The 56702-nt window shown below is 67.1% G+C and carries 55 protein-coding genes, 1 tRNA gene and 2 riboswitches (1 of these 58 running past the window's edge); of the genes, 33 read left to right on the forward strand and 23 right to left on the reverse strand.

Annotated elements, in window-relative coordinates; all coding sequences use genetic code 11:
• Positions 1-145: 145 nt before the first annotated feature.
• From AC1DES_RS11855 to AC1DES_RS11865, 3 genes are all read right to left on the reverse strand, one after another.
• Positions 146-1306 carry a N(5)-(carboxyethyl)ornithine synthase gene (locus tag AC1DES_RS11855; RefSeq protein ID WP_476895898.1) on the reverse strand — a complete coding sequence of 387 codons (1161 nt, stop codon included), beginning with the start codon at positions 1304-1306 and terminating at the stop codon, positions 146-148.
• Complete coding sequence (locus AC1DES_RS11860) at positions 1303-1452, reverse strand: hypothetical protein (protein ID WP_476895899.1); 150 nt, start codon at positions 1450-1452, stop codon at positions 1303-1305. Before AC1DES_RS11860 ends, AC1DES_RS11855 begins: the two co-directional genes overlap by 4 nt.
• A gap of 148 nt (positions 1453-1600) precedes the next feature.
• A tRNA-Gly gene (locus AC1DES_RS11865) sits at positions 1601-1674 on the reverse strand.
• A gap of 473 nt (positions 1675-2147) precedes the next feature.
• On the opposite strand from AC1DES_RS11865, the gene AC1DES_RS11870 reads away from it, so the two are divergent.
• The 4 genes from AC1DES_RS11870 to dcd all read left to right on the forward strand — a co-directional run bounded on the left by AC1DES_RS11870 (position 2148) and on the right by dcd (position 5380).
• Positions 2148-3725 carry a sugar transferase gene (locus AC1DES_RS11870; protein WP_476895900.1) on the forward strand — a complete coding sequence of 526 codons (1578 nt, stop codon included), beginning with the start codon at positions 2148-2150 and terminating at the stop codon, positions 3723-3725.
• Positions 3680-3937: an adenylyltransferase/cytidyltransferase family protein gene (locus AC1DES_RS11875; RefSeq protein ID WP_476895901.1), complete on the forward strand. Its 258-nt coding sequence runs from the start codon at positions 3680-3682 to the stop codon at positions 3935-3937. The genes AC1DES_RS11870 and AC1DES_RS11875 overlap by 46 nt, the downstream gene beginning before the upstream one ends.
• A 318-nt stretch (positions 3938-4255) precedes the next feature.
• The gene (locus tag AC1DES_RS11880) at positions 4256-4702 is read left to right on the forward strand and encodes an SRPBCC family protein (protein WP_476895902.1); all 447 of its coding nucleotides are present in this window, start codon (positions 4256-4258) and stop codon (positions 4700-4702) included.
• 102 nt (positions 4703-4804) lie between these two features.
• Entirely contained in the window at positions 4805-5380 is a 576-nt protein-coding gene (gene dcd / locus AC1DES_RS11885) for a dCTP deaminase (RefSeq protein ID WP_476895903.1), read from the forward strand.
• Between the two features lie 47 nt (positions 5381-5427).
• On the opposite strand, the gene AC1DES_RS11890 is transcribed toward dcd, so the two are convergent.
• The 3 genes from AC1DES_RS11890 to AC1DES_RS11900 are packed head-to-tail and all read right to left on the reverse strand — an operon-like array spanning position 5428 to position 8555.
• Positions 5428-6624, reverse strand: a complete 1197-nt coding sequence (locus AC1DES_RS11890) for a cation:proton antiporter (protein ID WP_476895904.1) — start codon at positions 6622-6624, stop codon at positions 5428-5430.
• Between the two features lie 5 nt (positions 6625-6629).
• Positions 6630-7112, reverse strand: a complete 483-nt coding sequence (locus AC1DES_RS11895) for a cation:proton antiporter regulatory subunit (protein ID WP_476895905.1) — start codon at positions 7110-7112, stop codon at positions 6630-6632.
• A 39-nt stretch (positions 7113-7151) separates the two neighbouring features.
• The gene (locus AC1DES_RS11900) at positions 7152-8555 is read right to left on the reverse strand and encodes an MFS transporter (protein WP_476895906.1); all 1404 of its coding nucleotides are present in this window, start codon (positions 8553-8555) and stop codon (positions 7152-7154) included.
• A gap of 180 nt (positions 8556-8735) precedes the next feature.
• Here AC1DES_RS11900 and AC1DES_RS11905 point away from each other — a divergent pair, with 180 nt between their 5' ends.
• Genes AC1DES_RS11905 through mnhG form a run of 6 tightly spaced genes read left to right on the forward strand, consistent with a single transcriptional unit; the run spans position 8736 to position 15200 of the window.
• On the forward strand, positions 8736-11789 hold the full coding sequence (locus AC1DES_RS11905; protein ID WP_476895907.1) for a Na+/H+ antiporter subunit A: 3054 nt from the start codon (positions 8736-8738) through the stop codon (positions 11787-11789).
• Positions 11786-12361 (forward strand): Na(+)/H(+) antiporter subunit C, encoded by a 576-nt coding sequence (locus tag AC1DES_RS11910; protein ID WP_476895908.1) that lies wholly within the window; start codon positions 11786-11788, stop codon positions 12359-12361. Before AC1DES_RS11905 ends, AC1DES_RS11910 begins: the two co-directional genes overlap by 4 nt.
• On the forward strand, positions 12358-13980 hold the full coding sequence (locus tag AC1DES_RS11915) for a Na+/H+ antiporter subunit D (RefSeq protein ID WP_476895909.1): 1623 nt from the start codon (positions 12358-12360) through the stop codon (positions 13978-13980). The genes AC1DES_RS11910 and AC1DES_RS11915 overlap by 4 nt, the downstream gene beginning before the upstream one ends.
• The gene (locus AC1DES_RS11920; RefSeq protein ID WP_476895910.1) at positions 13977-14522 is read left to right on the forward strand and encodes a Na+/H+ antiporter subunit E; all 546 of its coding nucleotides are present in this window, start codon (positions 13977-13979) and stop codon (positions 14520-14522) included. Before AC1DES_RS11915 ends, AC1DES_RS11920 begins: the two co-directional genes overlap by 4 nt.
• A complete protein-coding gene (locus AC1DES_RS11925) occupies positions 14522-14797 on the forward strand; it encodes a monovalent cation/H+ antiporter complex subunit F (protein WP_476896022.1) in 276 nt (91 codons plus the stop codon). Before AC1DES_RS11920 ends, AC1DES_RS11925 begins: the two co-directional genes overlap by 1 nt.
• Positions 14787-15200 carry a monovalent cation/H(+) antiporter subunit G gene (mnhG, locus tag AC1DES_RS11930; RefSeq protein WP_476895911.1) on the forward strand — a complete coding sequence of 138 codons (414 nt, stop codon included), beginning with the start codon at positions 14787-14789 and terminating at the stop codon, positions 15198-15200. The genes AC1DES_RS11925 and mnhG overlap by 11 nt, the downstream gene beginning before the upstream one ends.
• Here the strand turns inward: mnhG and AC1DES_RS11935 are convergent.
• Both AC1DES_RS11935 and AC1DES_RS11940 read right to left on the reverse strand, forming a co-directional pair.
• On the reverse strand, positions 15197-15460 hold the full coding sequence (locus AC1DES_RS11935) for a DUF4235 domain-containing protein (RefSeq protein WP_476895912.1): 264 nt from the start codon (positions 15458-15460) through the stop codon (positions 15197-15199). The two genes, mnhG and AC1DES_RS11935, sit on opposite strands and share 4 nt — an antisense overlap.
• A 41-nt stretch (positions 15461-15501) precedes the next feature.
• Positions 15502-16050: a heme-degrading domain-containing protein gene (locus AC1DES_RS11940; RefSeq protein ID WP_476895913.1), complete on the reverse strand. Its 549-nt coding sequence runs from the start codon at positions 16048-16050 to the stop codon at positions 15502-15504.
• A 218-nt stretch (positions 16051-16268) separates the two neighbouring features.
• A riboswitch (TPP riboswitch) is annotated at positions 16269-16412 on the forward strand.
• Positions 16413-16479: 67 nt separating this feature from the next.
• Here AC1DES_RS11940 and AC1DES_RS11945 point away from each other — a divergent pair.
• The 5 genes from AC1DES_RS11945 (at position 16480) to AC1DES_RS11965 (ending at position 22503) form a co-directional block, all read left to right on the forward strand.
• On the forward strand, positions 16480-17112 hold the full coding sequence (locus AC1DES_RS11945) for an ECF transporter S component (RefSeq protein ID WP_476895914.1): 633 nt from the start codon (positions 16480-16482) through the stop codon (positions 17110-17112).
• Between the two features lie 16 nt (positions 17113-17128).
• Positions 17129-18757 (forward strand): ABC transporter ATP-binding protein, encoded by a 1629-nt coding sequence (locus AC1DES_RS11950; protein ID WP_476895915.1) that lies wholly within the window; start codon positions 17129-17131, stop codon positions 18755-18757.
• On the forward strand, positions 18754-19557 hold the full coding sequence (locus AC1DES_RS11955) for an energy-coupling factor transporter transmembrane component T family protein (protein WP_476895916.1): 804 nt from the start codon (positions 18754-18756) through the stop codon (positions 19555-19557). The genes AC1DES_RS11950 and AC1DES_RS11955 overlap by 4 nt, the downstream gene beginning before the upstream one ends.
• Positions 19558-19728: 171 nt before the next feature.
• Positions 19729-21252, forward strand: a complete 1524-nt coding sequence (locus tag AC1DES_RS11960; RefSeq protein WP_476895917.1) for a UDP-N-acetylglucosamine 1-carboxyvinyltransferase — start codon at positions 19729-19731, stop codon at positions 21250-21252.
• 120 nt (positions 21253-21372) lie between these two features.
• On the forward strand, positions 21373-22503 hold the full coding sequence (locus AC1DES_RS11965; protein WP_476895918.1) for a glutamate--cysteine ligase 2: 1131 nt from the start codon (positions 21373-21375) through the stop codon (positions 22501-22503).
• On the opposite strand, the gene AC1DES_RS11970 is transcribed toward AC1DES_RS11965, so the two are convergent.
• Genes AC1DES_RS11970 through AC1DES_RS11980 form a run of 3 tightly spaced genes read right to left on the reverse strand, consistent with a single transcriptional unit; the run spans position 22490 to position 24432 of the window.
• On the reverse strand, positions 22490-23698 hold the full coding sequence (locus AC1DES_RS11970) for an O-succinylhomoserine sulfhydrylase (protein ID WP_476895919.1): 1209 nt from the start codon (positions 23696-23698) through the stop codon (positions 22490-22492). The two genes, AC1DES_RS11965 and AC1DES_RS11970, sit on opposite strands and share 14 nt — an antisense overlap.
• A complete protein-coding gene (locus AC1DES_RS11975; RefSeq protein WP_476895920.1) occupies positions 23699-24124 on the reverse strand; it encodes a rhodanese-like domain-containing protein in 426 nt (141 codons plus the stop codon).
• The gene (locus tag AC1DES_RS11980) at positions 24121-24432 is read right to left on the reverse strand and encodes a DUF1737 domain-containing protein (RefSeq protein ID WP_476895921.1); all 312 of its coding nucleotides are present in this window, start codon (positions 24430-24432) and stop codon (positions 24121-24123) included. Before AC1DES_RS11980 ends, AC1DES_RS11975 begins: the two co-directional genes overlap by 4 nt.
• Positions 24433-24445: 13 nt before the next feature.
• Positions 24446-24560, reverse strand: a riboswitch (SAM riboswitch).
• Positions 24561-24848: 288 nt separating this feature from the next.
• Between AC1DES_RS11980 and AC1DES_RS11985 the strand changes: the two genes are divergently transcribed.
• Complete coding sequence (locus tag AC1DES_RS11985; protein ID WP_476895922.1) at positions 24849-25781, forward strand: ATP-grasp domain-containing protein; 933 nt, start codon at positions 24849-24851, stop codon at positions 25779-25781.
• Positions 25768-27078: a glycosyltransferase family 2 protein gene (locus tag AC1DES_RS11990; protein WP_476895923.1), complete on the forward strand. Its 1311-nt coding sequence runs from the start codon at positions 25768-25770 to the stop codon at positions 27076-27078. Before AC1DES_RS11985 ends, AC1DES_RS11990 begins: the two co-directional genes overlap by 14 nt.
• Before the next feature lie 44 nt (positions 27079-27122).
• Here the strand turns inward: AC1DES_RS11990 and AC1DES_RS11995 are convergent, their stop codons facing one another.
• Positions 27123-28112, reverse strand: a complete 990-nt coding sequence (locus AC1DES_RS11995; protein ID WP_476895924.1) for an aminodeoxychorismate lyase — start codon at positions 28110-28112, stop codon at positions 27123-27125.
• A 94-nt stretch (positions 28113-28206) separates the two neighbouring features.
• Between AC1DES_RS11995 and cls the strand changes: the two genes are divergently transcribed.
• Entirely contained in the window at positions 28207-29682 is a 1476-nt protein-coding gene (cls, locus tag AC1DES_RS12000; protein WP_476895925.1) for a cardiolipin synthase, read from the forward strand.
• A 34-nt stretch (positions 29683-29716) separates the two neighbouring features.
• Here cls and AC1DES_RS12005 read toward each other — a convergent pair whose 3' ends face one another.
• From AC1DES_RS12005 to AC1DES_RS12015, 3 genes are all read right to left on the reverse strand, one after another.
• Complete coding sequence (locus AC1DES_RS12005) at positions 29717-31822, reverse strand: chorismate-binding protein (RefSeq protein ID WP_476895926.1); 2106 nt, start codon at positions 31820-31822, stop codon at positions 29717-29719.
• The gene (locus AC1DES_RS12010) at positions 31819-32379 is read right to left on the reverse strand and encodes a low molecular weight protein-tyrosine-phosphatase (RefSeq protein WP_476895927.1); all 561 of its coding nucleotides are present in this window, start codon (positions 32377-32379) and stop codon (positions 31819-31821) included. The genes AC1DES_RS12005 and AC1DES_RS12010 overlap by 4 nt, the downstream gene beginning before the upstream one ends.
• A gap of 133 nt (positions 32380-32512) precedes the next feature.
• On the reverse strand, positions 32513-32992 hold the full coding sequence (locus tag AC1DES_RS12015; RefSeq protein ID WP_476895928.1) for a MarR family winged helix-turn-helix transcriptional regulator: 480 nt from the start codon (positions 32990-32992) through the stop codon (positions 32513-32515).
• Between the two features lie 121 nt (positions 32993-33113).
• Here AC1DES_RS12015 and AC1DES_RS12020 point away from each other — a divergent pair, with 121 nt between their 5' ends.
• From AC1DES_RS12020 to AC1DES_RS12045, 6 genes are all read left to right on the forward strand, one after another.
• Entirely contained in the window at positions 33114-34091 is a 978-nt protein-coding gene (locus tag AC1DES_RS12020) for an SDR family oxidoreductase (protein WP_476895929.1), read from the forward strand.
• A gap of 2 nt (positions 34092-34093) precedes the next feature.
• Positions 34094-34987, forward strand: coding sequence for an amidohydrolase family protein (locus tag AC1DES_RS12025; RefSeq protein WP_476895930.1), 894 nt, complete (start codon positions 34094-34096; stop codon positions 34985-34987).
• 7 nt (positions 34988-34994) lie between these two features.
• Entirely contained in the window at positions 34995-36242 is a 1248-nt protein-coding gene (locus AC1DES_RS12030) for an acyl-CoA dehydrogenase family protein (protein WP_476895931.1), read from the forward strand.
• Positions 36243-36318: 76 nt separating this feature from the next.
• A complete protein-coding gene (locus tag AC1DES_RS12035; RefSeq protein WP_476895932.1) occupies positions 36319-36774 on the forward strand; it encodes a MaoC family dehydratase in 456 nt (151 codons plus the stop codon).
• A 51-nt stretch (positions 36775-36825) separates the two neighbouring features.
• A complete protein-coding gene (locus AC1DES_RS12040) occupies positions 36826-38172 on the forward strand; it encodes an MFS transporter (RefSeq protein WP_476895933.1) in 1347 nt (448 codons plus the stop codon).
• A gap of 43 nt (positions 38173-38215) precedes the next feature.
• On the forward strand, positions 38216-39811 hold the full coding sequence (locus tag AC1DES_RS12045) for an acyl-CoA synthetase (RefSeq protein ID WP_476895934.1): 1596 nt from the start codon (positions 38216-38218) through the stop codon (positions 39809-39811).
• A gap of 21 nt (positions 39812-39832) precedes the next feature.
• Here AC1DES_RS12045 and AC1DES_RS12050 read toward each other — a convergent pair whose 3' ends face one another.
• The 6 genes from AC1DES_RS12050 to AC1DES_RS12075 form a co-directional block, all read right to left on the reverse strand.
• Positions 39833-40135 (reverse strand): DUF4193 domain-containing protein, encoded by a 303-nt coding sequence (locus tag AC1DES_RS12050; RefSeq protein WP_476895935.1) that lies wholly within the window; start codon positions 40133-40135, stop codon positions 39833-39835.
• Between the two features lie 76 nt (positions 40136-40211).
• Positions 40212-40835 (reverse strand): LysE family transporter, encoded by a 624-nt coding sequence (locus tag AC1DES_RS12055; protein ID WP_476895936.1) that lies wholly within the window; start codon positions 40833-40835, stop codon positions 40212-40214.
• A 90-nt stretch (positions 40836-40925) separates the two neighbouring features.
• Complete coding sequence (locus AC1DES_RS12060) at positions 40926-41477, reverse strand: dihydrofolate reductase family protein (RefSeq protein ID WP_476895937.1); 552 nt, start codon at positions 41475-41477, stop codon at positions 40926-40928.
• 171 nt (positions 41478-41648) lie between these two features.
• Positions 41649-42152 (reverse strand): hypothetical protein, encoded by a 504-nt coding sequence (locus AC1DES_RS12065; protein ID WP_476895938.1) that lies wholly within the window; start codon positions 42150-42152, stop codon positions 41649-41651.
• Between the two features lie 164 nt (positions 42153-42316).
• Positions 42317-42676, reverse strand: coding sequence for a YciI family protein (locus AC1DES_RS12070; RefSeq protein WP_476895939.1), 360 nt, complete (start codon positions 42674-42676; stop codon positions 42317-42319).
• A 66-nt stretch (positions 42677-42742) separates the two neighbouring features.
• Positions 42743-43558, reverse strand: coding sequence for a methyltransferase domain-containing protein (locus AC1DES_RS12075; protein ID WP_476895940.1), 816 nt, complete (start codon positions 43556-43558; stop codon positions 42743-42745).
• A gap of 109 nt (positions 43559-43667) precedes the next feature.
• Between AC1DES_RS12075 and AC1DES_RS12080 the strand changes: the two genes are divergently transcribed.
• The gene (locus tag AC1DES_RS12080; RefSeq protein WP_476895941.1) at positions 43668-45071 is read left to right on the forward strand and encodes an APC family permease; all 1404 of its coding nucleotides are present in this window, start codon (positions 43668-43670) and stop codon (positions 45069-45071) included.
• Here AC1DES_RS12080 and AC1DES_RS12085 read toward each other — a convergent pair.
• On the reverse strand, positions 45013-45528 hold the full coding sequence (locus AC1DES_RS12085; RefSeq protein ID WP_476895942.1) for a MarR family winged helix-turn-helix transcriptional regulator: 516 nt from the start codon (positions 45526-45528) through the stop codon (positions 45013-45015). The genes AC1DES_RS12080 and AC1DES_RS12085 overlap by 59 nt on opposite strands.
• A 253-nt stretch (positions 45529-45781) precedes the next feature.
• Here AC1DES_RS12085 and AC1DES_RS12090 point away from each other — a divergent pair, with 253 nt between their 5' ends.
• The 8 genes from AC1DES_RS12090 to AC1DES_RS12125 all read left to right on the forward strand — a co-directional run bounded on the left by AC1DES_RS12090 (position 45782) and on the right by AC1DES_RS12125 (position 55998).
• The gene (locus AC1DES_RS12090; protein ID WP_476895943.1) at positions 45782-47989 is read left to right on the forward strand and encodes an MMPL family transporter; all 2208 of its coding nucleotides are present in this window, start codon (positions 45782-45784) and stop codon (positions 47987-47989) included.
• A gap of 192 nt (positions 47990-48181) precedes the next feature.
• On the forward strand, positions 48182-48649 hold the full coding sequence (locus AC1DES_RS12095; protein ID WP_476895944.1) for a hypothetical protein: 468 nt from the start codon (positions 48182-48184) through the stop codon (positions 48647-48649).
• A gap of 260 nt (positions 48650-48909) precedes the next feature.
• Complete coding sequence (gene dnaK, locus AC1DES_RS12100; RefSeq protein WP_476895945.1) at positions 48910-50781, forward strand: molecular chaperone DnaK; 1872 nt, start codon at positions 48910-48912, stop codon at positions 50779-50781.
• Positions 50782-50783: 2 nt separating this feature from the next.
• The gene (locus AC1DES_RS12105; protein WP_476895946.1) at positions 50784-51443 is read left to right on the forward strand and encodes a nucleotide exchange factor GrpE; all 660 of its coding nucleotides are present in this window, start codon (positions 50784-50786) and stop codon (positions 51441-51443) included.
• A 267-nt stretch (positions 51444-51710) separates the two neighbouring features.
• A complete protein-coding gene (locus AC1DES_RS12110; protein ID WP_476895947.1) occupies positions 51711-52688 on the forward strand; it encodes a DnaJ C-terminal domain-containing protein in 978 nt (325 codons plus the stop codon).
• Between the two features lie 15 nt (positions 52689-52703).
• Entirely contained in the window at positions 52704-53126 is a 423-nt protein-coding gene (locus tag AC1DES_RS12115) for a heat shock protein transcriptional repressor HspR (protein WP_476895948.1), read from the forward strand.
• A 262-nt stretch (positions 53127-53388) separates the two neighbouring features.
• Positions 53389-53787 carry a hypothetical protein gene (locus tag AC1DES_RS12120; protein ID WP_476895949.1) on the forward strand — a complete coding sequence of 133 codons (399 nt, stop codon included), beginning with the start codon at positions 53389-53391 and terminating at the stop codon, positions 53785-53787.
• Between the two features lie 276 nt (positions 53788-54063).
• Positions 54064-55998, forward strand: a complete 1935-nt coding sequence (locus tag AC1DES_RS12125; protein ID WP_476895950.1) for an FAD-binding monooxygenase — start codon at positions 54064-54066, stop codon at positions 55996-55998.
• Positions 55999-56324: 326 nt separating this feature from the next.
• Here the strand turns inward: AC1DES_RS12125 and AC1DES_RS12130 are convergent, their stop codons facing one another.
• Positions 56325-56702, reverse strand: the final stretch of a protein-coding gene (locus AC1DES_RS12130; RefSeq protein WP_476895951.1) for a DEAD/DEAH box helicase. It continues 3090 nt past the right edge of the window; only the last 378 of its 3468 coding nucleotides appear in the window; the start codon falls outside the window, past its right edge; the stop codon is at positions 56325-56327.

A 56702-nucleotide genomic window follows, 5' to 3' on the forward strand; every position in this document is an offset into this window, starting at 1 on the left:
TGGAACCTCCAGACGTTCAAATGTGGCTCTGCCAGTCCATACCCCCGCACCTAACGTGCGGAAGACCCGGAACGGCAACCCACGAACCTCTTTGAACCCGAGGTTCCAGTCCTCCGGACCGGGAACCGGCCACACTTCATATCGTCTAGTCCGCGAGGGGCGGGTGCGGGTACTCCGGCGCCCGCTGCTGGAACTGCAGCACGTCCTTGTTGAGAATGACGCCGTCGCGGATTTCGATCGCCCGGCGGATGGTCTCGTTCTTCATCCACGCCCCGGGGCCGGAGACTACCGTCTCCAGGAAGGGCAGCAGCGCCTCGCTGATTTCCCAGCTGGAGGAATTCCAGAGGTAGGACGGGCTGTGGTCCACCGCGTAGTAGTCGATGTGTTCGCCGACCTTGAACATGGGTTCGGCGAAGGTGGTGGTTTTCGCCCAGCTGAAGCCCATTCCCTCGTCGCAGGAGACGTCCACGATCAGGCTGCCCGGACGGAATGCGTCCAGGTCCTCGGACCGCAGGTAGGTCAGCGGCGCGTTGGGGTCCTGCAGGGTGCAGTTGACCACGATGTCGCTCTCAGCGAGGAACGGTGCCAGCGGCACGCGCCCGCGCTCGGTGATGACCTCGCTGAGGAAGGGGGCCTGGTCATCGTGGTCGAACTGCGCGATCCGCACCGAATGGATGGGTGACCCCACGGCCGCGACCCCGCGGTTGGTCAGCACCTGGACATCATGGATGCCGTGGGCATTCAGTGCCGTGACCGCGCCGCGGGCAGTGGCCCCGAAGCCGATGACAACGGCGCTCAGGCGCCGGCCGTAGACGCCGGTGGAACCGGTCAGCGCCAGGGCGTGCAGCACGGAACAGTAACCGGCCAGTTCGTTGTTCTTGTGGAACACGTGCAGGCCGAAGCCGCCGTCGCTGGCCCAGTGGTTCATCGCCTCGAAGGCGATCAGGGTGAGCTTCTTGTCAATCGCCAGCTGGGTGATCGCCCGGTCCTGGACACAGTGCGGCCAGCCCCAGAGGATCTGGCCGTCACGGAGCTCGGCAAGGTCTGCGGGCTGGGGCTTTGGCAGGAGTACGACGTCGGCATCGGCCATCAGTTGCGCGCGCGGCACAATGCGCCGCACGAGCGGCGCCAGATGGGCGTCGGAAACGCCGAACCGTTCGCCGTAGCCTTCTTCGAGGATCAGTTGCTGGCGCAGTTCCGGGGCGATTCGGTCAATATGGAGCGGGTGGATCGGGAGGCGGCGCTCGTCGGTTTTCCGCGCGCTGGCCACGACTCCAAGAGTGAGGTGCTTCGGTGCACTTGTCACTTCTTTTTGGGGCTCGCGGACTTGGTGGCGGTTGCCTTGTCGAGGGAGCTGGCCGGCGCCGAGGCGGCTTTCTTGTCAGCGCGCTTTTCCTTGAGGGATTTGCCGGACTTCTTGGATGCTGCTTGACGGGGGGATTTGTCAGCCATGATCGCTCCTGTAGCGGAACCGAGGGGGTTCCTGACTCCTGACGATACAGGTAATGACCTAACGGGATGCCGGCGGGGCCAGGTGCCCTGCACTACGGGGTTCCCAGCGGGACTGGAGCGGCCGCGGGGCGGGCCCCGGCGGGGGAATTGGAGCGGCTGACGGGAATCGAACCCGCGTATCAAGCTTGGGAAGCTAGCGCTCTACCATTGAGCTACAGCCGCAGTGGGACCAGCCAATAATCTGGTCAATAATCCCGGTGAAACAACGAGATTTACAATACCTCAGTCTGGCGCGCTCCTTGAACACCTGAGCCGCGGGCCGGCCAGATTTCGCGGCTTTGCTTGTGCGCTTCCGGCGACATGTTCTTCCGACCCCAAAAAATATTGGGGCACACCCCGCCGATGAACAGGTAGCACTCTCTCAGGGCTGGGTAAATCGTGCAGGTAGAGGCGAGTGGTCAGCAAATCAAAGAGGCGTAGAGCACACTCGTGTGCCCCCTAAAATCATCCATTTTACTTGGCAGAGCACAGCCAACCCACTCGCTAGAAGGTCGCGCCATGTTTAACCAGAAGTTGATGGTAGTTCATCCTTCCCCGCCATCGGATGGACTGGGCCAGCAAGGTTTTATCTCCAGACACTCCGGCCCCGTCTCCCAAGGCGATGCGGAAGCTGCCCGCGCCCTTCGGCGGCGGCCATGAGCGAACTCAAGCAGCGCCGGCCATTCCACGCGGCGGCCCGGTTGAGGGATCCGGCCCGGCTCCAGGTGCGCCCGCGCCCGTCTGCTGGGTCCCTGCATGCGACGTGGGACGACGAATCCCGGATTGACACCACGGCGCCAAGGAGCGCCGCCACCCTACGGTGGAAGAAGTTCGCCAACCGCCTTCGAATCACCGACACGGCAGCGATTGCCGTGTCGGTGGCTTCGGCTTACGTCCTTCGGTTCGGCGCCGATGCAACGACCCCCACCGGGGTGGACTTCGAAGCGCGATATCTGGTGGTCTCCGTACTGCTCCTTGTGGCCTGGATCGCTGTCCTGGAGGTCTACCACACCCGTGACAGTCGGACGTTTGGTGTCGGCGCCGCGGAATACAAGCGTGTGGCACAAGCCACGCTCAAGCTGTTCGGCGCGCTGGCCATAGCGATGGTCTTTGTCCGGTTTGACGTGGTGCGTGGCTACTTCGCCGTCGCGTTGCCCTTGGGGCTGCTTCTGCTCACAGGCACCCGATGGCTTTGGCGCAACTGGCTGAACCGGAAGCGGAGCCGGGGCGAGTTCCTTTCCCGAGTGATTGTGATCGGAGAGGCGACAGACGTCGAGTACGTGATCAACCAGATCGAAAAGAACTCAACCGCCGGTTACCAGGTTTCCGGAGTGGCGCTGCCGACCTTGGAGAAGTCCACGGAGCTGCGGCCCCCGTGGTACCGGGTGCCGGTGGTATCTACCCTGGCCGATGTCTCGCGGATGGTGGAAGTGGCGGGTGCGGACGCCGTCATCGTCGCGGGGCCGGTCCCTGGTGGCAGCAAGTACATCCGGGAACTTGGGTGGAAACTCGAGGCCACGGGAACGGAACTGGTCCTGGCCTCCAGCCTCACGAACGTTGCCGGTCCCCGAATCCACTGGCGCCCGGTCGATGGCTTGCCGCTCGTGCACGTGGAGCTGCCCCAGTACGCAGGGGGCAAGCATGTTCTGAAACGTGTCGTGGATATCGCCGCCGCCTCCCTGGCGCTGCTGGTGTTGTCGCCCCTCATGCTGGTTCTCGCCATCATCGTGAAACGGGACAGCCGCGGCCCTATCATCTTCCGCCAGCTACGGGCGGGCAGAAACGGCATTCCATTTCACATGCTGAAATTCCGGTCCATGGTTCAGACTGCCGAAACAGACCTCGACTCCCTGCGTGAGCTCAATGAGGGTTCCGGACTGCTCTTCAAGATCCGGGACGATCCACGGGTCACCAAGTGCGGGCGATGGATGCGCAAGTATTCGCTGGACGAGCTTCCGCAGTTCTGGAATGTCCTGACCGGCGAAATGAGCTTAGTTGGACCCCGGCCGCCGCTGCCCACGGAAGTCGAAGGCTACGAGAAGTTCACCAACCGCCGGCTGCTCATTAAACCTGGAATAACGGGGTTGTGGCAGATCAACGGCCGTTCCACCCTCCCGTGGGAGGAGAGCATCCGCCTGGATCTCTACTACGTGGAGAACTGGTCGCTTACCGGCGACCTGATCATCATGTGGAGGACTTTCAAAGCCATGCGCAGCCCAGTCGGCGCGTACTGACAGGAGGTGCCGTAACCAGCCGAAGAGGCTACGCAGCCAGAGCCTTTGACCTCATCCACGCCGGCCATCTCAATTTGCTCCGCCACGCGAAGCAGCACTGTGATCTCCCGATCGCCGCAGTCGTTACGGACAAGCGGCCGTTCCCGACGAAAGGCCGGGCGCCGGTAAGTCCCCTGGCCGAGCGACTCGACATCGTCCGGCACATCCGATAAGTGGATGAGGCGATAGCAGAGTCTCTTTCCCGTACACGATGCACACGTCCAGCACCGCGCTCCGCCGGACCCTGGAGCTCCTGAATTCCGGACTTCAGGCGCTGGCATCCCATCAAGGGCTGCCCTTCGTAGTCCCTCCACTTTTCTGCCCGGCGAGTGGGGGCCCGCTGACGAAGTGGCAGCCCCTTGCGTAACTCTTCGGTAAAGGCTCCTGAGTCGCCGCGGAATGGGCGCCGCCACTGAATATCCTGATCCAGTTAGCTGCAGTTCCGGGGAAGCGGGCTACGCCCATCAGCCGTCCGCCGAGCAAGGATCCCAGTGGCATTCGCAGAGTACGACATCGTCATTCACCGCGGTGCCATGAGCGTCTACAACTTCCTGCTGGACGCCAGGAATCTCCCGAGCTGGCGGGAAGGGATCCGCAGCGTCGACCTTGAAGCGGGCTCGCCGGGGGCCAAGGGAGCCGTGTACCGGCAGACTTCCGCCGGACCCGGCGGCCGTACCGTTGCCACCGATTTTGAGATCACCGAAGCCCGGCCAGGCGCCGAGATCCAGTACCAGGTGATCGTCGGATCGGCCCGCCCGCATGGCGGCTACTACTTGAGCACGGAAGGAACGAGCACCCGCGTCCGTTTCGCCCTGGAATGCGAGGCCAAGGGATTCCTTGCCCTCGTGACGAACTCGTTCCGCCGGCGGATGAAGGCCGAGGTCTGCCAGTTGGAGCGGCTCAAGGCCGTGCTGGAAGACATGCCCGCCGAAGATTAGCCGGGTACCGGCTATCAGGGGCAGGCAAACCCGGAGGTAACACTGGGCCTGCGCGCCGGCCTGGGCTGTGTCCGTGGCATGGAGTGCGGTATTTTTGATCCTGTGCTGATCTCTGACCGCGACATTCGTACTGAAATCGACTCCGAACGGATTGTTCTGGAGCCCTTCGACCCTGTCATGGTCCAGCCCTCGTCGGTGGATGTCAGGATTGACAGGTTCTTCCGGCTCTTCGACAACCACAAGTACGCCCACATCGATCCGGCGGAGGAGCAGCCCGACCTGACCCGCCTCGTCGAGGTCGAGCCCGGGGAGCCGTTCATTTTGCACCCGGGGGAATTCGTCCTCGGCTCGACCTACGAGACCGTGACCCTGCCGGACGACATCGCCGCCCGGCTGGAAGGCAAGTCCTCATTGGGCCGGTTGGGCCTCCTGACGCACTCGACGGCTGGCTTCATCGACCCCGGATTCTCAGGCCACGTCACCTTGGAGCTGTCCAACATGGCCACACTGCCGATCAAGTTGTGGCCGGGCATGAAGATCGGCCAGCTGTGCTTTTTCCGGCTGTCCTCGGCCGCGGAACACCCCTACGGATCCGGCGAGTACGGCAACCGCTACCAGGGCCAGCGCGGTCCCACAGCCAGCCGCAGCCACCTGAACTTCCACCGCACCGAGATCTAAGGCGCAGCCTGCCGGCAGCGCCAGGCGGACCCTGCCGGCAGCCTCAGCTAGGCCGGCCCTGCCGCCCGGACGGCGGGCCTCTTGGCAGGCCGGCGCAACGTCCGCACGATCGGTTCCACGAAACGCGCGGCGAGCGGGCCCATGATGGCCATGATGAGCACGTAGGCGGTCGCCAGGGCTGCCAGTTCGTGGGGCACGGCGCCGGAGGCCACGGCAAGGCCTGCGATGACGATCGAGAACTCGCCGCGGGCGATCAGGGCCGCCCCGGCACGGAAACGGCCGGGCACACCGATCCCTGCCCGCTTGGCAGCCCATACTCCCGTGACCACCTTGGTGGCCGCCGTCAAGACGGCCAGCAGCACGGCCCAGCCGAGGGCCGGCGGGATGGTTGTCGGGTCCGTGTTGAGGCCGAAGACCACGAAGAAGATCGCCGCAAAGAGGTCACGGAGCGGCTCCAGGATCCGGGTGGCGCTGTGGGCCGTGGCACCGGAGATGGCAATGCCGAGCATGAAGGCGCCCACAGCCGCGGAGACCTGCAGGGCGGCGGCCAGCCCGGCCACGAGCAGCGCGGCGCCGAGCAGGTTCAGAAGGAACACCTCGGAGTTCTCGCTGTGCACAGCCCTTGACACATGGTGGCCGTGGCGCAGGGCCACCACCAGGACAAAAGTTACGACTGCCAGGGAGATTCCCACGGTCTGGAGGCCCATGAGAAAGCTGACGCCGGCCAGGGTGGCCGTCAGGATGGGCAGGTAGACGGCCATGGCCAGGTCCTCGAAGACCAGGATGGACAGGATTACCGGGGTTTCCCTGTTGCCGATCCGTCCCAGATCAGTGATGACCTTGGCGGCAATTCCGGATGACGAAATGTAGGTGACGCCGCCCATCACCATGGCCCCGACCAGGCCCCAGCCCAGCATCACTGCCAGCCCGGCGCCGGGGAGGAAATTGAGCAGCAGATCCAAGACCCCGGCCTGCCAGGAACGGCGCAGCCCCGTCACGAGTTCCGCTGCCGTATATTCCAATCCGAGCATCAACAGGAGCAGGATCACGCCGATCTCGCTGGAGAGATGGGCGAACTCGTGCATTCCTTCGAGTTTGACCAGGCCTCCGGCGCCGAAAAAAAGCCCGCCCACCAAGTAGAGCGGGATGGGGGACATGCCGATCCGCCCGGCCAGCCTCGCCAGCAGGCCGAGGCAGAAGACGACGGCCCCCAGTTCGATCAGGGTCAGTGCGAGCGGATCCATGCCGTTCAGCCGTTGCGGAGAATGCCGGCCGCCGTATCCAGTCCTTCTTGGGTTCCGACCGCAACGAGGAGATCGCCGGGGTGCAGGACGACGTCGGGACCTGGGGAGGGGAGCACTTCGCCCTCCCGCATGATGGCCACGATCGAGACGCCGCTGCGGGTACGGATGCAGGCCTTGCCCATCGGCTGGTCGTGGAAGGGCGATTCGGCTCCGATTGAGAATTGCCGGGTGACGATGCCGGGGACCTCCCGGTGGGCTTCGGAGAGCTGCATGGCGAGTCGCTGGCCGCCCAGGAGGTTGCCAAGGGCGGCGGCCTCGTCGGCGGTCAGCGGGATGGACGCCTGGCACGTGTCAGGGTCGTCCCACGTCGAGACGATCAGTTCCGTCTGGCCTTCGCGGTATTCCACGACGCCGATCCGTCGCCCTGAGGCGGTCATGAAGTCCTTGCGCCGGCCGAGGCCGGGGAGGTCTGTCTCATCCACGTTCATGTCTTCAGCCTAGTGCGCGCACCGGCTTTTCGGGGATCCTCAGACCGCCGGTATGACCGCGATTTCGGCCCTGCCCGGCGGCTTGACCGGCAGCAGGACGAGCAGCCCGGCCAGCAAGACGACCATGATGCCGAGGATCCCCCAGCGCTGCGCTTCGCCCGCCGCCACGAGCGGGGTGGCAACGGCGATGCACAGGGTGAACAAGGCGGGGGCGAGGAAGCTCACCGCACGGCCGGCCGTGGCGTAGAGGCCGAAAAGCTCGCCGGACTCGCCATGAGGGGCGAGCCTTGCGAGGTAGGCGCGCGACGAGGACTGCGCCGGACCCACGAACAGGCACAGGAACAGGCCGAACGTCCAGAACGTGGCGCTGCCGGCCCAGTCCGCGCCGAAGACGACGTAGCTGCCGTTGCCCAGCACCAGGATGGCGCTACCCGCGACGAGGAGACCGGCCAGGGAGCCGATGATGACTGCCTTCGGTCCGATCCTGTCATCCAGGAAGCCGCCGATGATGGCCCCGGCGGCGGCCACGACGTTGCCGAAGATCGCGAAGAATATCACGTCCTTCAGTCCGAAGCCGAAGGTGCCGGCAGCGATGATGCCGCCGAACGTGAACACCGCGGCCAGCCCGTCCCTGAAGATGGCGCTCGCGAGCAGGAAGTAGATGGTGTGCGGACTTGTCTTGTAGATTGCCCTGATGCGGCGGAGGAGCAGGCCGTACGACGCCAGGAACCCCAGGCCAGAGCCCTGCTGTGCCTTGGGGACCTCCGGCACGGCGAACAGCACCGGGAGGCCGAAGACGAAGAACCAAAGGGCGGAGAATACGGCGACCAGCCGGATGTTGAGGCTGTCCTGGGTTGACGCGCCGAACCACTGAAAGCTGGGCTGGACGAACAGTTGGAGCACAACGAGCAAGGCCACGATGCCGCCGAGGTACCCCATGCCCCAGCCGAAGCCGCTGATCTTGCCGATATTCCGTGGGGTGGAGATCTGCGCGAGCATGGCGTTGTAATTCACCCCGGCGAACTCGAAGAACACATGCCCCAGCGCAATAAGGCTCACGCCGAGCACCAGGAACTCCGGGCGCGGGAAGACGAAGAAGCACAGTCCCGTGAGAAGCGCGACGGCGGCCGTGTTGACCCCCAGCCACAGCTTGCGCCGGCCGCCGGTGTCGGAGCGCTGGCCGGTGACCGGTGCCAGCAAGGCGATGGCCGCGCCGGCGATGGCCAGGCCGCCGCCGAGCACCGCTGAGGCCTGGTCTTCGCCGCCGAATGCCTTGGAGGTCAGGTACACGGTGAAGACGAACGTGGTCATGACGGCGTTGAAGGCCGCGGAGCCCCAGTCCCACGCCGCCCAGGCCAGGACACGCCCCCGGTTGGAAACGGAGTTCCCGGATTCCAGTTCCGGTGACGGTCGCATGGCCTCGGGGGCGGCGGCGGAGTTCATAGCGAAAATAGTATCCGCTGTGCGCGCCGCCCCGGCGCCGCCGGCCCAGGGAATCGCGGCCCGCGGAATCACCGCCGAAAGAATTTGTACACGCTTGGTAAACTGTCGGCACCGAACCTAACGAATACCCGCCTGCTCCAACTTGCCGACAATCGAATCCCTGACGTTGCGGAGATACCAGTGATCACAGTCCTTGCCGTGCACTTTGCGGTGGCTGCCGTGGCGCCCTTCCTCTTCCGCAGGTTCGGCAGGAACTCGTTCTACGCACTGGCCGCCGTTCCGGCCGCCTCGTTCCTTTGGCTGGTCCTGCAGCACGGCGCCGTCTACCCGGGCGCCGAATCTGTCGGTGCGGGGTCCCACGGCGCCGGCAGCGGCCCCGGCGCCGGCACTGCCGAGGTGCTGCCGTGGATCGCCGGCCTCAAGCTTGAGCTCGCTTTCCGGATGGACGCGCTGGCCTGGGTCATGTCGCTGCTGGTCCTCGGCGTGGGGGCGCTGGTGCTTGTCTACTGCGCCCGGTACTTCAAGGACAAGGACGAGCATCTGGGCGGCTTCGGGGCCCAGCTGCTCGCCTTCGCCGGCGCAATGTTCGGACTTGTGAGCGCAGATGACCTCCTCCTGATGTTCGTCTTCTGGGAACTGACCACGGTGCTCTCGTACCTGCTGATCGGCTACGCCCGCACCCGACTGTCCGCCCGGCGCTCGGCGCTCCAGGCGCTTATGGTGACCACCGCAGGCGGCCTGGCCATGCTCGTGGGCTTGATCATCCTCGGCTCGGCCGCAGGAACGTACCGGATCCAGGCCATCCTGGAACAAGCCCCCACATTGGCCACCGGCCCCGCGGGGGACGCCGTGGGCACCGCCGTCGTCCTCATCCTGATCGGTGCCATCACCAAATCCGCCCTGGTCCCCTTCCATTTCTGGCTCCCCGGCGCCATGGCGGCCCCCACACCAGTGAGCGCCTACCTGCACGCGGCCGCCATGGTGAAGGCCGGCATTTACCTCGTGGCGCGGCTCGCACCCGGATTCGCCGGAACAAGTTATTGGCTGCCGATGGTGCTGGGCCTGGGCCTGGCCACCATGCTGGTGGGCGGCTACCGGGCCCTCCGGCAGACTGACATCAAGCTCATCCTCGCCTACGGCACCGTCAGCCAGCTCGGCTTCCTGACCATGGTGGTCGGCCTCGGAACGCCCGACGCGGCGCTCGCCGGCCTCGCGCTGCTACTGGCGCACGGGCTCTTCAAGGCCACCCTCTTCCTCGTCGTCGGCATCATCGACCACCAGGCGGGAACGCGCGACCTGCGCAAACTCTCCGGCGTCTACGGGTCTGCCCGCGCCCTGGCGGTCGTCGCTGCGATCGGCGCGGCCTCGATGGCCGGCGTCCCGCCGCTGGCCGGTTTCGTCGCGAAGGAATCGGTCTTCGAGGCGTTCGTCCACTACGGCACCGGATCCGTGCCCGGGCTGCTGATCCTGGCAGGGCTGGTCCTGGGCTCCATCCTGACCTTCGCGTACAGTGCCCGCTTCATGTGGGGTGCCTTCGCGGTGAAGCCCGGCGTCGAGCCCACGGCGTTCAAGCCGATCAAGCCGGCGTTCCTCGCCGCCCCGGCGGTCCTGAGCCTCCTGACGATCGTCTATGGACTGTGGCCCGCCCCCGTGGACGGCTGGATCCAGCCCTACGCCGCGCTCTTCGCTGACGGCGGCGAGCACGACGGCGCCTCCGCCGGCGGCGGCGCGGGGCACCTGGAACTGTGGCACGGTTTCACCGTGTCCCTCGGGCTGACCGCCGTAACCTTCGCGCTGGGCCTCGCCATGTACTACGGCCGCAACGCCGTGGCGCGCCTGCAGGGCCGGGTCCCCGGCTGGATCGACGGCGACCGCGCCTACCAGACCACCATCGGGGCCCTTGATGACACGGCCGTCTGGGTGACCGGTCGGACCCAGCGTGGTTCGCTGTTCTTCTACCTTTCAGTCATCCTCACCGTGGCTTTTGCGCTGCCGCTTTCGGCGCTGCTGCTTGCCCGCAAGCCGCTGCCCGGCGGCCTGTACTTCATCGACCCCAACTCGCCGCTGCAGCTGGTGGCCGGTGCCGGGATCGTCATTGGAGCGCTGGCTGCCGTCCGTGCCAACAAACGTTTCCTGGCCGTGCTGATGGTCTCCGTCACCGGCTACGGCGTTGCGCTGATGTTTGCCCTGCAGGGCGCACCGGACCTCGCACTGACCCAGATGCTCGTGGAAACCATCATCCTGGTGGCGTTCGTCCTGGCCATGCGCAGCCTCCCTGCCGAGCTGCGGGACCGGACCGGCGGAAAATACCGGGTCATCCGGGTAATCATCGGCCTCGCCTTCGGAACCACGATGATCTTCGTGGCCATCTACGCACTCGGGGCCCGCGTGGCGCTTCCGGTCTCGCTGGAGTTCCCGCGGCTGGCCTACGAGGGCGGCGGAGGCCTCAACGTCGTCAATGTCACCCTGGTGGACATCCGCGCCTGGGACACCTTCGGCGAGATTTCGGTGCTGGCCCTGGCTGCCACCGGCGTGGCAAGCCTGATCTTTGTCCGGGGCCGCGGAGACAGGATCCAGACGTCTTCGTCCGTGGCCGAGGGCACTGTGGGCCGGCGCAACGGTGCGAGGGGCAACACCCGCGATGATGCCGCGCTGGCGCTGAGCCGCCGGTTCGCCGCCGCGACCCGCGACGCGTGGCTCGTGGCCGGGCGGACCATGGCACCGGAACGGCGCTCGATCATCTTCGAAGTCGTCGCCAGGCTCATCTTCCATTCCATGATCGTCTTCTCCATCTACCTCCTGCTGTCCGGGCACAACCTGCCGGGCGGAGGCTTCGCCGGCGGGCTCACCGCCGGCCTGGCCCTGACCATCCGCTACCTCGCCGGGGGCCGCTTCGAGCTGCGGGAAGCCACGCCCGTTGGCGCCGGCACCCTGCTGGGAATCGGCCTCGCCACTGCGGCGGCCGCCGGCATGATGCCGCTGCTGCTCGGCGGCCAGGTGTTCCAGAGCGCCATCGTCGAGCTCTGGCTGCCCGTATTCGGCGACATCAAGTTCGTCACCTCGACCATCTTCGACATCGGTGTGTACGTGGTGGTGGTCGGCCTGGTCCTGGACGTGCTGCGCAGCCTGGGTGCAGAAATCGACGAGCACTTCGAAGAACATCCCGCGGCTCCGCTGGAAGAACAGGAAGCCGGCGGAATCCCTGCGGAAACGACGGGCAAGGGGATAGCGTGAACGTCAATCTGACCCTGCTGACCGTCATGGGAGCCCTGTACGCCTGCGGCATCTACCTGATCCTCGAGCGCAGCCTGACCCGGGTCCTGCTGGGCCTCATGCTGCTGGCCAACGCCACCAACCTGCTGATCCTCACGACCGGCGGCTACGCCGGGCTGGCGCCGATGTTCAACAAGGACACCGACCCGGGGGACTATAACGACCCCCTGCCGCAGGCCCTGATCCTGACCTCGATCGTGATCTCTTTCGCCGTCACAGCCTTCATGCTGGGCATCATCTACCGCTCGTGGGTCCTGGCCCGCCAGGACGAGATCCAGGACGATGCCGAAGACCGCCGCGTCGCGGCGACGCCCCGCTTCGACGCCGAGGACGACTCTGTGATACCCGTCGAAACCTCCGAATTCCCCCTGGCCATGATCGGCTCCGATGCCACGGGGATTTCAGACGCCGCCGGGGAGACCGCCGCAGCGATCATGTCGGGCGACCGCCCGGTCCTGGCTGAAAACGCCGCCGCGGAAGAACGGCCGGGATCCCGGAACGCGGCCCTAAGCCCGGAAGGAGGCGGAGAGTGAACATCACCAGTTTTGCCCCGCTCGCCGTCGTACTTCCCATCCTTGGCGCCGCACTGGCGTTCCTGCTGATCCGGTCCCCCCGGTCCCAGCGGGCCGTCAGCATCGCGGTCCTGTCCCTGACGCTGCTGCTTGAATGCTGGCTCCTTGCCTCCGTCTGGGAGGGCGGGGCGGCAGCGGTGAACCTCGGCGGCTGGCTTCCGCCCTGGGGCATCGTGATGGTGGTGGACCAGTTCTCCTCGCTCATGCTCGTGGTGTCCTCCGCCGTGAGCCTCGCCGTGCTGGTCTACGCGACAGGGCAGGGCATGGCCGACGGCGACCGCGACGCGCCGGTATCGATCTTCCACCCCACCTATCTGATCCTGGTGGCAGGGGTGTCCAACGCCTTCCTGTCCGGGGACCTCTTCAACCTCTACGTGGGCTTTGAGATCCTCCTGACGGCCAGCTATGTGCTGATCACACTGGGCGGGACAGGCCCCCGCATCCGCGCCGGGGTCACTTACGTGGTGGTCTCGGTGGTCTCCTCGGTGCTCTTCCTGATCGCGATCGCCATGATCTACGGCGCTACCGGAACTATCAACATGGCCGACCTCGCTATCAAGCTCGCCGACCTCGACCAGGGCACGCGGACCCTGCTGCACGTCATGCTGCTGGTTGCTTTCGGCATCAAGGCTGCGGTGTTCCCGCTGTCCTTCTGGCTCCCGGACTCCTACCCGACCGCGCCCGCCCCCGTCACGGCGGTGTTTGCCGGCCTGCTGACCAAGGTCGGGGTCTACGCCATGGTGCGCACGGAGACGCTCCTGTTCCCCGGGGACACGCTCAATGCGCCGCTCATGGTGGCCGCCTTGTTGACCATGGTCGTGGGGATCCTCGGCGCCCTGGCCCAGAGCGACATCAAGCGGCTCCTGTCCTTCACGCTGGTCAGCCACATCGGCTACATGGTGTTCGGACTGGCGATGTCAACGGCGGCCGGCCTGGCCGCCGCGGTCTTCTACGTCGTCCACCACATCACCATCCAGACCAGCCTGTTCCTGGTGACCGGCCTGATTGAACGCCGGGGCGGAAGCTCCTCGGTGGACCGCGTGGCCGGCTTGGCCAAGCTGTCCCCGCTGCTGGCCGTGCTCTTCTTCGTCCCCGCGATGAACCTGGCCGGGATCCCGCCGTTCTCGGGCTTCCTGGGTAAGCTCGGGCTCCTGCAGGCGGGCATCCAGCTCGGCACGCCGCTGGCCTACGCACTGGTGATCGGGGGAGTGCTCACCAGCCTGCTGACGCTGCTGGCTGTCGCCAGGGTCTGGAACCGCGCGTTCTGGCGCAAACCCGAGGACGCGGAACATCCGGACGCGGTGCTGCTCGCCGCTTCCCGGGACTCGGCCACCGGGAACAGGGCAGGGAAATCCAACGTCATCTTGCTGCCGCGGACCATGGTGGGCTCCACCCTGGGCCTGGTGATCCTCGGCGTGGCGCTGACAGTTTTCGCAGGGCCCCTGTTCAAGGTGGCCGACCAGTCCGCAAGGGAGATGCTGGACAGGTCCTCGTACATCCAGGCGGTGCTGGGCGAGGACGCGCCCGTCCCGGCGATCGCCGAGCTCGCGCCCGGCCAGCGGCCGGAGGGCCGGAAATGAGCCGGAAGCGGATCTCGCTGCGCCAGGAACTGCCGCTGCTGGTGTGGCTTGTGATCGTCTGGGGTGCCCTCTGGCAGAACTTCAGTCCGGGCAACCTGCTCTTCGGGGCACTCGTCGCGGTGGTGGTGGCCAGGGTGTTCTACTTGCCGCCGGTGGAACTCGGCGGACGTTTCAACGCCCTCCGTGCGATCTTCTTCGCGTTTGTGTTCCTGGCGAAGGTCGTGGAGGCCAGCCTCCAGGTACTGTTCCTTGCCGTCGTCCGGGGACCGCGGGTGATCAGCGCCGTCGTCGCCGTCCCGCTGCGGAGTCGTTCCGACCTCCTGGTGACGGCCACCGGGCATGTGATCTCGCTGATTCCCGGGTCGCTGGTGGTGGAGGTGGACAGGTCGACGTCCACGCTCTATATCCATGGGATCAATGTCCGTAATGCCGAGGACGGGGCCAGGCTCCGCAAGGAGGTCCGGGACACCGAGGCCTCCCTGATCCGCATCATGGGGACCAAGGACGAACTGTCCGCACTGAACCAGGAGGTGGGCGCGTGATGCAGCTTGTTCTGACGGTGACCGCCGTCGTACTCTCCGTGGCCGCGGCCGGGGCCATCATCCGGATCGCGAGGGGCCCGTCGCTGCTGGACCGGGTGCTCGCGGTCGATGTGCTGTTGGCCATCTTCGGCGCCGCACTGTGCATTGACATGGCCGTCAACCGGAATTTGAACAACCTGATGCTGCTGGTGGCGATGTCCATCATCGGCTTTGTCGGCTCCGTCACGGTGGCCCGGTTCGTGGCGGACAGGAGGGAACCCACCCGTGATTCCTGACACGCTCCCCGCCGACGCCGTGATCGACGCCGTATCCGCCGTCTGCATGGTGGCCGGTGCGCTGATGTCCCTCGCTGCGGCCGTCGGGCTGCTGCGGTTCCCGGACCTCATGAGCCGGATGCACGCCGCGACGAAGCCCCAGGTGCTCGGCCTGTTCCTGCTGCTTCTGGCCGTGGGTCTGCAAATGCGCGTCTGGTGGGTCTGGCCCGTGCTGATGGTGGCGTGGCTCTTCCAGCTGCTCACCGTGCCTGTCGCCGCCCACATGGTGGGCCGGGCCGGCTACCGGACCAAGCACCTGCACCCCGAGCTGCTAAGCACGGACGAGCTCGAGGCCGTGGTCCAGAGGGCGGCCGCCCAGCGTCGGCTGGACGACGACGGCGGCGGGGCCGACGGCCGGGGTTAGACGATGTCCTGGGTCTTGGCGAAACGGGTGACCGCACGCTGCGTGCCGCGGTTCGCGAGAACCTGGATGATGGCGCTGACCGACGCGGAAATCAGGGCGAAGGTCAGTGCCGAGCGCAGCGTGGTGGGGACGTCGTCGTCATGGCCCTTGGGCGGCTTGTTGCCCGTGGTCTTTTCCCAGACGGTGTCGACGAGCTTGGTTCCGGCGAAGCCGGCCAGCAGGCTGATGCCGGTGCCCAGCAGTTTGATGACAATGTTCATTCTTGGGACTCCTTGCGGCAGGAAACAGGGCTTCCCCTAGCCTAGCGCCCAGCCCGGCCGAGTATCTCCGACAGGGCTTCGACCACCAGATCGTGGTCGGCTTTCTGGGGCAACCCGGAGACCGTGACGGTGCCGACCGCCCCCGTGCCCCTTAGGTAGATCGGAAAGGCGCCGCCGTGGGCGGCGAACATGGACTGGTCGAACCAGGCGTTGTCCTCGATCCGTCCGCCGGCTGCCCGGGCGCGGAGGCCCACGAGCAGCGACGGGACCTCGTACCGCACGGCAGTGCGTTTCTTGGCGTTGATCCACCGTTCGTTGTCCGGGGTGGCGCCGTCCAGTGCCGCGTGGAAGAGGACCTGCTCGCCTTTGCTGATATCGATGGCGATTGGCAGTGAGCGTGTCCTGCCCAGCTCAACGAGGAGGAGCCCGAGGTCCAGGGCGTCGTCCTTGCTGAAGGACGCGAACTGGAGCGCGTCGATCTCAGACAGGATGCGGCCGATCAGCGCCGCCAGGGACCCCGGCGGTTGCGGCTCGCTCGAGTCCGGGTCATAGTCAGCGGAGGACCCTGATGTGGCTGGTGTAAGCGTCACAATAATCCAGCTTTCCGGTTGGTTGTCCGTCTGCCCTCCGGCGGCAGCCCGTGTCCGCGCCACTGCCGACTCTATCAAGCCCGGTGCTCACGGACACCGGCGCGGACGTGTTCCCTGCCGGCAGGGACCGGGCCGGCCGCCGGCTCCAGATTGTGACTGCCGGCCGCGGATTCCCGGACTGCCGGGTGTAAACTGGACACCGCCCACAAGGGTGATTTTAGATACGACAGGGGAGCGCCGCCGTCGGTCATCACCGGGGAGATCCGGGGAAGCCAAAGGTGGGCGCTGAGAGTGCGGACAGCCGCAGACCCTCGAACCTGATCCGGTTAGTACCGGCGCAAGGGAGTCGAGTTCTCAGAGTGCCCGGAGCGGCGGCGAAAGCCACAGCCGGCCGGGGCACTCTCCCCTCCTGTTCCTCAGGAGGACGACATGACTGATATTTTTGCAAACCAGACGCTCAACCGGCGCGGCTACAACTGGCGTGTGGTCGACATCGTCGTGGCTGCGCTGATCGCCGTTGCCGGCGGCGTTATCTTCTGGGCTTGGGATCAGGGCGCCAACCTGGTCTCGGCACCTGTTAATGCGCTCTACCCGCCGCTGTCCGGCCTCTACGCAGGCGGCTGGATGATTCCGGCCATCCTGGGCATGCTCATTGTCCGCAAGCCGGGGGCGGCGTTGTTCTGCGAAACCGTCGCCGCTACGGGCGAGCTGATCATGGGCTCGCAGTACGGCACGACGGTGCTGATTTCCGGTGTCCTGCAGGGCCTCGGTGCGGAACTGGTGTTCGCCGCGTTCCTGTACAAGAGGTTCAACCTGCCGGTGTCCCTGCTGGCAGGGGCCGGCGCGGGCCTGTTCTGCGGCCTGAACGACTCCTTCCTGCCCTGGGGCTGGAACATCGCCTACGAGCCCGGGGACAAGCTCGCCTACATCATCTTCACGGCAGTCTCCGGCGCAGTAATCGCCGGAGCCCTGGCCTGGCTCGCCACCCGCGGCCTGGCCAGGACCGGGGTCCTGGGCTCCTTCGCGTCCCGCAAGGCCGCCACAGAGCCCGTCTCTTCCTGACGTCCGCGCGCCGCACATGACACCTTCCAACACGGTCCGCCCGGCAGCGGTCACGGCCCGCGGCTGGGGCTGGCGGCACGCCGGCCGGCCCCGGCCCGCGGTCAACGGACTGGACCTGGACATCCGGCCCGGGGAGCGGGTGCTGCTGCTGGGCCCTTCCGGCGCCGGCAAATCCACGCTGCTCCACGCCCTGGCGGGCGTGCTCGGCGACAGTTCCGCCGGCGCCGCGGGCGGAGCCGGTTCGCCGGGCCTGCCCGCGGACGCGGAGGATTCCGACGAGACAGGGAGCCTCCTGATCGACGGCTGCCCGCCACGCGCGCAGCGCGGTCGGGCCGGGCTCATGCAGCAGGACCCGGAAACCCAAGTGGTGCTCTCGCGCCTCGGCGACGACGTCGCCTTCGGGGCGGAGAACCTTTCCGTGCCGCCGGAGAAAATCTGGCGGCGTGTGCAGGAAGCGCTCGACGACGTCGGGCTGGGCCGGCTGCCGCTGGACCACCCGACGTCGGCCCTCTCCGGCGGGCAGAAGCAGCGACTGGCGCTTGCCGGCATCCTGGCGATGCGTCCCGGGCTGCTCCTTCTCGACGAACCCACCGCCAACCTGGACCCTGCCGGCGTCCTGGAGGTCCGCGACGCCGTGGGCCGCAGCCTGGACAAGACCGGCGCCACCCTGGTTGTGGTGGAACACCGCGTGGCCGTGTGGAAAGACCTCGTGGACCGGATCGTGGTGCTGCAGCCGGGGTCGGCCACGGAATCCGCCGTGCTGATTGACGGGCCCCCCGACCAGGTCCTGGAGCAGGCGCGGGACATGCTCATTGCTGCGGGCGTCTGGGTGCCGGGGCATGTGCCAACGACCCGGGCCCGTTCAGCGGGGGGTACGGCGGGGACAGCCGGGACCCTCGGGACGGCCGGGGCATCCGGGGTGGCGGCCGGAGCGCTGCTGCTCGCCGCGGAAGACCTGGCGGTGTCCCGTGAGCGGCCGCGCCGGGCGGGCCGACGCGGGGGGTTCCGGACCATTCCGCCGCATCCCGTGCAGTCCGGCATCACAGCGCGGGTCCGTGCGGGGGAGGCCCTGACGATCACCGGACCCAACGGTTCGGGGAAGTCGACCTTTGCCCTAACCCTGGCCGGTCTCCTGCAGCCTGTCTCCGGGGCGGTCTCCGCAACTATGGAGCTCAGCGCCGGCGCCGGAATCGACCCGTACCGGTGGAAGGCCCAGCAGCTGATCGCCAGGATCGGGACCGTCTTCCAGGAACCCGAGCACCAGTTCGTCACAGGCCGCGTGCTTGACGAGCTGATGTTCGGGCCCAGGCACCTCGGCTATGGCGAGGAGCGTGTGGACGAGCTGCTCGAGCGGCTGCGGCTTACGGAGCTGGTGGACGCCAACCCCTACACGCTCTCCGGCGGTGAAAAGCGGCGGCTCTCGGTGGCCACCGTGCTCGCCGCCCACCCTCGGGTGCTGGTGCTCGACGAACCCACGTTCGGTCAGGATGCAAACACCTGGGCCGAGCTCGCCTCGTTCCTTTCCGAGCTCCTCGAGGCCGGCACTGCCGTCGTCTCCGTCACGCACGATCAGGAATTTACCGCCGTCCTCGGCGGCGCCGAACTCAGCCTCAACGCACCGGGGCTGGAAGTGGCGGCGCCATGAGGCAAGTCCTGAGCCTGCGCGGCAACCGTTCCCTGCTGACCCGGGCCAATCCGCTGGCCAAGTTCGCCGCCGTCGTCATGATCACCCTGGTGCTGGCATTGTCGATCGACTGGGTCTCGGCGTCCGTGGCGCTTGCCTTCGAACTGATGCTTGTCCCCCTGGCCGGACTGACCGTTCCCCTCCTCTGGCAGCGGGGCTGGCCCCTGACGCTCGCCGCGGCGCTGGGCGGCTGGAGCACCGCCATCCTCGCGCCGGACACCGGACCCATACTGTTCGATGCCGGCATCTGGTCCATCAGCGCCGGATCCCTGCAGCTGGGCCTCGGCTTCATGCTCCGCGGACTCGCCATCGCGCTGCCCGCGGTGCTGCTGATGAGCTGCACCGACCCCACGGACCTGGCGGACGCCCTGGCGCAGAACGCGAAGCTTCCGCACCGCTTCGTCCTGGGCACCCTGGCGGCCATGCGCCTCGTGGGGCTCATGGCCGAGGAATGGCAGACCATCGGCATGGCCCGGCGTGCCCGCGGCGTGGGCTCGCGCGGCAACCCGTATCAACGGCTCCGTGCGACTTTGGGGCAGAGTTTCGGGCTGATGGTGCAGGCCATCCGGCGCGCTTCCCGGCTCGCCGTCACCATGGAAGCCCGGGGCTTCGGCGGCGCTGCACGGACCTGGGCGAGGGCCTCGACGTTCAGCGGCCTCGACATCTGGGTTCTGCTGGGCGGTCTGGGCATCGCCGCGGCCGCCGCGGCGGCAGCGCTCGGGGCCGGCACCTGGAACCTCGTCTTCCTCACCCGGCAATAACAGATTCCGACGCCGGAACGGCGCAGTGCCCGAGTCCCGCACCGGAGGCGACCCTGCGGTCCGCCGCGGGCGCCGCCCCGGTTATCGCACAGCGCGGGTAACGGTGTGAGATTAACGCCATTCCGGGCGTGATTGCCGGGGCGGATAACTCATCCGTGATATTTTTCTGGAATGACTCAACAGACTGCTGAATACGTAGGCGTCCTTCTCCGCGATGCCCGCGGGGAGAAGGGCTGGACGCAGGGACAGCTGGCCGCCGAACTGGGCACCAGCCAAAGCGCGATCGCCCGGATGGAGCAGGGCAAGCAGAACCTGAGCCTGAAGATGATCCAGCGGCTGGAGACCATCGTCGGCCGGACGATCGTCAAAGTGGGCCGGCCGCAGATGACCCACCTCCGGGTTGAGGGCGGCCGCACCCTCTCCGGCGCCGTGGACGTCAACAGCAGCAAGAACGCCGGCGTGGCCCTGCTCTGCGCCAGCCTCATCAACCGCGGCACCACCACCCTTCGCCGCCTGGCCAGGATCGAAGAGGTCAACCGGATCGTCGAGGTCCTGACCAGCATCGGCGTCGAATGCACCTGGCTCAACGCGAACGATCTCCAGATCCGCCGGCCCGCGGTCCTGGACCTCGCGTCCATGGACGTCGAGGCCGCCCGCCGGACCCGCAGCGTCATCATGCTGCTGGGCCCCCTGCTGGACGAATCCGGCGAATACCGGCTGCCCTACGCTGGCGGCTGCGACCTCGGCACCCGCACGGTGCAGCCGCACATGCAGGCGCTGCGCCAGTTCGGCCTCAGCGTCGAGGCGAAGTCCGGGTTCTACGCCGTGCAGGCGCCGCCGTCGGACGGCGACGACCGGTCCTTCGTGCTGAGCGAACGCGGTGACACCGTCACCGAAAACGCCATCATGGCAGCCGCGCACCGCCGGGGCACCACGATCATCCGCAACGCCAGCCCCAACTACATGGTGCAGGACCTGTGCTTCTACCTGCAGATGCTCGGCGTGGCGATCGACGGCGTCGGCACCACGACACTGAAGATCACCGGCCGCCCGTCTGTGGACGTGGATATCGAATACTTCCCGTCCGAGGACCCGATCGAGGCGATGAGCCTCATCACCGCCGGCATCGTGACGAACTCGGAAGTCACCATCCGCCGCGTCCCGATCGAGTTCATGGAAATCGAGCTCGCCACGCTGGAACAGATGGGCCAGCGGCTTGAAATCTCCGGCGAGTATGTGGCCCGCAACGGCCGGACCCGGCTGGTCGACGTCACCACCAAACCCTCGGAGCTGCGCGCGCCGGAAGACAAGATCCACCCCATGCCGTTCCCCGGCCTGAACATCGACAACCTGCCGTTCTTCGCCGTCATTGCTGCCAACGCCCAGGGACAGACCATGATCCATGACTGGGTCTACGAGAACCGGGCGATCTACCTGACCGAACTGAACAAGCTGGGCGCCCAGGTGCAGCTGCTTGACCCACACCGGATCTACGTCAACGGGCCCACCAAGTGGCGTGCGGCCGAGGTGGGCTGCCCGCCTGCCCTCCGTCCGGCCGCCTGCCTGCTGCTGGCCATGCTTGCCGCCCGCGGAGTCTCGGAACTGCGCAACATCTACGTCATTGAACGCGGCTACGAGGACCTGGCCGAGCGCCTCAACACCATCGGCGCGAAGATCGAGTACTTCCAGGACTGATTCCCCGGCTCGTCCCGGCCTGAGCCGCGCGGTCACCCCCGCCCATCCGGGGCCCCGGGACGGGCGCGGAGTGGCGCCGCGTTGTGGCGCGGGCCCTGTCCTCCCGCGCACAATAGATGCATGCGCACTTTCGGCGTTGAGGAAGAGCTCCTGATTGTCGACCCGGGGACGGGCTCCCCGCTTGCCCTGGCTGACGCCCTCATGGCCCGCCTGAATCCCCGGGACATCGTGTGCCACGACGACGCCGGATTCAGTTACGAGCTCAAGCTCGAACAGATCGAAACCCAGACCGTGCCGTGCCTGGATCATGCACGGCTGCTGGCGGAAATCCGGCAGGGCAGGACCGCCGCGGACCAGGCCGCCCGGATGCACGGCGCCCGCGTGGCGGCCCTGGCCACGTCCCCGCTTGCCCCGGAGACCCACACCACGCCCAAGCCGCGGTACGCCACCATGGAGCAACGGTACGGCGTCACTGTCCGCGACCAGCTGACGTGCGGCCTCCACGTCCACACCTTCGTTGAGTCCCCCGAAGAGGGGGTCGCGGTCATGGACAGGATCCGCGACAAGCTGGCCGTGCTGATAGCCCTCAGCGCCAACTCGCCCTTCTGGAATGGCGCGGAGACAGGATTCGAAAGCTACCGCACGCAGGCCTGGAACCGGTGGCCGGCTGCGGGCCCGTCGATGATCTTTGGCAGCCTGGCCGTCTACCGGCGCGTGGTCCGCAGACTGCTGGAAAGCGGCGTGCTCTTCGACGAAGGCATGATCTACTTCGACGCCCGGCTGTGCCGGCACCATCCCACCGTGGAAATCAGGGTGGCCGACGTGTGCCTCGGGGCCGAGGACACGGCACTGATCGCGGTCCTGGTGCGCGCGCTCGTGGAATCGGCAAGCCGGGAGTGGAACGACGGCGTCGAGCCCGCCCCCGTGCCCACCGTTCTCCTGCGGATGGCCGCCTGGCAGGCGAGCAACTGCGGTGTGGCCGGGCAGCTGCTGGATTTCGGCAGCTTCCGGCCCGCCCCTGCCCGGGAGGTCGTCGAAGCGCTCGTGGACTACGTGGCCCCGGTGCTGGCAGAGCAGGGCGAACTCCCCCTGGTACGCGCGGGCGTGAAGCGGATCCTCGAGCAGGGCACCGGTTCCCAGGCACAGCGCCGCCAGTTCAGCGATGCCGGGCTGGCCGGCGTCGTTGCCCACGCGGTCAACGTGACAACGCAGCAGGGCATTGGGAAGGCAGTTCCGGCTAGATCTGCTTGAGCGCCTGCCCGAGGTCGCGGATGAGGTCCTCGACGTCTTCCAGGCCCACGGACAGCCGCACTACGCCGTCACTCAGTCCGATCGACGCCCGGCCTTCCGGGCCCATGGCGCGGTGGGTCGTCGTCGCCGGGTGCGTGATGAGGGACTTCGAATCACCCAGGTTGTTGGAGATGTCGATGATCCGCAGCGCATCCAGGAGGGCGAAGGCTGCCTCTTTCGCGGAGCGCCCTGGCGAGGGGCAAAGCTCCAGCGTGAGCACGGTGCCGCCGGCCTTCATCTGCTTCGCGGCGAGCTCGTACTGCGGGTGGGACTGCAGCAGCGGATACTTGACCCAACTGACGGCGGGCTGCTCTTCCAGCCATTGGGCCAGGCGCAGCGCCGACGCCGAGGAGTGGTTGACGCGCAGCGCCATGGTTTCCAGGCCCTTGGCCAGGACCCAGGCGTTGAAGGCGGACAGTGCCGGACCGGTGTGCCGCATGAGCTGCTTGACGGGCCCGTCCACGAACTCCTTGGTTCCCAGGATGGCACCGCCCAGGACCCGGCCCTGCCCGTCAATGTGCTTGGTGCCGGAGTAGACGATCACGTCCGCGCCGAGGTCTCCGCAGCGCTGCAGGAGGGGAGTGGCGAAGACGTTGTCGACGACGACGGTGGCTCCCGCGGCGTGCGCGAGTTCGCTCACCGCGGCGATGTCGACGATTTCCTGCATCGGGTTCGACGGCGACTCGAAGAAGACCGCCGTCGTCGGCTTGGACAACGCGGTCCGCCACTGGTCCAGGTCCGGGCCGTCGACGAAGACCGTCTCCACGCCCCAGCGGGGCAGGATCTCGTTGAGGATCACGAAGCAGGAGCCGAAGAGCGAGCGGGCCGCGACCACACGGTCACCGGCCCCGAGCAGCGCGCCGAGAGCGGTGAAGACGGCTGACATGCCCGATGCCGTGGCGAAGCATGCCTCGGTGCCTTCGAGCAGCCGGAGCCGTTCCTGGAAGGTCGCGACCGAGGGGTTGCCGTAGCGGGAGTAGACGAAGCGGTCGTCCTCGCCGGTGAATGCGCGCTCGGCGGCGGCGGCGGATTCGTAGACAAATCCGGAGTTCAGGAAGATCGGTTCGGTGGTTTCCTGGAAGCCGGTGCGGTCAAGGCCGCCGCGGACAGCCTGGGTGTCGGGGCTCCAGCCGGCGGCGTCGGGGTTGAAAGTCACTTATTTCTTTCCAATGCTGGTGGGCAGGCCGCGGTTCTTCCAGCCGTTGACGGTCCGGTCGCCGTAGCGGTCCGGTTCGCCTTCGAAGCCTTCGAGGACGTTGTACGAGGTGTACCCGGCCTGCGTGGCTGCGGTCGCGGCAGCGATGGAGCGGGCCCCGGAGCGGCAGAGGAACACGAGTTCGACGGCGGTGTCCTCCGGCACCCGCGCCTTCAGTTCGGCGATGAACCGCGAATTGGGGATGCCGCCGGCAAGGTTCCACTGGATGAACAGGGTGCCGTTTGGCTGTTCGGTCGCGGTCGCGGCCGCGGTTTCCGGGATGCCGATGTGGGCCCATTCGGCCTCCGTGCGGACGTCCACCAGGATGGCGCCGTCCTGCAGCTTGGCCCAGGCCTCCTGCGGACTAAGGTCTCCGGCGTAGCTCATGCGTGGCCCTCGAAGGCGTCTTCCGAGCCGAAACCGTCGCTCTCCAGATCATCCACAGCGCTGGCGACGGCGGCGTCCGCGCTGGCGATGGCGGCCGGCAGGACGACGGCCTGCGCCACGATCACGGTACTGCCGTTGAAGGTGGCGGAGGCGCTTCCATGCAGGACGTAGCCGTCGGCCAGTGCGGCCGAGACACGCTCGCAGAAGGCGCGGTCATCGGGGCCGGTGAACAGCCGGTAGGCCAGTTTTTCCTCCGCGGCCGTTTCGGGTGCGGCGGGAGGTGCCGCTGGGGTGGACGCGTCAGGCATGACGGATCTCCTTCTTTCACGCTTGCAGATCGAATGGTCGATGATGCCGAGTCTTCACCTGAGGCACCCCGCCGTGGGAGGAGGGTTGCCGACCGGCCAGTCAGGGCTTGACGCCGGTTCTCATTACTCCCCAAAAACGTAACACTTACTTCTCCGGCCCGCACCGCCGCCGTCGTCATGTTAAGTAACCGGCCCGCCCGCGGCGCTCAGTGTCCCTGGACGGTTCGGGGCCCGGCGGTCAAAGACAAGGCGCCGTAGTGCCACAAGAGAGGTATTACCTGTGCGGGATTCCGGTTCCGGCCCGACAGTTCGAGTGGTGCCTACTCGGGCGTTCCCCCGGGCCGCTCGCATTTACTGGGAGTGCACGTTCGGTTAGCTCCCGTCCGCCCGCTCAGCACCGAAATGGAGAAACTCTGATGCCCCGCATCCTCGTCACCGGCATCGGCGGGCCCGCGGGCCGCGCCGTCGCCGCCCAGCTCAGGGCCCGGGGCTTTCCGGTCCTCGGCACAGACTTCCGTGACCTTCCCGCCGAGGCCGGCCTCACCGTCGTGGCGGTCCCTCCCGCCACCGATCCGGAAAGGATTTCGGCGCTGCGCCGGCTCATTGCCAGCGAGAAGATCGACCTGGTGATCCCGACGCTCAGCGAGGAACTTCCGCATATCGCGGCAGCCCGTGCCGGGTTCGGGGCGGACGTGCGCGTCATCATCGGGGACCCCGGCCCGGTGGCCCTCGCCAACGACAAGCTCTTCACCGCGTGGCAACTCCGGCAGGGAGGCGTCCCCGTCCCCCGCTTCGGCGTCCCCGGTGATTTCGCCGACGCAGGCGCCGCGATGGCCGCGCTCGGCGGCCCTGTCGTGATCAGGCCGCGGGTCTGCCGCGGCGGGCGCGGGGTGATCGTCGTCGACGGCACCACCGGCGTGGATTGGGCCAGCCTTCCGGAAGGGCAGATTGTCCAGGAGTTCATCCCTGGCGCCGAGTACGGGCCCATGGTCTTCGGCACGCCCGCGCACAACAGCACGGCGCCGTTCGCCATCGTCGTCGAAAAGACCGAACTGGCCCACGGCAACGCGGTGTCCGCCCGCCGTTTGGGAACGGGAGAGTCCATGGATGTGGGCAATGTGGCGATGGCTGCCGTCCGGGCTCTCGGTCTGGCCGGCCCGGTCGATGTCGATGTCCGACGACGCGGGGACGGGACCCCGGTGGTGCTTGCGGTGACCGCCCGCTTCGGCGCGAACAGCGAAGCTGCTCCCGAACTCCTCGATGCCGTCCTGGCGTCGTTCACGCTTCCCTCTTTCAACCCGGCATCGTTCCGGCCAGGCGCGGGAGCCTACGCCAGTGTCCTGGTTTGAACCAGCCGTCCCGGGGGCATTGTTCCTGCTTTTGCTCCTCGGCTTGCCGATCCTCGTGTTCGGTCTCGTGAAGCTCCTGATCCTGCCGTTGGCGGTCTGGTTCGAAGTCCGGGCCTCCCGTCGGCGGCGCCGCGGTGTGCCAACTCTCCTGGATGAGTGGCCCAGCGTCTCGATCATTGTCCCGGCCTACAACGAGGCAAGAGTCATTGAGGACTGCGTTCGGTCCATCCAGCTCACCCGGTACGACCGGTACGACGTCATCCTCGTGGACGACGGTTCCACCGACAACACCGCCGGGCTGATGCAACGCCTCGCGGCAGCCGATCCGCGGATCACCGTCCTGACGCAGGCCAACGCCGGCAAGGGGGCCGCCCTTAACCTGGGCATCCGCAACGCCACCGGCGACGTCCTCATGTTCGCTGATGCGGACGGGATCTTCTCCGCCCGCACGGTCCTCCGGATGCTCCGGGGCTTCGAGGACAAGCGCACCGGCGCTGTCTGCGGCGACGACAGGGCGGTGAATCTGAACCGGGTGCAAACCCGGGTTCCGGCCTTCACCAGCCACATCGAAATCGGCATGGTCCGGCGCGCGCTGGCGCTGATCGGCGGCCTTCCCGTCGTCTCCGGCCACATCGGGGCGTTCCGCCGCGCGGTCATCGAGGACATCGGGCCGTTACGGGAAGACATGGTGGGGGAGGACCTGGAACTGACCTGGAGGGTGCACAAGGCCGGCTACCGGGTGGTCTTCGCCCCGCGTGCCCTCGTCTATGCGGAGTCGCCGTTGACCATCGGCGCACTCTGGCGGCACCGTGTCCGGCGGGCCCGTGGCCTGCTGCAAACCATGGGTGCCCACACGGGGATGATCGGCAACCCCCGCCACGGCCGGTTCGGGACGTACCTGCTGTTCACTGCCGTGACGATGGTGGTCTTCCCGGTTGCCCAGCTCCTGGCTCTTCCCTATCTGGCGTTCCTGCTCGCCCTCGGCCGCAGTCCGCTGGAGGCCGAGGTGTGGGGTTTCCTTGGCTGGACCGGGCTCTTCGTCACAGTCGTCCTCTCCGTGTTTGCGCTGGGCATGAACCGGGCGCGGAATTACCTGCGTCACGTATGGGCGCTCCCGCTCATTCCGTGCTACCCGGTGTTCACGGGCCTGACGATGGTCGCAGCGCTGGCCCAGGAACTCCGCGGCAAGGAAGCGCTGTGGAACAAGCTGGCCCGCAACGGCGCCGTCAGCGTCGAGGGTCTGGCACGGTTGCAGCGACCACTGGATACCGGGACTGGGGATGGGCGCCTTAAATGACTGCCCCGCGTTGCTTAGGGGTGGGGCGGGGGTGGATGCCGGCGTTATTGGACCGTGGCGAAGAGCGCGTCGAGCTCCGCCGTCAGCTGCCTGCGCAGCGCCGGGGTGCCGATTTCCTGGCCGTCGATGTGATTGACGGGCGCCAGGAGCCGGATGCTTGAGATCAGCCACACGGCGTCGGCGTCCATCAGGTCCTTGGGTTCCAGGGGTCCGTAGCCCAGTTCCCAGCCGGCTGCCTTGGCTGCAGTGAACAAGGCACCCTGGGACGTTCCCGGCAGGATGCCGCTGTCCAGCTGGGGTGTGATGAGCCTCCGGACCGTGCGGACGCCGCCGGCGCCGTCGTCGGAGGATTCCAGATGCGCCAGCAGCACGGTCGACGTCGGGCCCTCCAGGACCCGTCCGTCCGAGGAGGTGAAGATGACGTCGTCGGCGCCGTGCTTGTGGGCGTATCGCAGGGCCGCCATGTTCACGGCATAGGAGAGCGTCTTGGCGCCGAGCAGGAGCCACGGGGCGCGCTCGCCGATGTCGCTGTCGTAGCCGCGGTCCAGCAGGATCACGTCGATCCCGGTCTCCCGCTGGCGCCTGCCGGCAGCCGGGGGCGGGGATGCCTGGACCCAGCAGGTGGGAGCCGACGCGCCCTCGACCCCGCGGCTGGCCAGCAGCTTCACGACGACTTCATCCGTGCCCGCTTCTGTGTTCGCGTCCATGCCGACGACGTCGGCCGTGGCGGAATCGTACTGGTTCCGGTACTCGCGGATCGCGGTGTCGATCGCGCGCCGCCATGCGTCCTCGGCCGGAATGTCCAGGTCCAGGAGTCGGGCCGAGCCGGCCAGGCGGTTCAGGTGGGCCTGGATCTTGCGGGGATGGCCGCCGACGGCCAGCAGGGACTCGAACACGCCGTCGCCGCGGGTAGCACCTTGGTCCGTGGCCATCAGCTGTGGCATGGAGGCGTCGACAATGCGGCCGTTCCCGAACTCGGAATCCAGGAAGACCAGCACCGTGGCGGGCACGGGAACAGCGGCAGGAGAAGTCATGGCTACAGCTTAGTGCGGCAGATGCCGGGATAGGATTTGCAGGTTGCCCGTTCCGGAACTGTTCCGCGGGTCTGTAGCTTTGAGGGGTTCGCCTGTGCTGTGGCCGTTTCCGCTGACCGGGATATTCCCGTCCTGGGTGATTCTGATCCTGACCCTGATCGACCTCGTCATCCGTGTGCTGGCACTGGGCATAATCCCCGGCAACCGCCGGCCCACCACCGCCATGGCCTGGCTCCTGGGGATCTTCTTCGTGCCGTCCGTGGGCCTGGTGCTGTTCCTGCTCTTCGGAAATTTCCGCCTCTCGCGCAAGCGCAGGGCCCAGCAGGACGCCGTGAACAAGCGGGTCCGCGCAGGCACGTCCCAGCTGTCCGCCGTCGAAAGCGACTATGACGGACCCGAGTGGGTGGGCTCCGCTGCCGAACTGAACAAGACCCTCGGTTCCCTGCCGATGGTGGACGGCAACAGCGTGGAGCTGCTGCCGGGCTATCCGGATTCCGTCAAGGCGATGGCCGCGGCTGTCCGCGAAGCCAAGACCTTCGTCAACGCCGAGTTCTACATCATGAGCACGGACCACATCACGAATGACCTGTTTACTGCCCTCGAGGACGCTGCCGAGCGCGGCGTGGAAGTCCGGATCCTGTTCGACCACCTCGGCACGCTGCGCATCAAGGGTTACCGCAAACTCATTGCCCGGCTCAAGGCCAGCAAGATCCGCTGGCGGCCCATGCTGCCGCTGAACCCCGTCCACGGACAGTGGCGCCGGCCGGACCTGCGCAACCACCGCAAGATCATGGTGATCGACGGCGAGGTTGCCTTCACCGGCTCGCAGAACCTGATCGAACCGTCCTACAACAACCCCAGGCACCGCAAGGTGGGCCGGGAATGGGTGGAGCTCATGGCCTGCCTGCGCGGGCCGATCGTCACCACGCTCAACGTCGTCTTCGCGACCGACTGGCTTAGCGAAACCGACGAATCCCTCGAGGACCAGCTGGCGCACCGGCCAGAGTCCCACGCCGGCAACGTCACCGCCCAGGTTGTGCCCAGCGGTCCCGGCTTCATCACCGAGAACAACCTGCGGCTCTTCAACACGCTGATCTATTCGGCACAGCACAAGATCTCGATCTGCAGCCCGTATTTCGTCCCGGACGACTCCCTGCTTTACGCCGTGACGACGGCAGCGCAACGGGGCGTCGACGTCGAACTCTTCGTCTCGGAGAAGGGCGACCAGTTCCTGGTCCACCACGCGCAGCAGTCCTATTACGAGGCGCTGCTTGAGGCCGGGGTGCGGATCTACCTCTACAAGGCGCCGTTCGTCCTGCACGCCAAGCACTTCACGATCGACGACGAGGTTGCCGTGCTGGGTTCGAGCAACATGGACATGCGGTCCTTCTCGCTGAACCTGGAGGTCTCCGTCATGCTGCTGGGCGAGGACATCGTGAAGAGGATCCGGTCTGTGGAGAACACCTACCGCGACATCTCGCATGAACTCGTGCTCGCGGACTGGACGAAGCGGCCAATGCGGATCAAGTACGTGGACAATGTCGCGAGACTCACGGCCACGCTGCAGTAACCCCGGCGCAGCGGCCGGGTCCTAAGGTACGGCCTCAGCCTTGAGGGAAGTCGGCGCCGAGCGCTGAGAGGATGCCGAAGGCCTTGGTCCGGACCTCCTCGTACTCCTCTTCAGGGGATGAGTCTGCCGTGATGGCGCCCCCGACGCCGAGGCTCAGCGCCGCCGTGGTGCCCTCCTCGGCGTTGATCACCAGGGTCCTGATTGCGACGGCGAGGTCGGTGGCTCCGCTGAGCGAGAAGTAGCCGATCGCCCCCGAGTACACGCCGCGGGGTGCGGCTTCGAGCCGGTCCAGGATGGCCATGGTGCTGACCTTCGGGGCGCCCGTCATGGACCCGGCGGGGAAGCAGGCAGCGACGGCCTCGGCGCGCGGCAGGCCCGGCCGCAGCCGGGCATCGATGGTGCTGACCATCTGATGGACGCTCGCGTAGCTTTCGATCGCGCAGAGCCGGCTCACGGCCACAGAACCCGGCACGGCGAAGTGGCTGAGGTCATTGCGGAGCAGGTCAACGATCATGATGTTCTCCGCGCGGTCCTTGGGCGAAGACTCGAGTTCCTGCCGGAGCGCGGCGTCCCTGCCGGGCTCCGCGTCCCGGCCCCGGGTGCCCTTGATCGGCTCGGCCCGCATCGCGCCGTCAGCCCCGATCCGCAGGAAGCGCTCCGGAGAGGTGCTTGCCACGGTGAGGTCCCCGAATTTCAGGTAGCTGGCAAAAGGGGCCGGATTCCGCCGCCGGAGCGCCAGGTACGTCTGCCACGGGTCCAGGCCGCCCGGGCCGGCCGGGCCGGACACCGTCGGGGCCGTCAGCGGGACTGCCGCGGACAGCGCAGTGGTGAGGCAGACCTCGTAGGTGTTTCCCTCGGCAATCTCGCGCTGGGATTCGGCGATCTTGGCCTTGTAGCCGGCTTCCGTGTCCCGGGCGGTGAACTGAAGACCTGCACCGCCGGCCAGTACGACGCCGCTGCCCCGGCTGTCCGCCGTCTCCGCCAGGGGTGCTGGGCCCGCCGCGTTCGCTGCTGCTACCGCGGCGCCGGCGGCCTGGAGCCAATCGTCGGCGTCAGGCGTGTCCAGGGCCAGCAGCCAGGCAGTGCGCTCCACATGGTCCAGCACCACTGCGCGGCCGGCAAAAATCAGGCAGGCATCGGGCGTGAGGGCCGGGACGTCGCTGCCGCCCGTCTCACGTTTGAGCTCGTAGCCGAGATATCCCAGCCAGCCCAGGGCGAACTCGCAAGGGTAGCCCTCGGGGGTGCGGACGGCCCGGCGTCCCCAGACGCCGTCGAGCCAGCGGAAAAACCCTCCCTCAGTTGTCAGCGTGGAATTGCCGACGCTCACGCAGGTCTTGCCGGAACTGTGCCGGACCGCCTGGCCGAAGGCGCCGCCGTCGTCCGCCAGAACGCTGAAGCGGCTGCGCTCGGCGCCCGCGGGGGCGAGGCCGGCCACGTCCAAAGACGAGTCAAGCCACACGGCGTTGGCCGAGCGGCCGAAGAGCGCCTCGAACAACACGGCGGCATCCGGTGCGGCATTGATCCGCTCGGCCCGCAGCTGCAGCCCGCGGCGGGCCGCGAGCTCGGGCACGAGCGCGGGTGCCAGCGCGGGAAGATACTGGAGGGACTGCAGGACGTCCTCCGGGGCGGTGCCGTCCGCGAGGTTGAGCACGTGGACGTCGGCATGGGCCGGCACGTCATCGGCCGCCAGCCACTCCCGCTCCTGCGCCGCCCACTGCTCCCAGTACGGTTCGTAGGTGGCACCATCCCGCGCCATCGCCCGGGTGCGCCGGTCGGGGTCAGGCGACTCGGCCCAGATCACGGCGTCCAGCAGGGGCCGGGCTGCCTCGGCGGCTGCTCCGACGCCTTCCACGAGGACTATCTCGGCCGGCCGGGTGATGCGGGTTTCGCCGTCGTAGTGCTTGTCCCAGTCCCAGCTGACCCATTCCGCGGGTTCCCCGCGCCGTAGCGGCGAAAGGACCGTGGAGACGTAGCGCTCGATGCCCGCGGCGAGTCCGTTCCAGCCGGGATAGATGTCCTCAAGGTGGAAGAGGGAGACTTTGTGGTGTTCCCGGAGCCGCGCCGCCAGTTCGATGGCTAGGGTGGTCTTACCTGTTCCGGACCGCCCGTCGATGGCGATGATGACAGGTGCGGGGCTCATGAAATAGAGCGTACCCGCTGCCCTGCGTCACCGTGGTGTTGGCGGCCTGTCTGCTCCAAGTGCGCGCGGACATGCTGCACGATCCCGGGAATCGACGACCGGATGAGGTTCCAGGTGGTCTCGAAGTCGGTGTGGCCGCCGTACCAGGGATCCTCTATGCCCTGGTCCAGGGGGTCCTTGCCGGTAACGGCCGGATCGAAGCTGCGCAGCATCCGGATCTTCGCCAGGGACTCGCGGTCCGGCGCCGCCTGCCGCAACCAGCCATAGTGGTCCACATCCAGGGCCAGGATGAGCTCGCGGGCCAGGAACCATTCCGGCCGCCACGCGCGCGCCACGTGGCGGTCTGCGGGAAGGTTGTGGACCATGAGCTTGCGGGCGGCGCGGGGATCGATCGGACGGCCGGCCTCATAGGCGGTGGTGCCGGCCGAATCCACCACGACTTCCGCGAGGCCCTCGGTCCGGAATGCCTCCGCCAGCATCAGCTCGGCCATCGGAGACCGGCAGATGTTTCCGGTGCAGACCGCGATGATCCGGTACTGGCTCGACAGTGAGGTCATAGCTAAGCATGAAGGATGCGGATGCCTCTTGGCTAGCAGACCGTCCGTGATATTACAACATTAGTTACGTAGACTTTACCGGTGTGTCACAAGCGGGACCGGGAGGGCCCCGGACCCTCGCTGGATCCCGGCGTCAGGCGCCCGAACCCCAGAGCGCCTTGCGCAGCAGGCCCTTCAGGTCCTCGGCCTCAGCGGCGCTGAGGGCGCCCAGGGCGGCGGCTTCCGCATCCCGCGCGGCGGCCCCGGCCAGCCGGTAGAGCTCCGCGCCGTCTTTGGTGGCAGTGACGGTCTTGGCCCGCCGGTCCTGCCGCCCGGGAGCGCGGAGCACCAGGCGCCGCTTCTCAAGTTCGTCGACCAGGGCCACGATCTGGCTGGGGTCCAGGCTCAGGAATTCGGCGATCTCCCGCTGCGTCGGCTCCAGTCCGCTGTTGGCCAGGGCCAGCACGGAATAGGAACGCTCCTTCAGGCCGAATTCGGCCAGGGCGCGGTTGTTGAGCACTGAGCCGAAGGCGTGCAGCTTGGCCAGCAGGAAACCCGCATCCTGGCTGATCGAGGCCGCAATAAGCTTGGCCGCCGGCTCGATGGCGCGCTCGTCCCGTGTTTCAACCGACATGCCCAGCTCCAATGGTCCCAAAAATAAATCGTTGACTTTTTCAACTATCCATAATTACATGGATACAGAACAGCATCCCACGCCGCGGGGCAGGATGCACCCAGCTAGCAAAGGAGCAGCGATGAGCCTGTCAGGCAAAGTAGCGATCGTCACGGGAAGCGGACGCGGGCTTGGACTCGCTTACGCGAGGGAACTGGCCCGCCAGGGCGCCGCCGTCGTCATCAACGACGTCGACGCCGACGTGGCCGCCGAAGCGGTCCGGACAGTGGAGGCCGACGGCGGCCGGGCCGCCGCCGTCGTCGCGCCGGTGGGCAGCTCGGAGGTCGCCCGGCAGCTTGTACAGGCAGCCATCGAGGAGTTCGGCCGGCTGGACATCCTGGTCACCAACGCCGGCATCCTGCGGGACAAGAGCCTGCTGAAGATGACGGATGAGGACTTCGACGCCGTCATCAACGTCCACCTGCGCGGCACCTTCACCTGCGTCCGCGAGGCGTATGCCTACTTCAAGGAAAACGGCATCGCCGGCCGCATCATCACGATCGGCTCCCCGACCGGCCAGCGCGGCAACTTCGGCCAGACCAACTACGCCGCTGCGAAGGCCGGGATCGTGGGCATGGTCCGCACCTGGGCGCTGGAAATGAAGAAGGCCGGTGTCACCGCCAACGCCGTCATCCCCGTCGCCGCCACCGCGATGACCAAGACGGTCCCGTACTTCCAGAAGGCCGTCGAGGCTGACGAGAGCGGCCGGGCAATGCCGGCCTTCTTCCGCCATGAACTCGGCTTCGGCACGGCCGGCGACGTTGCCGGGCTGGTGGCCTTCCTCGCCTCCGACGCGGCGGCCGGCGTCACCGGCCAGGCCATCGGCGCCGGCGGCGACAGGCTGCAGCTCTGGACCCACCCCGAGGCGGCCGCCACCGAATACCGCGACGGCGGCTGGGCCTACCAGGACCTCGTGGAGAACTTCGGTGCGCTCTTCGGCGGCAAGCTCCAAACCGTCGGCGAGGACTTCCTACCCCTGCCGGAGGACCTGCAGCCGGCAGCGGCACAGCCCGCAGCGGCACAGCCCGGGGCCGCCGCCGCGCCGGCGAAGGTCGGCTAGCCATGCCCGCGCAGCGCTATGAACTCGGCATTGACGCCGCCAAAATCGACGCCATCGACATGCACGTCCACCTTGAGGTGGACGGCCACGGCCACGGGTCCTTGCCTGCGGCCCTCACTGAGGCCTCCGCCAAGTACTTCAAAGCCGAGGACCGCTCGCCGTCACTGGACCGCATCGCCGAGTTATACCGCGGATTGAACATGGCCGCCGTCGTCTTCACCGTCGACGCCCGGACCCAGCTCAAGCACGAGCCCAACAGCATTCCCGACCTTATTGCCGGGGCGGCGCGGCACAACGACGTCCTGATCCCTTTCGGCAGCGTGGACCCCCGCACCGGCGCCGACGCCATCCAGGGCGCCAAGCACCAGGCGATCGACCTCGGCGCCCGCGGCTTCAAGTTCCACCCGAGCCTGCAGGGCTTCGACCCCTCCAACGAGCAGTTCTACCCGCTGTGGGAAGCCCTCCAGGAACTGGGCCTGCCGGCCGTCTTCCACACGGGCCAGAACGGCATGGGTGCCGGGCTCCCCGGTGGATACGGCATCAAGCTGGCTTACTCCAACCCGCTCCTGCTCGACGCCGTGGCCGCGGACTTCCCGGAACTGCAGATCATCATGGCCCACCCCTCGGTGCCGTGGCAGGACGAGGCCAACTCGATCGCCACGCACAAGTCCAACGTGTTCATCGACCTCTCCGGCTGGTCCCCGAAATACTTTCCCGAGTCGCTCGTGAAGATGGCCAACTCGGTCCTGAAGGACAAGGTGCTGTTCGGCACCGACTTCCCGCTGATCACCCCGCAGAAATGGTTGGGCGCCTTCGCGGACCTGCCGCTCAAGGACGAGGTCCGGCCCAAGATCCTCAAGGACAACGCCGTGCGCCTGCTCGGACTGGGTGGTTGAGGTGAGCGTGCGCGCAGCCACGGCCGTTCCCGCCGCACAGGAGCGCCTGTACAGCGTCTGCGACTACTACGATGCCGAGTCCCTTCTCACCGGCGGGGAACTCAGGGTGTTGGGGCGGCTGCGGGACTTCCTGGACACGCAGGCCCGTCCGCTCCTGGCCGACTACTGGGAACGCGGTGAATTCCCCTACCAGCTCGCCAGGCCCCTGATCGACCTGGACCTGATGGAACCTGCCGAACTGACGGGCGCCCCCGGTGCAGAGCGAACACCTGCCCGGGGGATCTACCAGGGTTTCCGGGTGTTCGAACTCGCCCGCACCGACGCCTCGCTCGCCACCTTCTACACCGCGCAGGCCGGACTCTTCCGGACCGCCATCCGGGTGGGAGCCTCTGCCGAGCAGCAGGAGGAGTGGATGCCGAAAGTCATCGACTTCTCCCTCAAGGGCGTCTTCTCCCTCACCGAGCCGGAGTCCGGCTCGGACATCGCCGGCGGCCTCTCCACGACTGCCCGCAGGGAAAAGAGCGGTGAGTCCAGCCCGGGCGGCGACACCTGGGTCCTGGACGGCGCCAAGCGCTGGATCGGCGGCGCGGCAACGGCCGACGTCCTGGCCGTCTTCGCCCGGGATGTTGCCGACGGGCAGGTCAAGGCCTTCCTCGTGGACCGCGAGGCTTCCGGGGTCACGCTGGAGAAGATCCATGGCAAGACCGCGCTGCGGATGATGCAAAACGCGCACATTACCCTCGAGGGCGTGCGGGTTCCCGAGTCAATGCGACTGCACAACGTGGACTCGTTCCGGGACGTCGCCGCGATGCTGAGGGCCATGCGCTCGGACGTTGCCTGGATCGCCACCGGCATCGCCGCCGGGGCGTTCGAGGCGGCCCTGCGCTACGTCAAGGAACGCCAGCAGTTCGGCCGCCCGCTCGCGTCCTTCCAGCTGGTCCAGGAAAGGCTCGCCCGGATGCTGGGAAACGTCACTTCGGCACTGTCCCTCGTGGTCCGGCTGACGGAGCAGCAGGCCAAGGGGGTCTACCGGGACCAGGACTCGGCCCTGGCCAAGATGCAAACGTCCCTGCTGATGCGCGAAACCGTGGCGCTGGCGCGCGAAGTCGTCGGCGGCAACGGCATCACCCTCGAGACCGATGTCGCCCGGTTCCACGCCGACGCGGAAGCCGTCTACTCCTACGAAGGCACCCACGAAATCAACGCCCTGATTATCGGGCGGGCGCTGACCGGCGAAAGCGCCTTCACCCGCTGACCCGCGGTCTTTGCACTGACCTCCGGCACCGCCGTCGGACGGGTCCCTACCCCACCCAGCCCTACAGGAGGCCACCATGCCTAATCTCGTCGTCGACTTCGACAAACTGCTTACCCTCGCCGGCGCCGACCTCGGCGTCACCGATTACCGCGAAATCACCCAGGAACAGATCAACAAGTTCGCCGACGCCACGGGGGATGACCAGTGGATCCACGTGGACCCGGAACGGGCCAAGAACGGGCCGTTCGGCGCCCCGATCGCCCACGGGTTCCTCACCCTCTCGCTCATCATCCCGTTCTGGGGCGAGTTGTTCGACGTCGACGGCGTCACGACCAAGGTGAACTACGGCCTGGACAAGGTCCGCTTCACCTCCCCGGTCAAGGTGGGCGCGCGCATCCGCATGCAGTCCACCATCACCGAGGTCACCGAGGTCAAGGGCGGCGCCCAGATCAAAGTGGCCAACACGATCGAAATCGAGGGCCAGGAGCGCCCGGCCGTCGTCGCCGAATTCCTCGCCCGCTTCTACAAATAGGCCGCGTCCCGCAGTCCATCCGTCCCCTTCCCTCTGTTCAAAGGAACAACCATGTCCGGACTCACCCAGCTCCAGGCCCTGGGCACGGCCGAGCGGCGCAAAGAAGCGCGCACGGTCATTGCCTCCAGCTACCTGGGCAGCACCATCGAGTACTACGACTTCCTGCTCTACGCCACCGCCGCGGCCGTGGTCTTCCCCAAGGTGTTCTTCTCCGGCATGGACGATTGGGTGGGGGTCGTGGCCGCCTACGGGACGTTCGCGGCCGGTTACGTGGCTCGGCCGCTCGGCGGCGTCATCTTCGGCCACTTCGGCGACAAAGTCGGCCGCAAGGGCATGCTGATCGTGTCCATGCTGGTCATGGGCATCGCTTCGACCCTGATCGGGCTGGTGCCGGACGCCTCGGTGGCCGGCCCCTGGGGCGCCGTGCTGCTCGTGATCCTCCGTGTCCTCCAGGGTATTGCCGTGGGCGGTGAGTGGGGCGGGGCCGCCCTGATGGCGCTGGAACACTCGGAATCCGGGAAGCGGGGATTCGCGGCGTCGTTCGTCAATGCCGGCGCCCCCACCGGTGCCGTGCTCGGCACCCTCGTCATGGGTGCTTTCTCCGCGCTGCCCAACGCACAGTTCCTCGCCTGGGGCTGGCGCGTGCCGTTCCTGCTGTCCTTCGTCCTGCTGGGCGTGGGCATGTTCGTCCGGCTCAAGGTCTCCGAAAGCCCGATCTTCAAAGCGGCCCTTGAACAAGAGAAAGCCGAGCAGGAGGACCAGGCCGCCGCGGGCAAGCCTGTGCTGCCGCTGCTTCAGGTCCTCCGCCGGCCCAAGACCCTGGTCTTCACCATGCTGGCCGGGGCGGCCGGCTTCGCGCTCCAGGTTGTCCTGGCCACGTTCTCCGTGACCTATGCGGTCTCCAAGGGGGCCGACCGCCAGGGCGTGCTGTACGCGTTCGCGGCAGCCTCGTTTGTATCCATCGCCTTTGTGATCATGGGCGGCAGGCTCTCGGACAAACTGGGCAGGCGGCCCGTGATGATCGGCGGCCTCGTGCTCTTCATCATCTACCTCGTGCCGATGTTCCAGCTCCTGTCCTCGAACAACATCGCGCTGATCTTCGTCGCCTTCGCCGTGGGACTCATGATCCACTCCACTCTGTTCGGGCCGCTGGCAGCCTTCGTCTCCGAGCAGTTCGGCACCACCTCGCGGTACACCGGCGCGTCGCTCGGCTACCAGCTGGCAACCCTCCTGGGAGCAGGCTTCACCCCTGGCATCGTCGCGCAGATCTTCAAGGACTCCGGGCAGAACACCGCCTCGGTGGTCTGGTACCTCGCCACTATGTCCGTAGTTTCAATCGTCTTCATCCTCCTGACGCGGGAACCGAAAAACAACGATCTTCAAGCCGTCCGGCCCTGACCGTGCCCGCAGGCACTACCGTCTACCTTAGAAAGGATCCGCCGTGGAAAATTTTGGCATCGGCTCGTGGCTCCAACGGCGCCGCCCGAAGTCGGGCACCAAGACGGCCATCATCAACGGAACCCGTGAGCTCAGCTACGAACAGCTGGCGGAGCGCTCCGCCAGGCTCGCCAATGCCCTCCGGGACCGCGGTGTGGCTGCGGGGGACCGGGTGGCCTACCTGGGTGAAAACGATCCCTCATTCCTGGAAACCCTCTTTGCGGCAGGGCTCGCGGGGGCCGTCTTCGTCCCGCTCAATACCCGGCTGGCGCCGCCCGAAGTGCAGTTCCAGCTGCGGGACAGCGGCGCTTCCGTGCTGGTCCATTCGGCGAGCCTCGCTGACCTCGCCGAGCGCGGCGCCGTAGACACCGCGGTGGTGCGGCGGATCGTCGTCGACGATTCCCGGGACGGCGATCGTGCGCCGGGCGGGGTGCACGACGGCGGCACGCCGGCTCCCGCCGTGAGCCCGGCGCCGGAGGGCTTCGAGGACGTTGTTGCCTCCGGGACGGCGCGGCCCCTGGACGAACCGGTGGGGCTGGATGACGGCGCCATGATCCTCTACACCTCGGGAACCACGGGAAACCCGAAAGGGGCCCTGCTGACCCACGGGAACATCACCTGGAACTGCATCAACGTGCTGGTCGATTTCGACTTCGCCTCCACGGATGTGGCATTGATGATCTCCCCAATGTTCCACGTGGCATCCCTGGACATGGGTGTCCTCCCCACGCTGCTCAAAGGCGGAACCGTCGTCCTGGAGCCGAAGTTCGATCCCCAACGGACCCTGCAGCTGATCGAACAGCACCGCGCGACAACCATCAGCGGGGTTCCCACCACCTACCAGATGCTGTGCGAACATCCGGCCTGGGCCGCCACGGACCTCAGCTCGCTGAACAAGCTCACGTGCGGAGGATCCGCTGTTCCCCTCCGGGTCCTGGAAGCGTACGAACGGCGCGGTTTACGTTTCTCCAACGGCTACGGCATGACCGAGACGGCGCCCGGCGCCACCACCCTGCCAGCCGCGCGGTCCCGCGACAAGGCCGGATCCTCGGGGCTGCCGCACTTCTTCACGGATGTCCGGGTGGGCGACCCCGCCGACCCGGCAGCAGGTCCGGCGGCGCCGGGAACGGTGGGGGAGATCCAGATCAAGGGGCCCAACGTCATCCGCGAATACTGGAACCGGCCCGGGGCCGCCGCCGATTCCTACACGGACGACGGGTGGTTCAAGTCCGGTGACATGGGCTACAAGGACGGGGACGGATTTGTGTTCATCTCCGACCGGCTCAAGGACATGATCATCTCCGGCGGCGAGAACATCTATCCGGCGGAGGTGGAGCAGGCCATCACCGAGCTCGACGCCGTCGGCAGCGTGGCCGTCATCGGGGTGCCGGATGAAAAGTGGGGCGAAGTCCCGCGGGCTGTGGTGCTCCTCCGGGAGGGGGCGCAGCTGACTGAAGAGCAATTGCGGGCCCACCTGGACGGCAGGCTGGCGCGCTACAAGATCCCCAAGTCGGTGGTGTTCGTGGACGAGATGCCGCGGACGGCCAGCGGCAAGATCCGTAAGTCGGACCTCCGGGCCCTGAAACCCGGCCGCGTCTGACGCCGGGAATCCGCGGCCGCCTTAGCCTTCACAGTCAACGCAGTAGGCGTGGCCGTTTTTTTCGAGCGCGATCTGGGACCGGTGCCGGACCAGGAAGCACGAGTAGCAGGTGAATTCGTCCTCCGCCTGGGGGATCACCTGGACGATCAGTTCCTCGGCCACAAACTCTCCGCCCGGGACAGCGGCCTCGTCAAACGCGTCGGCTTCATCCAGTTCGCGGACGACGCTGCGGGCATCCGGGGCGTTCGCGGATTGCAGGGCCTCCAGGGAACGGTCCTGGGATTCCTTGACATCGGATCGTACTTCGTCGTAATCGGTTGCCACTTAGGTCATTCCCTTTTCTTTGACATTCTTCTCTGACGGCAATGCAACGTACACCATGGCTCCAAGGTTCCCGGTCTCAGTGGATCAGCGCCAGCAGGACGCCGACCGCCACGAACAGGACGCCGAATGTCCGGTTCAGGATCAGCTGTCCCCGGGCATCGTGGGTGAAACGCTGGAAGGATTTGGCCGCAGCGGCGAAGAAAAACCACATCACCAGGATGTCGATGGCCACCACGGTGGCGGACAGGACCAGGTACTGGGGAAGCAGCGGATTCCCGGGCCTGATGAACTGGGGCATGAACGCCAGGAAGAAGACGATTGCCTTCGGGTTGAGCAGGTTCACCCACAACCCGCGGCGGAACATGGAGAAAGCCGGCTCATTGCGCAGAGCAGCGGCCTTCTCCTGGTCCAGATCCGGCTTGTGCAGGAACTGCCGGATGCCGAGGTACACCAGGTACGCGGCTCCGGCGTAGCGGATGACGTTGAAGGCCACCGGGGAGCTGGCTACGAGCACCCCGACCCCCAGGGCCACGATCAGGATGTGCACGATCAGGGCCGCCTGCTGGCCCAGTATTCCCCAGATGGAACGGCGGAAGCCCGAGTTCAGCGAATTGCTCATCGTGTTAATGGCGCCTGCGCCGGGGGTGAAGCTGATCAGGACGCCGGCGCCGGCCAGGGCCAGCCAAAGGGAGGGTTGCACCAGCCAAGTTTACGGCCGCCGGCGTGACCGGCAGGACTGGATGATGGGCTGGTTGCGTTGATTGGCTGGCGTGGTTAGCTGACTGGGACGTCAGTCGCCGCGGAGGCCGTAGCTGAGGATCATGTTGCCCTTGCTGGTCTGCTGCGACTCCTGGAGCACCAGCCGGGTCAGCGGATCGCCGTCGTTGAAGAGCCGTCGGCCGCTGCCCGCGATCACGGGATGGACAATGAGCATCAAGCTGTCGAGCAGCCCCGCGAATAGCAGCTGACGGACGAGCGAGATGCTGCTGAAGACACCGATGTCGCCACCGTCGCTGTTCTTCATGTCCGCCACGAAGTCCTCCAGCGGACCGTCGATCAGGCGCGAATTCTGCCATTCAAGGTCCCCGCCCAGCGTCCGGGACGCGACAAATTTCGGCAGCGGGTTGATGAAGCCCGCGAAGTCGGCATCTCTTGCAGCATTCGGCCAGTTCTCCGCCCACTGCTGGTACCCGACACGGCCCAGGAGCCCGGCATCTATCCGGCCCATCATCTCGCCCATCCCGGCGCCAAGTTCCTCGTCGAAACTGTCGAACTGCCAGAGGAACGGGTCTTCAACCACGCCATCCACGGAGCAGAAAAGACCGGCCGTCACTTTGCGCATGGGGTTCTCCTTAGTCGGGCGTCCTTCGAGCACCCTATCGGCTGTCCGGACGGCAAGGAATGGCTGAGCGCCACGAGTGGAGGCTGCGCCCCGGACAACGGCTGCGCCCCGGACGACGGCTGCGCCCCGGACGACGGCTGCGCCCCGTTGTCCGGGGTGGTCCGCCCAGGGTTAGCCGTTGGAGGTGGCGCCGCCCGTGGCGTCGTCCGCGTCGGCATCGCCGGGGCCGCCATGGCCTCCGCCGGGGCCGCCCTGGCCCTGGTCCTGGCCCTGGTCCTGGGTTTCGGTGATGGTGAAGTTCGCATCAAACAGCACGGTGGCGTGGGTGCCGTCCGCCTTGGTGATGTGGGCTTCGTAGGTGGCGCCGTCGGCGTCGGTTTCCATCCGTTCGATCGTCGCGCCCGGCTGGGCGGCCTTGACGGCAGCCTCGACCTTCGCGGCGGTGTCGCCGGTGAGGAGTTCTTCCGTCTTGCCGTTGGCCTGGTGCGGTCCGCGCGGGGCTCCGGTTCCGCCGCCGTGCGTCCCGTAGCCGTTGTCGTAGCCGCTGGCCGCGGTAGACGTCGAACTGCCCGTGGTGTCGGCTGCCATCGCCGGCAGTGCTGAGGCGCCGATGGCGCCGCCGCCGATGACTGCAGCGAGCATGATGCCCGCGGTGGTCTTGTTGATCTTAGCCATGGTGTTGCTCCTTCGCTGGGGCCCGGGAATCCGGGCCGGCCGAGGATTCGGCCTGTTCCCAGCCTCAGCTCCGGAGTTATGGCCGCCCTTTCGCGTGCCTGTGGCGGTGCTGTGAGCCGTCCGGCCGCCCGCGGCGGGCACGCGCGCGGAGAACCGCAGCCGGATTAGACCTCGGGCGGGCCGTCCGGAACCGCCCGGAGCTCCACCACCTGGGCGTACTTGACGATGCCCGAGCAGATCTCGATGGCGCGTTCCTCGCTGGCTACCTCCACCACCCAGAAGCCGATGAGCGAGTCCTTGGCCTCCGCGAACGGCCCCTCGGTGGCGACCACGCCGTGGTCGGTCTGCCTGACCAGCTTCGCGGTGCTGCCGTCAGCCAGACCGGCGTTGAACACCAGCTCGCCGGAGTCGCGCAGATCCTTGTCTATCCGGATCATGTAGCCGATCATCTCCTTGACCCACGCAGGATCGGAGGTGCCCATCATGGCCTCGGACGAGCCAAACATCATGATCATGTATTTCATCTCGAACTCCTTGCGAAGTGGTTATGGTCCGGAAGAACCCATGGAACGGCATGTGTCCGGGTGGCTTCACGCGCGGGCGATCACCTCGCCGTTGGGGATCAGGAACCAGCCGTCGCCCGTGGAGCCCCACCGGTGCCAGCCCGCGGAGATCCGGGCGAGGTCGGCCTCGCTGGCGAGACCGTACTCGAGCGCCTGGTCCGCGAAGGCCGAATGCAGCACCCGCTCGCCCCACACCCGGGCCTGCCAGCGCCGCTGCTGGCCGGTCGCGTACAACCAGTTGCTGCTCGATGGCGCCACGTCCGTGAACCCGGCGGCCTGCACCCAGGACACGAGGCGACGGCCGGCATCGGGCTCGGCACCGTTGCGGCGGGCGACCCGCTGGTACAGCTCCATCCATTCGTCGAGTTCCGGGATGGCGGGGTACCAGCTCATGCCGTGGAAATCGGCGTCGCGCACGGCCACGATGCCGCCAGCCTTGGCCACGCGGCGCATCTCGCGCAAAGCAGCCACCGGGTCCGTCAGATGCTGGAGGACCTGGTGCGCGTGGACGACGTCGAACGACTCGTCCCCGAAGGCGAGGTCGTAGACGTTGCCGGCAACGAATTCGACGTTTGCCACGCCGCGTTTGGCGGCAAGGGCGCCCGCCTGGGCGATCACGTCGGGCGACCGGTCCAGGCCGGTGACTTTGCCGGGGGCGACGACGTCCGCGAAGTCGCAGGTGATGCTGCCGGGTCCGCAGCCGACGTCGAGTACCGAGACCCCGGGGAGGAGGTGGGGGATGACAAACGCTGCGGAGTTCTCCGCCGTCCGGGAGGCGTGGGCCCGGACTACGGACTCGTGGTGGCCGTGGGTGTAGACATCTTCGGGCTGTTCAGCACTCATAATGGAACGCTACCCTTCCGCGCGTGGCCAGCGGAAGCAGGCAGTATTTCGCGGCTGACCGGCAGCTTTGCGGCTTCTCCCGGCGGCGGGTATGAGGATCATTAGAGGAGTGGAGATCAACAACAGCAACACCGGAGGACTCGGCCTGTTCCGGGCGACAGGCATCTACGTCGGGGCAATCCTCGGCTCAGGGGTGCTGGTCCTTCCCGCCATTGCAGCCAAGGAAGCGGGCCCGGCGTCGCTGCTTGCGTGGGCACTGCTGCTGGTTTTCTGCATCCCGGTGGCTTTCAGCTTCGCCGAAATGAGCCGCCAGCAGCCCGACGCCGGAGGAATCGCCCACTTCGTCAAGCGCGCTTTCGGCCGCCGCGCCTCGGTGGTGGCCGGCTACCTCTTCTACTTCTCGATCCCCTGCGGCGCCCCGGCGACGGCCGTGATCGGCGGCAACTACATCGCCCACGCCCTGGGCGGCGGGCGGGAAACCGCGGTGCTGGCCGCGGCCGTGATCCTCCTGGCCGCCTTCGTCAGCAACGCCGTCGGGATCCGGGTGTCCAGCCGCATCCAGCTACTGCTCATGGTCCTGCTGGTCGGACTGCTGGCGCTCGCCGTCGTCCTCGCCGCACCGCACGCGAGGGCGGAGAATTTCCAGCCCTTCGCACCGCACGGATACTGGGCCGTCGGGGATGCGGCAAGCCTGCTGTTTTTCTGCTTCGCAGGCTGGGAAGCCGTCTCGCACCTTGCGGGGGAGTTCCGCAATCCGGAGCGCGACCTCAAGCGGGCCACATGGCTGACGCTGATCGTGGTGGGCGTGGTCTACATCGGCGTCGCCGCGGCCTCGGTGGCGGTGCTCGGCCCTCGGCTGCCCGGCAGTGCAGTGCCCATCGCGGACCTGCTGGAGAAGGGCCTCGGCAGCCTCGCCGCTCCACTGACCGCCGTCGCAGCAGCCGTCCTGACGTTCGGCCCCATCAATACCTTCGTGGCGGGCGCCAGCCGGCTCGGCGCCGCGCTGGCGTCCGACGGCGTGCTGCCGCGGCCACTCGCCCGGGGCTCGGCGCCCGGGCAGGTTCCGGCCGGAAGCCTGGCGACCCTGGCTGTCCTCACGGTGCTGTCCTTCGCCGCTGCAATCGTCGGGCTGACGGACATGCAGTTCCAGATCGGGGCGGCGTCGGCATGTTTCACCGCAGTGACGGCGTTCGGCCTGGCCGCCGGCATCCGGCTGCTGCGCCCTCGGACCGCCGCCTGGTACGGCGTCGTTGTGGCCACGGCTGTGATGGTGGCGGTCCTGCTGTTCAGCGGCTGGGCGCTCCTGGTCCCGGCAGCGCTGGCGGCAGGCGCGGCCTGGGCCGGCGGCCGGTTCGCGGGCCGGGGCGCGGGCGAACGGGCTGGAAAGCCTGCGGGCACCCCCGGCAGCCGCCCGGCGGGCTCACCACTGGGATCGCCCAGCGGCGAAACGCCGGTTATTGCGAATCAGCTGGAGCCGGTGACGTCTCCTGCGACGCCTCCCGCCCAGCGCTGAGGGTGGCGTCGATCATTGAGTTCATGAACCGGGTGACAATGTCCAGCTCCGCGGGAGAGAACGCGGCCATCGCGGCACCCATGTGACGGGCCAGCGGGAGGAACATGGCGCCGCCGTCGCGATAAGCCTTCGGCGTCATGCGGAGTTGAACCTGCCGGCGGTCCGTCCCCTCGCGTTCGCGGACCACATGGCCGGAGCTGTGGAGCCGGTCGATCAAGGCGGTCGTGGCGGGGGAACTGAGATTCAGCTCCGTCCTCAGCAGGCCGGGAGTGACGATCTCGCCCCGCGCAGTGTGGCGCATGATGACGGCCAGGGCGTTGAGATCGGTCCGGTGCATGTCATTTCGGCCGCCGACGGAGTCCACGTAGCGGTTTGTTTCGAGGGTGAAGTCCTGAAGGAGCCGGACCAGGGGCGGCGGCCCGGTACCCTCCGGTCGTCCCGGTACTTCCGTTGGCACGATGAGCCTCCTTCAGGGCCGCGGCAAGGGTGGGCCGGGCCGTGGCCAGTTCGCGGCGGCGCCGTGAACTGCGCCCCCCGGAGTTTACTGCAGAGGACGCCAGGCAGGTGCTGCAGGACATTCGCTGACGTCTCCGGATTATTCTTCCCTGCCATCTTTCCTGTTTAGCTTTCCCGAGGGGGTTATCTCCATAGTGGAGATAGTCTACTATGGAGAATATTTTACTCCTCCGAGGCAGCCCCCAGAAGGACCCATGAACACCACTTCCTGCATCACCTCCCGCGTCCCGTTCTGGCTCCGCTGGCTGGTCCCCGTGCTGCTCGTTGTGACGTGGCTGGCCATCGCCGGCATCGGCGGCCCCACTTTTGGCCGCCTGGGCGAAGTCTCCTCCAACGACCAGGCGTCTTTCCTGCCCGCGGGCGCCGAAGCCACCGAAGCCCAGGACTGGCAGGCCAGGTTCCGGGACTCCAGCGAAATCCCCGCAGTCATCGTGATCGAGAGCGACTCTGTCTTCACCCCGGGGCAGCTCGGGCAGGCGGCGGCGCTCAAGGGGAAGCTGGAAGCGCTCAAGGACGTCAGCGCCGTCATCGGCCCCGTCCCGTCCCGGGATTCGAAGGCAGTGCAGTTCGTGGTTCCGATCTCCTCCTCGGGCGAGGTCAAGGTTGCCGTCAAGGGGCTCCGCGATGAGGTCAGGGCCTCCGCCCCGGAGGGGATGCAGACCTTCGTGACCGGGCCGGCCGGCCTGGCGGCGGACTTCGTGGGCGCCTTCGCCGGCATCGACGGCATCTTGCTGCTCGTGGCGCTCGCGGCCGTGTTCCTGATCCTGCTGGTCGTGTACCGCTCCCTGCTGCTGCCCATCGCGGTGCTCTTCACGTCCGTGTTCGCCCTCTGTGCCGCTATCCTGCTGGTCTTCGGCATGGCCAAACTCGGCTGGATCCAGCTCAACGGCCAGAGCCAGGGCATCCTCTCCATCCTCGTGATCGGCGCCGCCACGGACTACGCCCTGCTTTTCGTGGCACGGTTCCGTGAGGCGCTCACGCACACCACCAACCGGACCGCGGCGGTGCTCACGGCGTGGAAAGCCTCCTTCGAGCCGATCCTGGCGTCCGGCGCTACGGTCATCATCGCGCTGTTGTGCCTCTTGTTCTCCGACCTCAATTCCAACCGGGCGCTTGGCCCGGTGGCGGCGGCCGGCATCCTGTGCTCCCTCTTCGCGGCACTGACCCTGCTGCCCGCCATGCTGGCATTGCTGGGTCGTGCCGCGTTCTGGCCGTTCCGTCCGAAACTCCTCCCGGAAGCGGAGCGGGAACCTGAGTTTGTCACTGGTCTGGAAGGCCAGAAGGGGCTATGGCGTGCAACGGGCTCCCTCGTTTCGCGACGGCCCCGGACCGTCTGGGTGGCCTCCGCACTCCTGCTTCTGGTGGCGTCCGCGGGAGTCCTCCAGCTCAGGGCCAACGGGGTGCCGCAGACAGATCTCATCCTCACCGCGTCCAACGCCGTCGACGGCCAGGACGCCCTGGCCCGGCACTTTGACGCCGGGTCCGGCAGCCCCGCGGTGGTTGTGGCCGACCAGGCAAAGGCGCAGGACGTGCTGGACAAGGTCAAGGCCAGCGGCGGCGTCGGCGGCGCCTTCCTGCTGGCAGAGGGCAGCGTCCCGATCACCGGGGCGCCCGGCACCTCCACTGCCCCGGCGGTGCGGGACGGAAAAGTGCTCATCAACGCCACGCTGGACTTCGCGGCTGACTCCAGCGAGGCCGAGAAGGTCGTCATGTCGCTGAGGCAGGAACTGAAGACGATCGACGACGGCGCGCTGGTGGGCGGCGTGACCGCCACCGCGCTGGACACGAACACCACCGCCCAGCGTGACCTGGTCACGATCATCCCGGTCATCCTGGCCGTCATCCTCGTGATTCTCATGCTGCTGCTGCGTTCAGTGCTGGCACCGGTCCTGCTGGTGGCCTCGGTGGTCCTGTCCTATGGCGCGGCCATGGGGGTCTCGGCAGTCGTGTTCAACAACGTCTTCCATTTCCCGGGGGCCGATGCCACGGTGCCGCTGTTCGGGTTTGTCTTCCTGGTCGCCCTGGGCGTGGACTACAACATTTTCCTGATGAGCCGGGTCCGGGAGGAATCGCTGAAGCATGGCTCCAGGCCCGGCATCCTGCGCGGCTTGGGCGTTACGGGCGGTGTGATCACCTCCGCAGGGGTGGTCCTGGCCTCCACCTTTGCGGCCCTTGGCGTCATTCCCATCATGTTCCTCGTGCAGATCGCGTTTGTCGTCGCCTTCGGTGTTCTCCTGGATACCGTGCTGGTCCGCTCCCTCCTGGTCCCTGCCCTGGCCTACGACCTCGGACGGCGCATCTGGTGGCCGGCCCGCCTGGGCCGCCCGGAATCGGACGTGCCGGCGCCAGGCGGCCGGACCGCCGTCGCGCCCGAGGAAACCGAGGCCGCCGCCGCCCGGTAACCATCCGGCCGGCCCGGCCCATTAGCCGGGGGATGCCGCCGCCACTTTGCCTGGTCCCCCCACCAGGACGCGGTGGCGGCGGCTGCCTCCCCCGGCCCGTTCCCTGGTGCCCCTGTCGCCTCGATGGCGCGCTCGATAGACTGCCCCTGCGCCCGCCCGGGCGTGCCCGGTGCTTCCTGGAAGGGTCCGTCCATGTCTGAAAACAGCATGTCTGAACACAACGAGATTGATCGTGCGGCAGCACAGAAGCAGGGTGCCGGCACGCCGGCCCCGGAGCCCGAAACCGCTGCCGCCGAAGCTGCGCGGGCTACCGAAGCCGAAGCCGCCGAAGGCCAGTACGTCGAGGGCGATTACGGTTCGGCGGGTGTCGCGGGCGAAAACCCGCCCACGGCCGTCGAAGGTGAATATCCCGCCGGGGACTACGGCCACGCCGGTGTGGCCGTAGCGTCGTCCGTCGGCGAGGAAGAGGGCGCCTACCCTGCGGGGGATTATGGAACGGCCGGAGCCGTGGGTGAGGCTGCCGCCGTCGTCGAGGAGGGCGAGTATCCCGAGGGGGACTACGGCACTGCCGGAACAGCCGCAGCTGGCGGCGTCCGGCGGACCGGCGGTGAAGCCGCCGGGGACGCCGATCGCGACGAGGCGGCGCGCGAGGACAGCTGACCGGTGAGCCCGGCGGCCGGGTTCGCGCAGGGCGAAACCGGGGCCGGCAGGCGCCGGAAAGCCGGAAATCCGGCTGTTTGGAATCGAAACGGAAAGCCATTAATTCAAAGTTGAGTCCACTCGACTCAACTTTGAATTGACTTAAATCCGGGTCTGGGTAGAGTTGAGTGCAGATCGCTCAACAACGGTCGGATCCATGCGGTTGAAATCCTTGGGTCCGCAGCCTTTAACAGATTCCCAGGAAAGTAAGGAAGCAACACATGTCACGTGCAGTAGGTATTGACCTCGGAACCACCAACTCCGTCGTCTCCGTTCTCGAAGGTGGCGAGCCCACCGTCATTGCCAACGCCGAGGGCGGCCGCACCACGCCGTCGGTCGTTGCATTCTCCAAAACCGGCGAGGTCCTGGTCGGCGAGATCGCCAAGCGCCAGGCCGTCAACAACATTGACCGCACCATTGCGTCCGTCAAGCGCCACATGGGCACTGACTGGACCGTGGCCATTGACGAGAAGAAGTACACGGCGCAGGAAATCTCCGCGCGTATCCTCATGAAGCTGAAGAACGACGCGGAGTCCTACCTGGGCGAAAAGGTCACGGACGCCGTGATCACCGTTCCGGCCTACTTCAACGACGCCCAGCGCCAGGCCACCAAGGAGGCCGGCGAAATCGCGGGCCTGAAGGTGCTGCGCATTGTCAACGAGCCCACTGCGGCCGCCCTGGCCTACGGCCTGGACAAGGGCAAGGAAGACGAACTCATCCTCGTCTTCGACCTCGGCGGCGGAACCTTCGACGTCTCCCTCCTGGAGGTAGGCAAAGACGAAGACAACTTCTCCACCATCCAGGTGCGCTCCACCGCCGGTGACAACCGCCTCGGCGGCGACGACTGGGACCAGCGTGTGGTGGACTACCTGCTGAACCAGCTCAAGGTCAAGGGCATTGACCTCTCCAAGGACAAGATCGCACTCCAGCGCCTGCGTGAGGCATCCGAGCAGGCCAAGAAGGAGCTGTCCTCCTCGTCGAGCACGAACGTCTCCCTCCAGTACCTCTCCGTCACCCCCGACGGCCCGGTCCACCTGGACGAGCAGCTGACCCGCGCCAAGTTCCAGGACCTCACCAAGGACCTGCTGGACCGCACCAAGAAGCCGTTCCACGACGTCATCCAGGAAGCCGGCATCAAGCTCTCCGAGATCGACCACATCGTGCTCGTCGGCGGCTCTACCCGCATGCCCGCCGTGTACGACCTCGTCAAGGAACTGGCCGGCGGCAAGGAGCCCAACAAGGGCGTTAACCCGGACGAGGTCGTCGCCGTTGGCGCTGCCCTGCAGGCCGGTGTCCTCAAGGGCGAGCGCAAGGACGTACTGCTGATCGACGTCACCCCGCTGTCGCTGGGCATCGAAACCAAGGGCGGCATCATGACGCACCTGATCGAGCGCAACACCGCCATCCCGACCAAGCGGTCCGAGACCTTCACCACGGCAGATGACAACCAGCCGTCCGTGGCCATCCAGGTCTTCCAGGGCGAGCGCGAGTTCACCCGCGACAACAAGCCGCTCGGCACCTTTGAACTGACCGGCATCGCCCCGGCCCCCCGTGGCGTCCCGCAGGTCGAGGTCACCTTCGACATCGACGCCAACGGCATTGTGCACGTCTCGGCGAAGGACAAGGGCACCGGCAAGGAACAGTCGATGACCATCACCGGCGGCACCGCACTCTCCAAGGATGACATCGACCGCATGGTCCGTGACGCCGAAGAGCACGCGGCAGAGGACAAGGCGCGCCGCGAGGCCACCGACACCCGCAATACGGCCGAGCAGCTCGCCTACTCCGTGGACAAGCTGATCGCCGACAACGCCGACAAGCTGCCTGAAGAGGTCAAGACCGAGGTCCAGGCCGACGTCGACGCCCTGAAGAAGGCGCTCGAAGGCACCGACGACGCCGCCGTGAAGTCCGCGTTCGAGAAGCTGCAGGCTTCCCAGACCAAGCTCGGCGAAGCCATCTACGCCCAGGCCGGTTCCCCGGACGGCGCCACCGGCGCCCAGGGTGCACAGGATGCCCCCGCTGGTGAGCACGCGGAAGGTTCCGACGAGGACATCGTCGACGCCGAGATCGTTGACGAAGACGAGAAGAAGTAGCCATGCCGCATCACGGTAACGAAGAGGAGCACGGTTCGTCCGGGCACCAGGGCGACGCCGCCAACCAGGAGAACGAGCCGCAAAAGCCGGTCATCCACGACAACCGCAAGGTTGATCCGAAGACCGGCCAGGCACGCCACCCTGACCAGGAGCACGCCGAGTCCGGGGACGCACTGTCCCAGGCGGAGGACATCCTCAACAGCGTTGAGGTTCCTGCCGCGGAATCGGTGGCGCAGGGAGTCGACGCGGCAGAGGCCGAGGAACTGAAGAACGATCTCCGACGCCTTCAGGCCGAGTACGTCAACTACCGCAAGCGCGTAGAGCGCGACCGTGCCGTAGCAGGGGAGATGGCCGTCATTGGCGTCCTGAATGCCCTGCTTCCGGTGCTGGACGACGTCGACGCTGCCCGCCAGCACGGGGACCTCGCGGACGGCCCGTTCGCCGCGATCGCCGCCAAGCTGGAGAACGCGCTCAAGACGTACGGCCTGGTACGCATCGATGAGACCGGAGTGGAGTTCGATCCCACGATCCACGAGGCCCTCATCCAGCAGCCCGGCACGGACATCGAAGTCGACACCGTCAGCCAGGTCCTGCGCTCGGGCTACAAGTCCGGGGAGCGGGTGCTCCGCGCGGCACAGGTCATCGTGGCTGTGCCGGCGTAATGTCACCTTCGGCGCTACGCCGGATAGGGGGCGGTGCCCGCTTCGCGGTGCCCTCCACACCGCCGCCCCCTATCCGGCCTCGGCGCCGGCGTGTCGCTCGCCTAAAGTGAGTGGACAAACAGCGCGAAGCAGATGATGGGCCCCGGGAGTGGCATCGGGCCTGCCGGAGCGTGGTGGCTGGTCCGTCAGGACCAAGCCACCACGCGAAGGGGCGGGGGCCCATCATCTGCGAAGCGCACTTTGCACGACTTTTGAAAGGAAACGCCATTGGCTAGCCAGGATTGGGTGGACAAGGACTTTTACAAGATCCTTGGTGTCGCCAAGGACGCTTCCGACGCCGACATCAAGAAGGCCTACCGGAAACTCGCGCGGCAGCACCACCCGGATACCAACGCCGGGGATACCGCTTCGGAGAAGAAGTTCAAGGACATTTCCGAGGCCTATTCCGTGCTCTCGGACGCCGACGAGCGTCAGCAATACGACGCGATCCGGGCCATGGGCGGCGGCGCCCGGTTTGCTCCCGGCGGCGGCGGCGGAACGAGCGGCGGCGCGGGATTTGAGGACCTCTTCGGCGGCCTCTTCACCGGCGGCGGCGGACGCCATTCCGGCAGCTACAGCACAGCCGGCGGCATCCCGCCAGAGTTCGCCGACCTCTTCGGCGGCGGTTTCGGCGGGGGACAGTCCTTCCAGCGTGCCCCACAGAAGGGCGCGGACCGTACCGCGTCCACCACGATTTCCTTCGCCGGCTCGATCCGCGGCACCACGATCGGCCTGCGTGAACCGGACGGCGAGGTCATTGATGTCCGCGTGCCGGCCGGCATCAAGGACGGCCAGAAGGTCCGGGTCCGCGGCAAGGGCCAGTACGGCCCGGCGGGCAACGGCGACCTCATGGTCACGGTGTCCGTGAAGCCGCACGATTTCTACGTCCGCGACGGCGACAACCTCCGGATTCATGTCCCGGTCTCCTTCCCCGAGGCAGCCCTGGGCGCGGACATCGAGGTTCCGACCATCGACGGCGACAAGGTGAAGGTCCGGGTCCCGGCCGGCACACCGTCCGGCCGTACGCTCCGCGTCAAAGGCCGCGGCGTCAAGCACGCCAAGGCCACCGGCGACCTCCTGGTGACGATCGACGTCGCTGTTCCCCGGCGCCTGAACAAGGAAGCGGAGGAGGCCGTGCAGGCCTTCGCCGCGGCCACCGCCGGTGAAGACGTCCGCGCCGAGCTGGCAGCCAAGGCCCGGCTCTAAGTCCGGGGTCCTGCCATGGCCATCGACTTCGATCAGCCGATCTTCGTCATCTCTGTCGCTGCGGAGCTGGCGGACATGCACCCGCAGACGCTGCGCCAGTACGACCGGCTGGGCATCGTCTCGCCCAGCCGCGCCCCCGGCAAGTCCCGGCGGTACTCGCAACGGGATGTGAACATGCTGCGCGAGGTCCAGCGGCTCTCGCAAGCGGGTGTCTCCCTGGAAGGCATCAAGCGGATCCTCCAGCTGGAGAACCAGGTGGCTGCCCTGCAGGGCCGTGTGAGCGAGCTGACCGAGGAACTGGGCCGGCGCCGCGAACCTATGGATGCCAGGATCTTCGCGGCCGGAACGGCCGGCGACGTCGTCAGCCTGGCCCGCGGCAAGCGGCCCCGGGCGAGGTCCCAGGCACTCGTCGTGTGGCGACCCCGCGGGACTGAGTGACGGGGTCCGCGTGCAGCGGGGACCCGTGCGGTTTGTCGTACGCCGTTTGCTTGAGTAATCGTAGGCGGCGGCAGGTAGTCCGGAGTCTGAAACCCGGGTAGCTGCTTCGCGGGACGTCGCGACGGGCTGGCGGGTTGAATGAGGGCTGGATGGCCGCGCACACGCTGGCCAGCGAACAGCCGGAGACGCCGGGGGCACGCATGTTGGAATCATGGAAGACCGTCGGTCCGGGTCTGCGCCCTGGACCGTCCGTGGGCGTGCTATGAGCCAGAGGCTGGAGTCGGCGGTCCTGTTCGCCGGCTCCCTGCCGGGCTCGATCCTGATGGCCTTGGGGCATGCGCTCGTTCTGGTGTGCGTCTGTTCTGACATGGCCAGGGTGCTCTCCGTGCCCCGCTCGCATCGGCGTTACGTGGCCAGCACAATATTCAAGACCCTGGCGTTGCCGTCGATCCTGATCCTCGCGGTCAGTGTGCTGATCAATGCGGCCGCCGGAGCCTGGCAGGACGTGGCCTCGGGCGTCTTCCTGATCGTTGCCGTGACCTTCCGCTGGCGCCAGGGCACCGACGAGGACAACTGGTGGAAGGGCAAAGGCAAGGCTGTGGGCCGCTGGTTCCGCAAGCGGACAGCCTCACGGTCCGTGGGCGGAGTGGCCACCGCCTGACGGCGGGCATCGCGTCTTTCGGATCCCGGCCCACACCTGAGCAATGCAACGCGGGGTCACATTGCGTCCATTCTGGTCTTTTCGGCGCTAAGTGACTCCTCGTTGCTGATTGGCCACTCCTCATCCCTGAGTTCCTGCCGCGCTTGTAGCCCATGTCATACCTGCCGTACAGTTTGGTTTGAGATCCACAATTCTATTATCGAACGTCAAGTTCTATTATCGAACTCACAATGACGGCGACGGACCAACCACCACACAACGAAGTGAGGAATGCCCGTGCAGTTCCACCACCACGGTTACGTCTCCGGTGACCCGCGAATCCGGCCAGCCGCCGGCGTCGGCATCGGTCGGCCCACGCAAGTACCCGACGAGGTCGACGTGCTCATTGTGGGCACCGGGCCTGCAGGGATGCTAACCGCCGCGCAGCTGTCCCAGTTCTCCGGCATCACCACCCGGATCGTGGAGCGCCGCGGCGGCCGGTTGCCCATCGGCCAGGCCGACGGCATCCAGGCCCGGAGTGTCGAGACCTTCCAGGCCTTCGGCTTCGCCGAGCGGATCATCGCCGAGGCGTACCGGATCACTGAGATGGCCTTTTGGAAGCCGGACCCCACCGACCCGGCCAAAATCGTCCGCACCGCCCGCGCCAAGGACGACACGACAGGCATCAGCGAGTTCCCGCACTTGATCGTCAACCAGGCCCGCGTCCTGGACTACTTCGCCGAGTTCATGGCCAACGCGCCCACCCGCATGTCGCCGGACTACGGCCTCGAATTCCTGAGCCTCGAGGTCGAGGACGCGGCGGACTACCCCGTCACCGTCACCCTCCTGCACACCGCCGGCCCCGACGAGGGCCGTGAACGGACAGTCAGGGCGAAATACGTCGTAGGCGCGGACGGCGCCAGGAGCAAGGTCCGGGACTCGATTGGCTGCACCCTGACGGGCGACCAGGCCAACCACGCCTGGGGCGTCATGGACGTCCTCGCCGTCACGGACTTCCCGGACATCCGCACCAAGTGCGCGATCCAGTCCGGCGCCGGCGGCAGCATCCTGCTGATCCCGCGCGAAGGTGGCTACCTCTTCCGCATGTACGTCGACCTCGGCGAAGTAGACCCGGATGACAACGGCGCCGTGCGCAGCACCACGATCGAGCAGATCATCGCCCAGGCCAACGAGATCCTGCACCCCTATACCCTCGATGTCCGCAACGTCGCATGGCACAGTGTGTACGAGGTTGGCCACCGCCTCACCGACCGGTTCGACGACGTCCTGCCGGACCAGCCCGGCACGCGCACGCCGCGCGTGTTCATCACCGGCGACGCATGCCACACGCACAGCGCCAAGGCCGGCCAGGGCATGAATGTCTCCATGCAGGACGGTTTCAACCTGGGCTGGAAGCTCGGGCACGTGCTTGAGGGCCGCAGCCCGGAGAGCCTGCTGTCCACGTATTCGGCCGAACGCCAGGTCATCGCGAAGAACCTCATCGACTTCGACAAGGAATGGTCGACGCTCATGGCGAAGAAGCCCGAGGAGTTCGAAAGCCCCTCCGAGCTTGAGGACTTCTACGTGGGCACCGCCGAGTTCCCCGCCGGGTTCATGACCCAGTACGAACCCTCGCTGCTCATCGCCGCTCCCGCCTACCAGGACCTGGCCACCGGCTTCCTCATCGGCAAGCGCCTCAAGTCCGCGCCCGTTGTACGTGTCTGCGACACCAACCCGATGCACCTCGGCCACCACGCCACTGCGGACGGGCGGTGGCGCATCTATGTCTTCGCCGACGCTGCAGCGCCCCAAACGCAACAGGAGGGAACGGCGTCGCCGGTCGCCGAGTTCGCCGAATGGATCGTGAACGCACCTGACTCGCCCCTCGCTGCAACCCCGGAAGGGGCTGACCTTGACGCGTGGTTCGACGTGAAGGTCATCTACCAGCAGGAACACACTGGCGTCGACATCGGCGCCGTTCCGAAGGTGTTCAAGCCGCGGGTCGGACCATTTCAGCTGACTGACTACGAGAAGGTCTACGCTACCGATCCGGCGGCGGACATCTTCGAGCTTCGCGGCCTCGATCGCGGCGGCGTCGTCGTGGTGGTACGCCCGGACCAGTACGTGGCCAACATTCTGCCGCTGACGGCCACGGCCGAGCTCGGCGCATTCTTCGCACCCCTCCTGCAGGCGGGCAACCACATCCTCGAATTCCAGGATCACGCCGGCTAAGCGAAGACACGGGCGCCTTCCTCGAGGTGTGGTGACGTTCCCGCCCAGTTGCTTCCGGCCGCACTTCGACAGACCCGCGGAATCCCGCGGCTTATGGGGCGCCCGCGTGTTCAGGGGCCCGGTAACTGGGACGGAGCGTCAGCACCCGGGAAGCAGGGACGAACGCGGAAAACCCGGCCGCCGCCCACACCCAGCCTTCTGCCCGATTCCGCTGCGGAAAAAACCCCATGACACGGCAAAGGCAAAGCCCTACGGGAATACCCTCAGCGCTTTGCCTTTTGCGCGTCACTTGGGCAACGCCAAGGGCGTTGAGTCCTTCGACGCCCTCAGTCGTTGAACAGCCCGGCCAGATCGTCCGCCGTGAGCGCACCACCGGAGAGGGCATCGCCTTCCATGACGTCGGCAAAAAGCCGGGATTTCTTAGCCTTGAGCGCCATGACTTTCTCTTCAATGGTGTCCTTGGCCACGAGCCGGTAGACCATTACATTCCTGGCCTGGCCGATCCGGTGCGTCCGGTCCACGGCCTGAGCCTCCGATGCCGGATTCCACCACGGGTCCAGCAGGAACACGTAGTCCGCTTCCGTGAGGTTCAAGCCGAAGCCGCCTGCCTTGAGGCTGATCAGGAACACAGGGGCCGCGCCGTTCTTGAACTCGTTGACGACGTCGGTGCGGTTGCGGGTGCCGCCGTCCAGATAGCAGAACTC

This window comes from Arthrobacter sp. 05T442 (genome assembly GCF_056395945.1).

Excerpts from the sequence above, each read along its gene's own strand:
- AC1DES_RS11860 (WP_476895899.1), bottom strand. The coding sequence starts at position 1,452 with ATGGCTGACAAATCCCCCCGTCAAGCAGCATCCAAGAAGTCCGGCAAA.
- AC1DES_RS11870 (WP_476895900.1), top strand. The coding sequence starts at position 2,148 with ATGAGCGAACTCAAGCAGCGCCGGCCATTCCACGCGGCGGCCCGGTTG.
- AC1DES_RS11890 (WP_476895904.1), bottom strand. The coding sequence starts at position 6,624 with ATGGATCCGCTCGCACTGACCCTGATCGAACTGGGGGCCGTCGTCTTC.
- AC1DES_RS11895 (WP_476895905.1), bottom strand. The coding sequence starts at position 7,112 with ATGAACGTGGATGAGACAGACCTCCCCGGCCTCGGCCGGCGCAAGGAC.
- AC1DES_RS11900 (WP_476895906.1), bottom strand. The coding sequence starts at position 8,555 with ATGAACTCCGCCGCCGCCCCCGAGGCCATGCGACCGTCACCGGAACTG.
- AC1DES_RS11920 (WP_476895910.1), top strand. The coding sequence starts at position 13,977 with ATGAGCCGGAAGCGGATCTCGCTGCGCCAGGAACTGCCGCTGCTGGTG.
- AC1DES_RS11925 (WP_476896022.1), top strand. The coding sequence starts at position 14,522 with ATGCAGCTTGTTCTGACGGTGACCGCCGTCGTACTCTCCGTGGCCGCG.
- AC1DES_RS11935 (WP_476895912.1), bottom strand. The coding sequence starts at position 15,460 with ATGAACATTGTCATCAAACTGCTGGGCACCGGCATCAGCCTGCTGGCC.
- AC1DES_RS11945 (WP_476895914.1), top strand. The coding sequence starts at position 16,480 with ATGACTGATATTTTTGCAAACCAGACGCTCAACCGGCGCGGCTACAAC.
- AC1DES_RS11950 (WP_476895915.1), top strand. The coding sequence starts at position 17,129 with ATGACACCTTCCAACACGGTCCGCCCGGCAGCGGTCACGGCCCGCGGC.
- AC1DES_RS11955 (WP_476895916.1), top strand. The coding sequence starts at position 18,754 with ATGAGGCAAGTCCTGAGCCTGCGCGGCAACCGTTCCCTGCTGACCCGG.
- AC1DES_RS11960 (WP_476895917.1), top strand. The coding sequence starts at position 19,729 with ATGACTCAACAGACTGCTGAATACGTAGGCGTCCTTCTCCGCGATGCC.
- AC1DES_RS11965 (WP_476895918.1), top strand. The coding sequence starts at position 21,373 with ATGCGCACTTTCGGCGTTGAGGAAGAGCTCCTGATTGTCGACCCGGGG.
- AC1DES_RS11975 (WP_476895920.1), bottom strand. The coding sequence starts at position 24,124 with ATGAGCTACGCCGGAGACCTTAGTCCGCAGGAGGCCTGGGCCAAGCTG.
- AC1DES_RS11980 (WP_476895921.1), bottom strand. The coding sequence starts at position 24,432 with ATGCCTGACGCGTCCACCCCAGCGGCACCTCCCGCCGCACCCGAAACG.
- AC1DES_RS11985 (WP_476895922.1), top strand. The coding sequence starts at position 24,849 with ATGCCCCGCATCCTCGTCACCGGCATCGGCGGGCCCGCGGGCCGCGCC.
- AC1DES_RS11995 (WP_476895924.1), bottom strand. The coding sequence starts at position 28,112 with ATGACTTCTCCTGCCGCTGTTCCCGTGCCCGCCACGGTGCTGGTCTTC.
- AC1DES_RS12005 (WP_476895926.1), bottom strand. The coding sequence starts at position 31,822 with ATGAGCCCCGCACCTGTCATCATCGCCATCGACGGGCGGTCCGGAACA.
- AC1DES_RS12010 (WP_476895927.1), bottom strand. The coding sequence starts at position 32,379 with ATGACCTCACTGTCGAGCCAGTACCGGATCATCGCGGTCTGCACCGGA.
- AC1DES_RS12015 (WP_476895928.1), bottom strand. The coding sequence starts at position 32,992 with ATGTCGGTTGAAACACGGGACGAGCGCGCCATCGAGCCGGCGGCCAAG.
- AC1DES_RS12020 (WP_476895929.1), top strand. The coding sequence starts at position 33,114 with ATGAGCCTGTCAGGCAAAGTAGCGATCGTCACGGGAAGCGGACGCGGG.
- AC1DES_RS12025 (WP_476895930.1), top strand. The coding sequence starts at position 34,094 with ATGCCCGCGCAGCGCTATGAACTCGGCATTGACGCCGCCAAAATCGAC.
- AC1DES_RS12035 (WP_476895932.1), top strand. The coding sequence starts at position 36,319 with ATGCCTAATCTCGTCGTCGACTTCGACAAACTGCTTACCCTCGCCGGC.
- AC1DES_RS12040 (WP_476895933.1), top strand. The coding sequence starts at position 36,826 with ATGTCCGGACTCACCCAGCTCCAGGCCCTGGGCACGGCCGAGCGGCGC.
- AC1DES_RS12060 (WP_476895937.1), bottom strand. The coding sequence starts at position 41,477 with ATGCGCAAAGTGACGGCCGGTCTTTTCTGCTCCGTGGATGGCGTGGTT.
- AC1DES_RS12065 (WP_476895938.1), bottom strand. The coding sequence starts at position 42,152 with ATGGCTAAGATCAACAAGACCACCGCGGGCATCATGCTCGCTGCAGTC.
- AC1DES_RS12070 (WP_476895939.1), bottom strand. The coding sequence starts at position 42,676 with ATGAAATACATGATCATGATGTTTGGCTCGTCCGAGGCCATGATGGGC.
- AC1DES_RS12075 (WP_476895940.1), bottom strand. The coding sequence starts at position 43,558 with ATGAGTGCTGAACAGCCCGAAGATGTCTACACCCACGGCCACCACGAG.
- AC1DES_RS12090 (WP_476895943.1), top strand. The coding sequence starts at position 45,782 with ATGAACACCACTTCCTGCATCACCTCCCGCGTCCCGTTCTGGCTCCGC.
- AC1DES_RS12095 (WP_476895944.1), top strand. The coding sequence starts at position 48,182 with ATGTCTGAAAACAGCATGTCTGAACACAACGAGATTGATCGTGCGGCA.
- dnaK (WP_476895945.1), top strand. The coding sequence starts at position 48,910 with ATGTCACGTGCAGTAGGTATTGACCTCGGAACCACCAACTCCGTCGTC.
- AC1DES_RS12105 (WP_476895946.1), top strand. The coding sequence starts at position 50,784 with ATGCCGCATCACGGTAACGAAGAGGAGCACGGTTCGTCCGGGCACCAG.
- AC1DES_RS12115 (WP_476895948.1), top strand. The coding sequence starts at position 52,704 with ATGGCCATCGACTTCGATCAGCCGATCTTCGTCATCTCTGTCGCTGCG.
- AC1DES_RS12120 (WP_476895949.1), top strand. The coding sequence starts at position 53,389 with ATGAGCCAGAGGCTGGAGTCGGCGGTCCTGTTCGCCGGCTCCCTGCCG.